The 57,671-nt window shown below is 42.1% G+C and carries 52 protein-coding genes, 1 tRNA gene and 1 other RNA gene (1 of these 54 only partly in view); 12 read left to right on the top strand and 42 right to left on the bottom strand.

The window, feature by feature from the left end; all coding sequences use genetic code 11:
- Nucleotides 1-119: 119 nt before the first annotated feature.
- Nucleotides 120-381, top strand: an RNA gene (ffs, locus tag LJE11_RS04695) — signal recognition particle sRNA large type.
- Between the two features lie 161 nt (nucleotides 382-542).
- On the opposite strand, the gene LJE11_RS04690 is transcribed toward ffs, so the two are convergent.
- The 3 genes from LJE11_RS04690 to LJE11_RS04680 form a co-directional block, all read right to left on the bottom strand.
- A complete protein-coding gene (locus LJE11_RS04690; protein WP_022380097.1) occupies nucleotides 543-1,910 on the bottom strand; it encodes an MATE family efflux transporter in 1,368 nt (455 codons plus the stop codon).
- Nucleotides 1,911-2,018: 108 nt separating this feature from the next.
- Nucleotides 2,019-2,534, bottom strand: coding sequence for a tRNA adenosine(34) deaminase TadA (tadA, locus tag LJE11_RS04685; RefSeq protein WP_173705205.1), 516 nt, complete (start codon nucleotides 2,532-2,534; stop codon nucleotides 2,019-2,021).
- Between the two features lie 89 nt (nucleotides 2,535-2,623).
- Nucleotides 2,624-2,697, bottom strand: a tRNA-Pro gene (locus tag LJE11_RS04680).
- A gap of 132 nt (nucleotides 2,698-2,829) precedes the next feature.
- On the opposite strand from LJE11_RS04680, the gene LJE11_RS04675 reads away from it, so the two are divergent.
- Nucleotides 2,830-3,873, top strand: a complete 1,044-nt coding sequence (locus LJE11_RS04675; protein WP_173681155.1) for a DUF6128 domain-containing protein — start codon at nucleotides 2,830-2,832, stop codon at nucleotides 3,871-3,873.
- Here the strand turns inward: LJE11_RS04675 and LJE11_RS04670 are convergent.
- From LJE11_RS04670 to LJE11_RS04650, 5 genes are all read right to left on the bottom strand, one after another.
- Complete coding sequence (locus tag LJE11_RS04670; RefSeq protein ID WP_022380094.1) at nucleotides 3,844-4,539, bottom strand: anaerobic ribonucleoside-triphosphate reductase activating protein; 696 nt, start codon at nucleotides 4,537-4,539, stop codon at nucleotides 3,844-3,846. The genes LJE11_RS04675 and LJE11_RS04670 overlap by 30 nt on opposite strands.
- 171 nt (nucleotides 4,540-4,710) lie before the next feature.
- A complete protein-coding gene (locus LJE11_RS04665) occupies nucleotides 4,711-6,051 on the bottom strand; it encodes a PcsB-like coiled-coil domain-containing protein (protein WP_173681156.1) in 1,341 nt (446 codons plus the stop codon).
- A 193-nt stretch (nucleotides 6,052-6,244) separates the two neighbouring features.
- The gene (gene spoVG / locus LJE11_RS04660; protein WP_008706939.1) at nucleotides 6,245-6,532 is read right to left on the bottom strand and encodes a septation regulator SpoVG; all 288 of its coding nucleotides are present in this window, start codon (nucleotides 6,530-6,532) and stop codon (nucleotides 6,245-6,247) included.
- A gap of 49 nt (nucleotides 6,533-6,581) precedes the next feature.
- The gene (gene glgD, locus LJE11_RS04655; protein ID WP_008706942.1) at nucleotides 6,582-7,700 is read right to left on the bottom strand and encodes a glucose-1-phosphate adenylyltransferase subunit GlgD; all 1,119 of its coding nucleotides are present in this window, start codon (nucleotides 7,698-7,700) and stop codon (nucleotides 6,582-6,584) included.
- The gene (locus LJE11_RS04650; protein WP_008706943.1) at nucleotides 7,700-8,974 is read right to left on the bottom strand and encodes a glucose-1-phosphate adenylyltransferase; all 1,275 of its coding nucleotides are present in this window, start codon (nucleotides 8,972-8,974) and stop codon (nucleotides 7,700-7,702) included. Before LJE11_RS04650 ends, glgD begins: the two co-directional genes overlap by 1 nt.
- Before the next feature lie 393 nt (nucleotides 8,975-9,367).
- On the opposite strand from LJE11_RS04650, the gene murC reads away from it, so the two are divergent.
- From murC to LJE11_RS04630, 4 genes are all read left to right on the top strand, one after another.
- Nucleotides 9,368-10,747, top strand: coding sequence for a UDP-N-acetylmuramate--L-alanine ligase (gene murC / locus LJE11_RS04645; RefSeq protein ID WP_120062160.1), 1,380 nt, complete (start codon nucleotides 9,368-9,370; stop codon nucleotides 10,745-10,747).
- A gap of 697 nt (nucleotides 10,748-11,444) precedes the next feature.
- Nucleotides 11,445-12,527 (top strand): DnaD domain protein, encoded by a 1,083-nt coding sequence (locus tag LJE11_RS04640; RefSeq protein WP_055053371.1) that lies wholly within the window; start codon nucleotides 11,445-11,447, stop codon nucleotides 12,525-12,527.
- Nucleotides 12,528-12,595: 68 nt separating this feature from the next.
- The gene (locus tag LJE11_RS04635; RefSeq protein WP_008706949.1) at nucleotides 12,596-13,579 is read left to right on the top strand and encodes an ATP-binding protein; all 984 of its coding nucleotides are present in this window, start codon (nucleotides 12,596-12,598) and stop codon (nucleotides 13,577-13,579) included.
- 3 nt (nucleotides 13,580-13,582) lie between these two features.
- Nucleotides 13,583-14,770 carry a ribose-phosphate pyrophosphokinase gene (locus tag LJE11_RS04630; RefSeq protein ID WP_195284677.1) on the top strand — a complete coding sequence of 396 codons (1,188 nt, stop codon included), beginning with the start codon at nucleotides 13,583-13,585 and terminating at the stop codon, nucleotides 14,768-14,770.
- 162 nt (nucleotides 14,771-14,932) lie between these two features.
- On the opposite strand, the gene LJE11_RS04625 is transcribed toward LJE11_RS04630, so the two are convergent.
- From LJE11_RS04625 to LJE11_RS04585, 9 genes are all read right to left on the bottom strand, one after another.
- Nucleotides 14,933-16,303, bottom strand: coding sequence for a hypothetical protein (locus LJE11_RS04625; protein ID WP_020993256.1), 1,371 nt, complete (start codon nucleotides 16,301-16,303; stop codon nucleotides 14,933-14,935).
- Entirely contained in the window at nucleotides 16,269-17,321 is a 1,053-nt protein-coding gene (locus LJE11_RS04620; protein WP_195279960.1) for a metallophosphoesterase family protein, read from the bottom strand. The genes LJE11_RS04625 and LJE11_RS04620 overlap by 35 nt, the downstream gene beginning before the upstream one ends.
- An 84-nt stretch (nucleotides 17,322-17,405) precedes the next feature.
- Nucleotides 17,406-18,797, bottom strand: a complete 1,392-nt coding sequence (gene asnS, locus LJE11_RS04615) for an asparagine--tRNA ligase (protein WP_008706954.1) — start codon at nucleotides 18,795-18,797, stop codon at nucleotides 17,406-17,408.
- Between the two features lie 185 nt (nucleotides 18,798-18,982).
- Nucleotides 18,983-21,388: an InlB B-repeat-containing protein gene (locus LJE11_RS04610; RefSeq protein WP_195279959.1), complete on the bottom strand. Its 2,406-nt coding sequence runs from the start codon at nucleotides 21,386-21,388 to the stop codon at nucleotides 18,983-18,985.
- Between the two features lie 193 nt (nucleotides 21,389-21,581).
- The gene (galT, locus tag LJE11_RS04605) at nucleotides 21,582-23,072 is read right to left on the bottom strand and encodes a UDP-glucose--hexose-1-phosphate uridylyltransferase (protein WP_008706957.1); all 1,491 of its coding nucleotides are present in this window, start codon (nucleotides 23,070-23,072) and stop codon (nucleotides 21,582-21,584) included.
- A gap of 213 nt (nucleotides 23,073-23,285) precedes the next feature.
- Nucleotides 23,286-25,739, bottom strand: a complete 2,454-nt coding sequence (locus LJE11_RS04600; RefSeq protein WP_173701057.1) for a hypothetical protein — start codon at nucleotides 25,737-25,739, stop codon at nucleotides 23,286-23,288.
- Nucleotides 25,736-26,899, bottom strand: coding sequence for a class I SAM-dependent methyltransferase (locus LJE11_RS04595; protein ID WP_008706963.1), 1,164 nt, complete (start codon nucleotides 26,897-26,899; stop codon nucleotides 25,736-25,738). Before LJE11_RS04595 ends, LJE11_RS04600 begins: the two co-directional genes overlap by 4 nt.
- Before the next feature lie 87 nt (nucleotides 26,900-26,986).
- Complete coding sequence (locus LJE11_RS04590) at nucleotides 26,987-27,355, bottom strand: hypothetical protein (RefSeq protein WP_022379846.1); 369 nt, start codon at nucleotides 27,353-27,355, stop codon at nucleotides 26,987-26,989.
- A 109-nt stretch (nucleotides 27,356-27,464) separates the two neighbouring features.
- A complete protein-coding gene (locus LJE11_RS04585; protein WP_008706966.1) occupies nucleotides 27,465-28,163 on the bottom strand; it encodes a 5'-methylthioadenosine/adenosylhomocysteine nucleosidase in 699 nt (232 codons plus the stop codon).
- Between the two features lie 368 nt (nucleotides 28,164-28,531).
- On the opposite strand from LJE11_RS04585, the gene LJE11_RS04580 reads away from it, so the two are divergent.
- Nucleotides 28,532-28,777 (top strand): TIGR03905 family TSCPD domain-containing protein, encoded by a 246-nt coding sequence (locus LJE11_RS04580; RefSeq protein ID WP_008706968.1) that lies wholly within the window; start codon nucleotides 28,532-28,534, stop codon nucleotides 28,775-28,777.
- Nucleotides 28,778-28,926: 149 nt separating this feature from the next.
- On the opposite strand, the gene LJE11_RS04575 is transcribed toward LJE11_RS04580, so the two are convergent.
- Nucleotides 28,927-30,543: an MBL fold metallo-hydrolase RNA specificity domain-containing protein gene (locus LJE11_RS04575; RefSeq protein WP_118338990.1), complete on the bottom strand. Its 1,617-nt coding sequence runs from the start codon at nucleotides 30,541-30,543 to the stop codon at nucleotides 28,927-28,929.
- A 570-nt stretch (nucleotides 30,544-31,113) separates the two neighbouring features.
- Complete coding sequence (locus LJE11_RS04570) at nucleotides 31,114-31,554, bottom strand: hypothetical protein (protein ID WP_055199834.1); 441 nt, start codon at nucleotides 31,552-31,554, stop codon at nucleotides 31,114-31,116.
- Between the two features lie 168 nt (nucleotides 31,555-31,722).
- Here LJE11_RS04570 and LJE11_RS04565 point away from each other — a divergent pair, with 168 nt between their 5' ends.
- Nucleotides 31,723-32,793 (top strand): undecaprenyldiphospho-muramoylpentapeptide beta-N-acetylglucosaminyltransferase, encoded by a 1,071-nt coding sequence (locus tag LJE11_RS04565; RefSeq protein WP_008706972.1) that lies wholly within the window; start codon nucleotides 31,723-31,725, stop codon nucleotides 32,791-32,793.
- On the opposite strand, the gene LJE11_RS04560 is transcribed toward LJE11_RS04565, so the two are convergent.
- Both LJE11_RS04560 and LJE11_RS04555 read right to left on the bottom strand, forming a co-directional pair.
- Nucleotides 32,794-33,327: an RNA polymerase sigma factor gene (locus tag LJE11_RS04560; RefSeq protein WP_008706973.1), complete on the bottom strand. Its 534-nt coding sequence runs from the start codon at nucleotides 33,325-33,327 to the stop codon at nucleotides 32,794-32,796.
- Between the two features lie 26 nt (nucleotides 33,328-33,353).
- Nucleotides 33,354-33,767, bottom strand: a complete 414-nt coding sequence (locus tag LJE11_RS04555) for an HIT family protein (RefSeq protein WP_025578568.1) — start codon at nucleotides 33,765-33,767, stop codon at nucleotides 33,354-33,356.
- Between the two features lie 139 nt (nucleotides 33,768-33,906).
- Between LJE11_RS04555 and LJE11_RS04550 the strand changes: the two genes are divergently transcribed.
- Nucleotides 33,907-34,590, top strand: coding sequence for a sensor histidine kinase (locus LJE11_RS04550; protein ID WP_008706975.1), 684 nt, complete (start codon nucleotides 33,907-33,909; stop codon nucleotides 34,588-34,590).
- Nucleotides 34,591-34,597: 7 nt separating this feature from the next.
- On the opposite strand, the gene LJE11_RS04545 is transcribed toward LJE11_RS04550, so the two are convergent.
- The 13 genes from LJE11_RS04545 to yicI form a co-directional block, all read right to left on the bottom strand.
- Nucleotides 34,598-35,188 carry a rhomboid family intramembrane serine protease gene (locus tag LJE11_RS04545; protein WP_020993258.1) on the bottom strand — a complete coding sequence of 197 codons (591 nt, stop codon included), beginning with the start codon at nucleotides 35,186-35,188 and terminating at the stop codon, nucleotides 34,598-34,600.
- A gap of 84 nt (nucleotides 35,189-35,272) precedes the next feature.
- Nucleotides 35,273-36,742, bottom strand: a complete 1,470-nt coding sequence (locus LJE11_RS04540) for a DUF6382 domain-containing protein (protein WP_165858219.1) — start codon at nucleotides 36,740-36,742, stop codon at nucleotides 35,273-35,275.
- 30 nt (nucleotides 36,743-36,772) lie between these two features.
- Entirely contained in the window at nucleotides 36,773-37,234 is a 462-nt protein-coding gene (locus LJE11_RS04535; RefSeq protein WP_025578565.1) for a TadE family protein, read from the bottom strand.
- A complete protein-coding gene (locus tag LJE11_RS04530) occupies nucleotides 37,231-37,656 on the bottom strand; it encodes a prepilin peptidase (protein WP_227194569.1) in 426 nt (141 codons plus the stop codon). Before LJE11_RS04530 ends, LJE11_RS04535 begins: the two co-directional genes overlap by 4 nt.
- A gap of 20 nt (nucleotides 37,657-37,676) precedes the next feature.
- Nucleotides 37,677-38,516, bottom strand: a complete 840-nt coding sequence (locus LJE11_RS04525) for a TadE family protein (RefSeq protein ID WP_118593404.1) — start codon at nucleotides 38,514-38,516, stop codon at nucleotides 37,677-37,679.
- 24 nt (nucleotides 38,517-38,540) lie between these two features.
- Nucleotides 38,541-40,022, bottom strand: a complete 1,482-nt coding sequence (locus LJE11_RS04520; protein WP_055199837.1) for a DUF5702 domain-containing protein — start codon at nucleotides 40,020-40,022, stop codon at nucleotides 38,541-38,543.
- Nucleotides 40,023-40,052: 30 nt separating this feature from the next.
- Nucleotides 40,053-40,253: a Flp1 family type IVb pilin gene (locus LJE11_RS04515; protein ID WP_020993262.1), complete on the bottom strand. Its 201-nt coding sequence runs from the start codon at nucleotides 40,251-40,253 to the stop codon at nucleotides 40,053-40,055.
- A gap of 60 nt (nucleotides 40,254-40,313) precedes the next feature.
- On the bottom strand, nucleotides 40,314-41,348 hold the full coding sequence (locus tag LJE11_RS04510; RefSeq protein ID WP_020993263.1) for a type II secretion system F family protein: 1,035 nt from the start codon (nucleotides 41,346-41,348) through the stop codon (nucleotides 40,314-40,316).
- A gap of 8 nt (nucleotides 41,349-41,356) precedes the next feature.
- A complete protein-coding gene (locus LJE11_RS04505; protein WP_227295597.1) occupies nucleotides 41,357-42,130 on the bottom strand; it encodes a type II secretion system F family protein in 774 nt (257 codons plus the stop codon).
- A complete protein-coding gene (locus tag LJE11_RS04500; RefSeq protein ID WP_008706987.1) occupies nucleotides 42,127-43,317 on the bottom strand; it encodes a CpaF family protein in 1,191 nt (396 codons plus the stop codon). Before LJE11_RS04500 ends, LJE11_RS04505 begins: the two co-directional genes overlap by 4 nt.
- 35 nt (nucleotides 43,318-43,352) lie before the next feature.
- Entirely contained in the window at nucleotides 43,353-44,378 is a 1,026-nt protein-coding gene (locus LJE11_RS04495) for a hypothetical protein (protein WP_022380463.1), read from the bottom strand.
- Nucleotides 44,375-44,890 (bottom strand): prepilin peptidase, encoded by a 516-nt coding sequence (locus LJE11_RS04490; RefSeq protein WP_118610258.1) that lies wholly within the window; start codon nucleotides 44,888-44,890, stop codon nucleotides 44,375-44,377. Before LJE11_RS04490 ends, LJE11_RS04495 begins: the two co-directional genes overlap by 4 nt.
- A gap of 345 nt (nucleotides 44,891-45,235) precedes the next feature.
- Entirely contained in the window at nucleotides 45,236-47,590 is a 2,355-nt protein-coding gene (gene yicI / locus LJE11_RS04485) for an alpha-xylosidase (RefSeq protein ID WP_195480827.1), read from the bottom strand.
- A gap of 269 nt (nucleotides 47,591-47,859) precedes the next feature.
- On the opposite strand from yicI, the gene bsh reads away from it, so the two are divergent.
- Together bsh and LJE11_RS04475 are read left to right on the top strand one after the other, a co-directional pair.
- On the top strand, nucleotides 47,860-48,837 hold the full coding sequence (gene bsh / locus LJE11_RS04480; protein ID WP_008706993.1) for a choloylglycine hydrolase: 978 nt from the start codon (nucleotides 47,860-47,862) through the stop codon (nucleotides 48,835-48,837).
- A 122-nt stretch (nucleotides 48,838-48,959) separates the two neighbouring features.
- Nucleotides 48,960-50,471 carry an ATP-binding protein gene (locus LJE11_RS04475; protein ID WP_008706995.1) on the top strand — a complete coding sequence of 504 codons (1,512 nt, stop codon included), beginning with the start codon at nucleotides 48,960-48,962 and terminating at the stop codon, nucleotides 50,469-50,471.
- A gap of 111 nt (nucleotides 50,472-50,582) precedes the next feature.
- Here the strand turns inward: LJE11_RS04475 and atpC are convergent, their stop codons facing one another.
- From atpC to LJE11_RS04435, 8 genes are all read right to left on the bottom strand, one after another.
- Nucleotides 50,583-50,996: an ATP synthase F1 subunit epsilon gene (gene atpC, locus LJE11_RS04470; RefSeq protein ID WP_008706997.1), complete on the bottom strand. Its 414-nt coding sequence runs from the start codon at nucleotides 50,994-50,996 to the stop codon at nucleotides 50,583-50,585.
- A 12-nt stretch (nucleotides 50,997-51,008) separates the two neighbouring features.
- Nucleotides 51,009-52,406 (bottom strand): F0F1 ATP synthase subunit beta, encoded by a 1,398-nt coding sequence (gene atpD, locus LJE11_RS04465; RefSeq protein ID WP_008706999.1) that lies wholly within the window; start codon nucleotides 52,404-52,406, stop codon nucleotides 51,009-51,011.
- Nucleotides 52,407-52,411: 5 nt separating this feature from the next.
- A complete protein-coding gene (gene atpG, locus LJE11_RS04460; RefSeq protein WP_008707001.1) occupies nucleotides 52,412-53,302 on the bottom strand; it encodes an ATP synthase F1 subunit gamma in 891 nt (296 codons plus the stop codon).
- A gap of 8 nt (nucleotides 53,303-53,310) precedes the next feature.
- Nucleotides 53,311-54,810, bottom strand: a complete 1,500-nt coding sequence (gene atpA, locus LJE11_RS04455) for a F0F1 ATP synthase subunit alpha (protein WP_055057703.1) — start codon at nucleotides 54,808-54,810, stop codon at nucleotides 53,311-53,313.
- A 16-nt stretch (nucleotides 54,811-54,826) separates the two neighbouring features.
- The gene (gene atpH / locus LJE11_RS04450; RefSeq protein ID WP_008707004.1) at nucleotides 54,827-55,330 is read right to left on the bottom strand and encodes an ATP synthase F1 subunit delta; all 504 of its coding nucleotides are present in this window, start codon (nucleotides 55,328-55,330) and stop codon (nucleotides 54,827-54,829) included.
- A complete protein-coding gene (gene atpF / locus LJE11_RS04445; protein WP_020993266.1) occupies nucleotides 55,311-55,811 on the bottom strand; it encodes a F0F1 ATP synthase subunit B in 501 nt (166 codons plus the stop codon). The genes atpH and atpF overlap by 20 nt, the downstream gene beginning before the upstream one ends.
- 40 nt (nucleotides 55,812-55,851) lie before the next feature.
- Nucleotides 55,852-56,070, bottom strand: a complete 219-nt coding sequence (gene atpE, locus LJE11_RS04440; RefSeq protein ID WP_008707007.1) for an ATP synthase F0 subunit C — start codon at nucleotides 56,068-56,070, stop codon at nucleotides 55,852-55,854.
- A gap of 261 nt (nucleotides 56,071-56,331) precedes the next feature.
- Nucleotides 56,332-56,994: a F0F1 ATP synthase subunit A gene (locus LJE11_RS04435; RefSeq protein WP_055199842.1), complete on the bottom strand. Its 663-nt coding sequence runs from the start codon at nucleotides 56,992-56,994 to the stop codon at nucleotides 56,332-56,334.
- Nucleotides 56,995-57,425: 431 nt separating this feature from the next.
- Here LJE11_RS04435 and LJE11_RS04430 point away from each other — a divergent pair, with 431 nt between their 5' ends.
- Nucleotides 57,426-57,671 carry the start of an SGNH/GDSL hydrolase family protein gene (locus tag LJE11_RS04430; protein ID WP_055199843.1) on the top strand. Its footprint extends 453 nt past the window's final position, so 246 of the gene's 699 nt are visible here — the first part of the coding sequence; its start codon is at nucleotides 57,426-57,428; the stop codon falls past the right edge of the window.

Raw genomic sequence — 57,671 nt, 5'->3', positions numbered from 1 at the left:
TTCATGCCAAAACACCTCGCGGAATAGTGGTGTGTGAACAGTAACCTCCGTTCCCAGTAACAAGTTTTACTATAATGATTCACTATTGACAAAACAGCCTCCTGCCTATATAATCAGAAATGCGCAGCCGGGGAGATAGCGGTGCCCTGTACCTGCAATCCGCTACAGCAGGGGTGATGCCAATCCGAGGCTTGTCTCCTGTGGAGCTGCCCTCTATAAGTGGCGTTGACGTTTGGGTCTTACGCAACAGGAATCTGTGAACCGTGTCAGGACAGGAATGTAGCAGCACTAAGCAGAAGCTCTTGTGTGCCGTAAGGGTGCCTGGGCTGAGTTAACTGTAGAGGTAACGTCTGTGGGACCATTCCGAAGTGCGGCGCGCAAAAAAGAATATTCATGATGCAGCTCATCATATAAAAAAGCATTCAGAATTTTATCTGTTGATAATTTTCTGAATGCTTTTCTTATTTTTGTGGTTTACAAAAGTCGATATATTAACAGAAGCAGGAAAGAGCCTTATACAATTTCCATCAGATAAAGAATAATTAATCCTCTACTGCCTGTACCTGACTTTTGTTCTTATATTTCTTCATTACATGAAAATAATAAGGAATCAGTGGGATCAGTGCGGCGATCCATGCGGTCGGGTCAGCCATACAGACACCGGCAAAAGAAGTATGTCCCGCAATCAATACGACAATTCCGGTTCTCGCCACCAGTTCAAATACCCCGCCAAGCATTGGTACAAGTCCATATCCCATTCCCTGCAGAGTATTTCGATAGAGGAAAATACTTCCGAGAAACGGATATGCCCAGAATACTGTCCGGAAATAAGTAACAGACACATTTACTACGTCCTGTTCCGATGGATCTACGAAAAGATATGTCAGATATTTTCCGAAGAAAAACATCAGGAACATAACAAAAACGCTCCATCCCAGGACCATCATCTGCGTGTAACGGACTCCCTGTTTCACACGATCCATTTTTCCTGCGCCCCTGTTCTGACCTACATAGGTTGCTATAGTTGCACCGAAGGCTGTAAATACTGTGGCAAAAATATTCTGGATCTTACCGGCAGCAGAGAATCCGGCCATATGTACAGGTCCGTAAATATTGACCGCACTCTGTACAATAATGGTTCCGATTGCTGTAATCGAAAACTGCAGTCCCATAGGAATTCCAAGCTTCAGAAGTCTGCCGAAACTGTCCCAGCATATCTCAAAATCCTTCCGTTCCAGATGAAGGATTGGAAATCTTTTTACAATATAAATCAGGCAGCACACTGCCGAAATTCCCTGTGCGATCACTGTGGCATATCCGCATCCTTCTACACCCATTCCAAAGACTACAATAAAAACTACATCCAGAATAACATTGATCACAGCCGAAATGATCAGGAAATACAATGGCGACTTGGAGTCACCCAGCGCACGCAGGAAAGCCGCAAGCGCATTATATGCACCTGTGATAATAAGACCTGCATAAATAATTCCCATATATGCAGTTACATCACCAAATACCTCTTCCGGCGAATTCATCAGATGCAGGATTGGTTTGTTCGCAAGACTGAATCCTATGGTCATGACAATGGAAAATGCAGCCATAAGGTAAATGGACATGGCAACATAATGGCGCATCCTGTCAAACTTTTTCGCTCCGAACATCTGGGCTACGATAATCGCAAATCCACTGCTGAGTCCATTCAGCCAGCCGGTCACAAAAAACATCAGTGAACCGGTGCTTCCGATAGCTGCAAGGGCATTTACTCCGATAAATTTTCCGGCAACAATGGAATCTGCAATATTATAAAACTGCTGAAAAAGATTTCCCAGGCACATTGGGATCATAAATTTTATTATCAGACTCACCGGACTGCCGACGGTCATGTCGTTTGTTGTATCTTTTTTCATTCTTTTTATTCGCCTCTTTTTATTTCTGCCTGTAACATTACTTCTGTTATTTTTATTACTCTTATTGCCTTTAAGATTCTTCCTGTTTTTGTCTGTCTTTTACTTTTATTATTCCGGTTCTCCCTCCGGATTTTCCTGTGCAGCTTTAAGGGCTGCCTTTTCCTGCTTCTTTTTCTCACGAAGCTTTCTGAAAAACTCAGACAACATAGAAGAACATTCCTCTTCCAGAACTCCCTGTATAATCTTTACCTGATGATTAAATCCATCCACCTGCAAAAGATTCATCACAGAACCTGCGCAGCCCGCTTTGGCATTCATACAGCCGATCACTACTTCATCTATTCTGGACTGGACAAGTGCCCCGGAGCACATCTGGCATGGTTCCAGCGTCACATACATAGTGCATCCCTCCAGCCGCCAGTCTCCAAGTTTTTTACTGGCTTTGCGGATTGCATTCAGTTCTGCATGGGAGAGTGTATTTTTATCTGTGTTTCTTCTGTTATATCCACGTGCGATGATCTTACCCTCATGCACGATCACACAGCCGATTGGCACTTCTTCCAGAGCTTCTGCCTTCTTCGCCTGACGGATAGCTTCTTTCATAAAACGTTCCTGATCTGTCAACTTTTCTTTTCCTTTCTGCTGTTGCATCACTACCAGAATAGCAAAAAGAAAGCCTGAAAACCAATTGGTTTCAGACTTCCTATGCGTAGTCGAAGCGACGGGATTCGAACCCACGACCTCTGCGTCCCGAACGCAGCGCTCTACCAAACTGAGCCACGCTTCGTCAATGCAAGTGCTATTATATTAATAAAATCGCAGTTTGTCAATAGATTTTTTCAAATTTTTTTAATTTTTTCGAATATTTTCTTCTGATGGTCATATACATTATTGAATCTGGTTTTACGGAGGAAGGATTTTGGCTGGATATCGGCGTTTTATCGCATATGTATATGACTATGAAAGCGGAAAGAAAGGCAGCAATTGCGGATTTATTAAAGTTGAAGTAAAAGATCAGCAATGTTCTGTTGAGATTCATCTGCATTGTCCGGGGCTGCCTGAAAATGTAAAATGCAATATTTATGGATTTACACGAAAGGATGGCCTGATCAACGGAATTCTTCTGGATACCTGCGAGACAGAAAAAGAAACTGTAGAATGCCTGATCATAACAGATGCAACAGATATGAATGACTCCGGCGTTGCAATGGGTAAGTTGGGCGGAATGATCATTACTTCAGATACTGGCGGATTCTTTGGTACTGAATGGGACGATCAGCCTATACGTCCGGAGAATTTCCATGAAATAAAAGCTATGCCTGCCGCAGATATTCCTGAATCTGTGAAAATCACCTCACAAAAACCCGAAATTCCGGCAGGTATGGTATTACAGGAAATGCCCGAAGAACTTGAAGATATTTCAGAAAAACCCGAAGATACCTCGCTTACAAAAGTTCCTGACGATTCTTTATCAATTGAACCGTCTGCCAACATTCCGGCTCAGGGAACATCTGATAACAAGCCAGGAACAGAGTCATCCTATATCTCAGATAATACTGTTGAAGATTCCAATAGTTCTGAAAATGCCGGCAATCCTGTCCCGGAAAGAAATGCAGAAAACAGAAAAACCTCTGCCGAATTTTCCCCCTTCTCCGATGGCGAACTGATTTCTGCATGGAAGATACACCTTGATGACCTGAAGCATTTTCCGCGGCATTACTGTGCACTGCGCAATAACCGTTTTCTCCAGTATGGGCATTATAATTTCGGATATTTGCTTTTAGGACAAAGAAATAACGGACAGTATATCCTCGGCGTTCCCGGCGTTTATAATCAGCAGGAACGCTTTATGGCAAATATGTTTGGCTTTCCTTACTTCAAAGAAAGTGGCTATATAGAGATTCCAAAAATGCGCGGCGGTTACTGGTATCGTTTAATCGATGCCCCGGATTCCCACAGATAAAATCGTCTTTTGAAGAATCTTCTGAAAATTCTGAAGTTCTTCAAAAGTATAGCTTCCATATCCAGGCCTGAGGACTCCATCTGAGTCCTTATAAGCCTGCAGATAATATTCTTTCGCTCCTGCCAGCCACCCAGCGATTTCTTCAAAATCCTTCTGCGTATGCAGTTCCCGTACTACTGTTGTTCTGAATTCATAGTCCAGATTCCCATGCAGCAGAAAATCTGCTGTCTCAAAAATACTGTCCATATCAGGCTTTTCTATTCCGGTCAGACTTCCATAGTTATCCGGACAGGCTTTGATATCCATAGCTACTTTATCAATCAGTCCGGCTTCTGCCAGATGTTTTACAATCTTCGGACGTGAGCCATTGGTGTCCAGTTTAACAGCATAGCCCAGCTCTTTGATTTTTCCCAGAAATTCCTCCAGACCATCTGACAGTGTAGGTTCCCCTCCTGAAATGCAGACACCGTCCAGAATCCCCTTTCTTTTTTTTAAAAAAGTCAAAAGTTCCTCCTGACTGTAATCCGGCTGTTCTCCGGGAGCCACAACCAATATACCATTCTGACAGAACGGACAGCGGAAATTGCATCCACCCAGAAATATAGTACTGGCTACCTTTCCCGGATAGTCCAGCAATGTCGTTTTATTAAAGCCACAGATTCTCATTGTTTATCTCCATTCTAATTATATTTTACCGTATATAAATCTGATATATCATTTTATCATCAGGCATCTGAATCCTCAAGTTAGACCACCTATGTTATAGCAATCCGGGCAAAAATCCGAAAAAAAGAACCCTGTTTTACCAGAGTTCTTAATCACATTATTGTTTTGTTATCAGTTCAACTGATAAACCTCAGCAGACTGAAGTCCGAAGCTTAATGCTTCTGAATGGCTGTCACAATAAATATCAACATGTCCATAAGGTGTTCCCAGATCCTCTACTGTGTATACATTTCCGTTGATCAGAAGCTGTGTTCCAAAGGGTACTCCCGCCATAGCTACAGTACGTCCTGCTGTCGGAACTGTTCCGCTGGCTGTCAGGTTACCTGCTGTACCGCAGCACTGTGCACAGTTGCAATATGCAGTCAGTGTAAAGTTGCCAAGGTATTTTCCCTGACCGGAAGAACTGTCTGAGGATGCCTGGCTGTCCTCTGATGCAGAACTGTCAGATGTATCTTCTGATCCACTGCTGTCAGAATCTTCTTCATAAGAATCCTCTTCGTTCTCTTCGTATGTATCTTCATCAGTAGAATCCCCTGAATCTTCAGACGTATCCTCAGATTCTTCAGTCTCCGAAGAATCCTGACTGTCCGAAGAGTCTTCCTCATAAGAATCTGTATCTTCTTCATAATCATCAGAACTCTCTTCTGCATCCTGTTCCTGTGCCGCTGCCGCCTCTGCTTCGGCCTGTGCCTGCGCTGCCTCTCTGGCTGCTTTTTCCTCTTCTGCCTGCTGTACAAGCTGAGCAATGCTGTTATCTGCATTGTTGATTTCTGCAGTCAGTGCTGCTGCTTCTTCCTGGCTTGCGCTGATCTGGCTTACATAGGAAGATATGTTATCACTTGTGCTTGCTGCAAGATTCTGAACCTCCTGCTGTTTGGCCGCTCTCTCTTCAAGAAGCTGATCAATAGCAGCCTTCTCTTCCTCAGCAGTTGTTTCCTGATCTTTGATAGTGTTCTGAAGGTTCTCGCATTTCTCCAGCATAGTCCTGTCATACTGGGAAATCTTCGCAACACTCTCTGCATTGTTGAGGAACTCAGAAAGATCCTTAGATGACAGCAAAGTCTCTAATGCAGATGTACCGCCATTCTCATACATATACTGGATGCGGAGCTTCATATCATCATATTGTTTATTTAATGCCTTCTTGGCTTTCTTTAATTCTGTGTGAAGCTGTTTCAGCTCATTCTCTTTCTCTCCGGCCTGTATGCTGAGTTCAGAAATTGCATTAGTCAGGTCTTCATACTGTGTATTCAAATCAGACAGATAGTTCTCCAGCTCCTGCTTCTTGCTCTGAAGGCTGTCAATATTCGCCTGTGTCTGGGCAAGTCCGGCTTCTGCCTGCTGTTTCTGAGCCTGCATATCAGCAATCGCATCTTCTGTTGCATATGCAGTTGTTCCCATGGAAAAAGTAAGCATTCCGGCCAGCAGTAATGAAAAAACTTTTTTCTTCATAAATTAATCACCTTTCTCGTTAATCTGAAACCCAGTATATCATATTTCGTAAAAAAATCAACACTTTTTATTAATTTATGTAATAATTATGTAACATTTTATCTTCACTAATGCTCAGCAAAAAACAGGCACTGCCCCTTTTTCAGAGACAGTGCCTGTGCTTCTTATCTGTTTACAGTTCTTTATTCACCGGTTATTCCGCAGCTGCAGCTTCTTCCGGTTCCGCATCCATAACTTCCTGGAACTTGTCCAGAATGATCGTCTGGATCCTGTCACGTGTTGCAGAATTGATCGGATGTGCAATATCACGATATTCTCCGTCTGTTGCCTTACGGCTTGGCATAGCGATAAATAACCCTTTTTCTCCTTCAATCACCTTGATATCATGTACTACAAATTCATCATCGATCGTTATGGAAACAACCGCTTTCATCTTTCCTTCTTTTGCTACCTTCCTCACACGCACGTCAGTAATATTCATGATACAAATTTACTCCTTTCGATTTACCGAATCTATCCGGCTGTTTTATTTACAGTATATATCTGTCATTTTTCTCCACGACGATCTTCACTTCACCGTCGCCGCAGTAATACGAATTTGCACGAATAGTATCCCGGCTTTCAACAATGCAGTTCTCAATATGAGTATTATCTCCCAGATATACATTGTTTAAAATCACAGAGTTCTTGATCACGCAGTTATTTCCTACAAATACGTCTTTAAAAAGAACGGAATTCTCCACCGTACCATTGATAATACATCCGCTGGCAACCAGGCTGTTCTTCACCTGTGCTCCCGGATTGTATTTTGCAGGAGGCAGATCATCAATCTTTGTCTTAATTGTCGGTTCCTGTTTGAAGAAATAGTTTCTGATCTCCGGTTTCAGGAAATCCATATTTGTCTTATAATATGCTTCTGCTGTGGAGATATTGCTCCAGTATGTGTCAATCTTATATCCATAGATTCTCTTAAGATTCTTGTAGCGGATCAGAATATCCTTTACAAAATCATGTCTGCCTTCCAGCGCAGCTCTCTCGATCAGCTCGATCAGCTGTCTTCTTCGGATAACATAGATACCTGTTGAAATTGTATTATAAGAAGAAACCATTGGCTTCTCTTCAAATTCCTCAATCCTGCAGTCCTCATTCATACGGAGAACACCAAATCTCTCAATCTCACTGGGATTATCGCAGGTAGTGCATACTACCGTAACATCTGCACGTTTCGCAATATGATATTCAAGAACCTTGTTGTAATCCATCTTATAAACGCAGTCGCCGGATGCGATCACTACATATGGTTCATGACTGCTTTTAAGGAATTCCAGATTCTGATAAATAGCATCTGCTGTTCCCTGATACCACAGACTGTTCTCTTTTGTGATCGTAGGTGTAAATACAAAGAGACCACCCTGTTTTCTTCCGAAATCCCACCATTTGGAAGAGCTTAAATGTTCATTCAGAGAACGGGCATTGTACTGTGTCAGAACAGCAACTCTCTGAATATGAGAACTCGCCATGTTGCTCAGTGCGAAGTCGATACTTCTGTAGCTTCCGGCAATCGGCATTGCTGCGATTGCCCTCTTATTTGATAATTCTCTCATGCGGTTATTATTACCGCCAGCCAAAATAATACCTATCGCTCTCATTATTCGTCACCGTCCTTTGCTGTAATTACCTGTCCGCCGGCCAGCTCACCATCAGGATAATCCTCAGGAACAGTTATACCTGAGATTGCTGTATTCTTTCCGATCCTTACATTATCCGGGATCACGCTGCGTTCACCAACCGTAGCAATTCCAAATGCATAAACTGCAGGTTTCAGCACATTCGGTGCTTCCTCACCACATCCCAGTACAACATTGTTTCCAATAGTAACATCCTCGGCAATAATAGCCTTATCCATCTGTACGCCCTCACCAATGGTAGAATTGCGCATGATAATGGAATCACGGATCACGCTGCCTTTTCCGATCACAACATTTGGTCCGATCACAGAATTATGTATTTCCCCGTAAATTTCTGCACCCTCACCGATCAGACATCTGTCTGTAACCGCATCTGCCGAAATATACTGAGGCGGGATAATATCTCCCTTTGTGTAAATCTTCCAGAATTCTTCATAGAGATTAAATTCCGGAATAATATCGATCAGTTCCATATTGGCCTCCCAATAAGAACCCAGTGTTCCTACATCCTTCCAGTATCCATTGTATTCGTAGGCGAAAAGTCTTTCACCTTTCTCCTTGCAGTATGGAAGAACATGTTTGCCAAAATCACAGCTGTTCTGATCCTTCAGAGACATCAGTGCTTCCTTTAAAGCAGGCCAGCTGAAAATATAAATTCCCATGGACGCCAGATTGCTGCTTGGATGCTCCGGTTTCTCCTCAAACTCCGTAATGCGTCCTATGTCATCTGTTACCATGATACCAAAACGGCTTGCTTCCTCAATAGGTACCGGCATACAGGCAATCGTCACATCCGCTTTATTCGCTTTATGGAAATCAAGCATTACTTCATAATCCATCTTATAGATATGGTCACCGGATAAGATCAGGACATAATCCGGATTATACTGTTCCATGTAATCCATATTCTGGAAGATTGCATTGGCTGTTCCTGTGTACCACTCACTGCTGGTACTCTTCTCGTAAGGCGGCAGTACTGTTACACCACCTTCGTTTCTGTCAAGATCCCATGGAATACCAATTCCGATATGTGTATTAAGTCGCAATGGCTGATACTGTGTCAATACACCTACTGTATCGATGCCTGAATTAATACAGTTACTTAAAGGAAAATCTATGATACGATATTTCCCGCCAAAAGCAACTGCAGGTTTCGCTACTTTTTCTGTCAGTACACCCAGTCTGCTGCCCTGACCGCCGGCCAGAAGCATAGCTATCATTTCTTTCTTAATCATGCAATCACCTCTTGTTGTAGTTATGGTAACTATTCGTCAGTCTGCTGTTTCGCGAGGCACTGAACAGTTACAGGTTATGATTATTTAATTATAACACACTTTTATCTGTTAGTGAACATTATTTACAATTTTTGTTTCTCATTTTTTGTTTTTTTATGATTTTTGCACACGTTTTTTATTGAGTCTGTATTTCCACCGATATATTATTAGGCATTTTTCATATATCCAATGTCGTTTTTTGTAATTTTTTATCAACCAAAAGAAGTCCTTTTCATTTTAAGGCACAGGGAGTATAATAAACAGACAGATAAAACAGTTCCAGTAACTATGCGAATATGTTACAGTTACCGGATTTATAAAGATTTGTAAATAATTAATCAAGGAGAACATACTATGTATCAGATAGATTTTCACAAACCACTTCATATACATTTTATCGGTATCGGTGGCATCAGCATGAGCGGACTGGCCGAGATTCTTCTCGGCGAGGATTTTGTCATTTCCGGTTCCGATTCCAAATCCAGTCCTCTTACGCAGGCACTGGAGAAAAAGGGAGCCACCATCTATTACGGACAGCGTGCCACAAACATTACCGATGACGTAGATGTTGTGGTATATACCGCAGCTATCCATCCTGACAACCCGGAATTTGCCTGTGCAAAGGAAAAAGGACTTCCAATGCTCACACGTGCAGAGCTTCTCGGACAGATCATGAGGAATTATGATACTCCTGTTGCCATTTCCGGAACTCATGGAAAAACAACCACGACATCTATGGTATCTCACATTCTTCTTGCAGGAGACTGTGACCCGACCATCAGTGTGGGAGGTATTCTTCCTGCTATCGGCGGAAACATCCGCGTAGGCAATTCTGAGACTTTTGTCACAGAAGCCTGCGAATACACAAACAGCTTTCTGAGCTTTTTCCCGAAGATCAGTATTATCCTGAATATGGATGCAGACCATCTGGATTTCTTTAAGGATATTGACGATATCCGTCATTCCTTCCGCCGCTTTGCAGAGCTTCTTCCTGCTGACGGTACACTGATCATCAATGCAGATACTCCGAAATATGAAGATATCATCCGGGATCTTCCATGTAATGTGATCACTTATGGTCTGGAACATGATGCAGATTATCAGGCAGCAGATATCACTTATGACAAATATGGACATGCTTCCTTCTCCGTTCTGCGCAATGGCGTTAAGGTTGGCAGCTATTATCTGAAAGTGCCGGGCATCCACAATGTTTCCAATGCACTGGCAGCAATTGCCCTCGGTCATCTTCTTGGTCTTTCCGAAGAAGTGATCATCAAGGGACTTGGAAGTTTCACAGGAACAGACCGCCGTTTCCAGTATAAAGGAGAAGTTGCAGGGGTTACGATCGTAGACGATTATGCACATCATCCTACAGAAATTGAAGCAACTCTTCATGCCGCACACAATTATCCCCATAAGAAATTATGGTGTGTATTCCAGCCACATACATATACCCGTACCAAAGCTCTGCTTCCGGAGTTTGCCAAAGCACTCAGCCTGGCAGATCATGTGGTAGTTGCGGATATTTATGCAGCAAGAGAAACCGATACTCTTGGAATTTCTTCAGAGGATCTGCAGAAGCGTATCCAGGAACTTGGAACGCCATGCGAATATTTCCCGACCTTTGATGAGATTGAGAATTATCTTCTCGCAAACTGCCAGGAGGGAGATCTGCTCATCACCATGGGAGCCGGAGATGTTGTAAATATCGGGGAACATCTGCTGGGCAAATAATATTTCTCACGGATAACTTCCTATTATAACAGACAGTTGTCAGACAGTTATTTGCAATCCGCTGCCAGACATAGATATCAGCAATTTACACAGGACAATTCGGAAAATAATTTTTCAGAATTGTCCTGTTTTTTACAACCGCCCAACTTATAGCACTTATAGCAACAGAAGATACTGAACACTTGTGTCTCTGTCGACAATTTCCATTAAAAAGTTATAAACATTTTATCCCCCTCAGTTCTTCCTTTATTTATAACAGTTCAGATCACTTATCCACATTTTCCACATCGTTATACACATTTTCATCTGCCTGCATATGTGGATGTATATGTGCATAAATCACTTAACATAATTCGACATTATTCGTCCCCGTAATACTCCGTTTTTCCCTGAAATTCAACATTTTTCAGGTTTCCAATAATATATACCACATTTCACCTTTCCACATTATCCACATTATCCACATTCAAATGTGGATGAAATCTTCGACAAAAATCCCCTATTCTCTTTTAAAAAATATTGTGCTATAATTCATAGATATCAAGTCAGAGGAAAAATATCTTTTTTTACTCTGACATCTTATTATTATGAGAATTGTGGGAGCTGCTTTGCAGCGGAGCAATTCGTGGATATCAGGTTAGGGGCAAAATACCTTTTGACCCTAACATCTTATTATTATGAAAGAGAGTGGAAATTCATGGCTATGATCACTTTACAGAATTCCCGCAATGCGGAAGTAACTGTATTAACCAACAATTTCATAGACAACTATATGCCTGGGGCCAATGGAGAATTTGTGAAAGTATATATCTATCTTCTGAGGCTTCTTTCTGACACCTCTGTACCCTTCAGTCTGGAGCAGATGGCTGATCATTTCTTCTGTACAGAACGTGACATTATCCGCGCTCTGAAATACTGGGAGAAAGAAAAACTCCTTACTTTAACCTACAGAAATAACGAAGATATAGCAGATATCATATTGAATGTACCACCTGTAAAATCTGCTGCTTCCGACACAACTGTTTCGGCAGCCCCTGTCACAAAAACAGAACCCCAGACTTCTTCTGCGCCGGCACAGCCTGTGAAGCAGACCACCAGATCAGCCACTGCACTGTCTCCTGACCGTGTAAAAGAATTAAAGCAAAATGATGAGATCGTACAGCTCCTCTATATCGCAGAACAGTATCTCGGCAAAACGCTCACTCCTACCGAGATGAAAAAGATCCTGTTTTTCTATGATGAGCTGAAATTCTCGCCTGATCTGATCGAGTACCTGATCGAATACAGTGTCAGCCGCGGGCATAAGAGTATGCGTTACATAGAAACCGTTGCTCTTGCCTGGGCAGATGAGGGAATCACCACTGTCACCATGGCAAAAGAGGCAAATTCCCGTTATGCCAAAGAATACTTTACTATTTTTAAATCAATGGGAATCAGCGGACGAAATCCGGTAGATACAGAGATTTCTCTTATGAACACCTGGCTGAATGATTATGGTTTTACCATGGATATCATCCAGGAAGCCTGCAGCCGTACAGTTCTCTCTACCGGACAGCCAAGTTTCCAGTATGCAGATAAAATCCTTTCCGGATGGAAAGATAAAAATGTCCGTACACTTGCAGATGTCCGGCTCCTCGATGCTCAGCATCAGCGCCAGAAGCTGGAAAAGAATACCCAGCGAAAAGCAGCTTCCAAACCGGCTGCATCAAACCGGTTTAACAATTTCCATCAGCGACAGTACGACTTTAACGAATATGAAAAGAAATTACTGAATCAGTAACGGCAGTGACATAATCGTCTGAAAGTCACTGAACAGCTACAAAAAAACAAACGAAAGGGTGTGAAGTCATGCCTTTACAGAATTATCAGTATGATACGATCATGCGGGAATACAGCAAGACCCAGTCTCAGAACAGACGTATTCTGGAGGAGCGTACTCAGGAGATTTATAAAAAAATCCCGCGCATCCACGAAATAGATGAAGAGGTTGCCACCTTAAGCGCCAAAAAAGCAAGAGCACTCTTAAGCGGAGAATCATCAGGTCTTGAGGACCTTAAAGCTGCAATCTCTCTTCTGTCCCAGGAGCGCAATGCCCTGCTGGTATGTAACTCATATCCGGAGGATTATCTGGAACTTCCATATAAGTGTCCGGTCTGTCAGGATACAGGTTACGTCGGAAGCCAAAAATGTACCTGTTTTAAGAAAGCAGAGATAGAACTGCTCTATACGCAGTCCAATTTAAAAGAAATTCTCAAAAAAGAAAACTTTGACCACTTTTCTTTTGATTATTATTCTGATACAATGAAGAACGAAGCTACCGGACTGACAGAAAGAGAGACGGCCCGGAGAGCTTATGATATTGCCAGAGGTTTTGTGAGAAATTTTGACAGTTCCTTTGAGAATCTGTTTCTTTACGGTGATACCGGTGTGGGTAAGACTTTTCTTTCTCACTGTATTGCTCATGATCTTCTGGAATCAGCACATTGCGTTATGTACTTTTCCGCATTTGATCTGTTTGAACTGCTGGCAGACTCCAAATTCTCCAGAGATAAAACAGAAGGACAGGAATTTGTATTTGACAGCGATCTGCTGATCATCGACGACCTGGGAACTGAACTTACAAACAGCTTTGTCTCTTCCCAGTTGTTTTTGTGCATAAATGAACGCATCATGCGCAGGAAGTCTACGATCATATCAACAAATCTGAAACTGGAAAATTTCTCGGATACTTATTCCGAACGAACCTTTTCGAGAATCGCCAGCAACTACCGTATGGTGAAGCTGGAAGGAAAGGATATCCGTATACAGAAAATTTTTTTAGGAGGAAAATAAAACATGGCACAGGCAACAACTAAAGATTTAACTACACTTCCGGTGGGCAGACTTGGTCTGATCCCTCTGATCAGCTGTAAGGATCTGGGTGAAAAAGTAAATGAATGGCTGATACAGTGGCGTAAAGAGCGCAGCCACGAAGAGCTTGATTCTTTTGCATTTGAGGGTTATCAGAGAGATTCCTATCTGATACCGGTCCAGACAGCACGTTTCGGTTCCGGTGAGGCGAAATGTACGATCATGGAATCTGTACGTGGTGACGATATCTATCTGATGGTTGATGTATGTAACTACAGTCTTACCTACAGCATCGGACCATACGAGAATCTTATGTCTCCTGATGACCATTTTCAGGATCTGAAACGTGTGATCGGTGCAATCGGCGGCAAAGCCCGCAGAGTAAACGTGATCATGCCTTATCTGTACGAAAGCCGCCAGAATATCCGCAGCGGCAGAGAATCCCTGGACTGTGCAACAGCACTTCAGGAGCTTGTAAGTATGGGTGTGGAAAACATCATCACTTTTGACGCACATGACGCGCGCGTGCAGAATGCAACACCTCTGCATGGATTTGAGACTATACAGCCATCCTATCAGTTTATCAAAGCTCTTCTCAATCATGAGAAAGGACTTCACATCGACAACGATCATTTCATGATCATCAGCCCTGATGAGGGAAGCATGAACCGCGCAATCTATCTTGCCAATATCCTTGGTGTTGATATGGGTATGTATTACAAACGTCTGGATTACTCCAAGAGAATCAATGGACGTCACCCAATCGCAGCTTACGAATTCCTCGGTCCAAACCTTAAGGGCAAAGATATGATCCTGATCGATGATATGATTTCTTCCGGTGATACAGTTCTTAAGATTTCTTCTCTCCTCAAGGAAAGAGGAGCAGGCAGAATTTATATCTGCTCTACTTTCGGACTGTTTACAAACGGACTCGAGAAATTTGATGAGGCTCATAAGGCAGGAGTGTTTGACAAACTGCTCACTACAAACCTAATCTATCAGTCTCCTGAGCTTCTTGCAAAAGATTACTACATTTCCTGTGATATGAGTAAATATATCGCCCTGATCATTGATACTCTTAATCATGATCAGTCCGTAAGCTATCTGCTCAACCCGGTTGACAGGATCAACCGCTGCGTAAGCAATTATATGGCTCAGTATGATGAGAAATAAATAACTTCTGTAAAATTTATAAAAAGAGATTTCATGTTCTGTTCCGGCTGTTTCATCCGAAATTCCTGCAGTACATGAAATCTCTCTTTTTGTTATATATAATGCAATCCACTCTTCTATGCGGCCCTACACTGAATAACTGCTTCGCAGTCTGATTAAAATTCAGGAAATAATTTGCTTCCCATAAGGGATTCCCTCTCTGTCCAGAAGTTCCATCTCGCGTTTACTGCAGGTACTGATGATAACCTGCTTTTTCTCCTTATACATCCATTCAAGAACTGCCTCAAGATCTTCTTCCTCATACATCCCAAAGATATCATCCAGTATCACCGGCAGACTTTCTTCCTGACACAGAAGCTCTCCTGCAGCCATGCGCATGGCAAAATAAATCAGCTCCAGAGTGCCGCGGCTGAGACATTCCAGTGCTTCCGCTCCGTTCCCGGTAGTTACTGTCATGTGGGATGCCGCATCCATCTGTACGTCCTGATATTCACCATCTGTAATCTCACTCAAAATCTGAGAAGTACGTATCTGCAGCTTTCGTCCCACCTGAAGATGAATATTTCCTGACATTCTCTCTATGGTTTCCATCGCCATATTCAGAGCCTGTACTTCCCGCTCTTCCGATGTAAGCAGAAAAGAATTTTCTTCGTATTCCCGGTATTCTTCCTTAAGGTTACAAAGTTCTGTTTCTTTCTCATCATAGTCCTGTCTGAGATTTTCTTTACTGCATCTGAGTTTCTCCTGCCTGGATACCCAACGTTTCTTCATCCGTATTCTCTTCTGAAATTCCCTTGCATACTTCAGCTGCTGTTTTCCACAAAATCCTACCAACGCAGCTGCAATAACCGCTACGATCAGACTTACCGAAACACTGTCCGCTATAATCGCAGTCAAAATCAATCCAAAGATGCCGGCAGCGGCCGATATCAGCATTCCCATTGCAAAGCTGTTTCTTTTTGCCTTTGCCTGTGCCATTCTCTCATCCAGAATAACCGCACCATTTTCATCTCCGGGATGCATCCGTAACGACTCCTCTTTCTCATTAATCTGATCCAGCTTTCCATTCAGATCATTCAGATCACTTATGATATCATCCATCCTGGTCAGAAGTTTCTGCCTCTCCTGTTCTGTCTCTTTCTGTTTTCTGTCTGCCTGTACCAGATAACCCTTTCTGGACATCTTGAGCATCTGCATGGCCCGTCCCAAATCCATGGAGCTGTCTGCAGTTCCCTGATAGCCGGTCATAAATTTTTGCAGCTCCCGAGCCAGATCCTGTTCTGTCGGACTCTTTAACTTCGCAGCAAAAACTGCATTATCGTAGATTGCTTCACTGATATCTCCGAGAAACATATTTTTAATATACGTATGTACTATCGCTCTTTCGCTTTCATTCTCTCCATACAGAACGTTAATTCCCGGAGAAAACTCTAAAGTTTTATCATGGATTTCTCCAGAGTTTTTAATATTTAACTGTCTGATAATCATATTCTGTCTGTCACCTGCTTGTTTCCAGTAAAGCCTGAAGACCATAATATAATGCCTTCTCCTCCACTGCATTTCTGTCTTTTTCAAGAAAATAACTGATATAGTCACCGATCAGTGTTCCACTATATTTTTTTTGAAGTGCTTCCAGATCATAGGAAGGCTTTGATTCATTCAGAACCTCTGTTACGTAGCCAAAAGACTTCAGTCTCTCGGGAAGCAGCAGAAGCTCCGGTGCCCTGGTTCCCTGGATCACGATCCTGTAGATATTCATGCGTCCTTTATTCGCCAGATCCGCCTTCAGCATATCTTCCAGAGATGCCTGTGTAGAATCTTCACGCAGCATCAGAAGAATCTGCTCATAGGAACGGCAGGCAAAAGGAACAAAATTTGTCTTAAGCCTTCCGTTTTCCAGATGTCCTTCTATGTATCCATGATCACCCAGATCATTTCTGTCAACAGGCTCCAACGCACCTGCATAAGCTGCATTATCCCGGATCAGAATCTGGGGTTTATGAATATGTCCTAATGCAATATAATCAAATCCTGACGCAGCAATTGATTTGATATTCATGGGGATATGCTTCGCATCTCCACCATGAGCCAGTAAAATGTGAACCCCCTCTCCCTCTGCAGGATGTATAGAATCATACAGAGGATTCTCTATTTCCTGATGTTCATAGCTCAGTCCATATACATAAATATCCAGTTTCTCATCTTTCACACAGGTAAGCTGTTCATTCTTAAAAAATGTCACATTCTTTTCCCACTGAAAATCCCGGTAAAAAGAATCAGCCTTAATATAGTCATGATTTCCTGCCATCAGATAAACCCGGGTATCCGGGATGGTGGAAAACAGGTTATTTACTTCTTTCAGTTCCCGTAGAAGAGGCTGGCGGTGGAACAAATCTCCTGCTATAAATAACAAATCCACCGGATTCTCGCGGATACCCGCAATAACCCGGCGGAAAGTTTCCCAGATTTCTTCCTCCCGCCTGCTGCTCCATGGACAGCCCCTGTCAGGAACTGCACCAAGGTGTACATCTGCAAGATGAATAAATCTCATGCCAATCTCTCTTTCTATAACATTTTTGATATCTGCGGATTGCTCTGCAGCTTCAATGCTCCCACAATACTGATATCAGTCAAATTATAAATCACAGTTTTTAACAGTTCTTGGGAATGGAATTACGTCGCGGATGTTGCCCATGCCGGTAAGGTACATTACGCAACGTTCAAATCCAAGACCAAATCCTGAATGGCGTGTGGAACCATATTTACGAAGATCAAGATAGAAGTCATAATCCTCTTTCTTAAGTCCCAGCTCGTCCATACGTTTCTCAAGTTTCTCAATGTCATCCTCTCTCTGGCTTCCACCGATGATCTCACCGATTCCAGGCACCAGACAGTCCATAGCTGCAACAGTCTTGTTATCCTCATTCATCTTCATGTAGAAAGCTTTGATCTCTTTCGGATAATCTGTTACAAATACAGGTTTCTTAAAGATTTCTTCTGTAAGATAACGTTCATGCTCTGTCTGCAGATCGCATCCCCAGAATACTTTGTAGTCAAATTTATCGTTGTTCTTCTCCAGAAGCTCTACTGCTTCTGTGTAAGTAACATGACCAAACTCAGAATTGATCACATGGTTCAGTCTGTCCAGAAGTCCCTTATCAACAAAAGAATTGAAGAAATTCATCTCTTCCGGTGCATTCTCCAGTACATAACGGATCACATATTTCAGCATTGCCTCTGCAAGATCCATGTTGTCATTTAAATCTGCAAATGCGCATTCCGGCTCGATCATCCAGAACTCTGCCGCATGGCGGGTTGTGTTGGAATTCTCAGCGCGGAAGGTTGGTCCGAAAGTATAAACATTGCGGAATGCCTGTGCAAAAGTCTCGCAGTTTAACTGTCCGCTTACTGTCAGATTAGTTTCTTTTCCGAAGAAATCCTGAGAGTAATCTACAGCACCCTTGTCATCTGTCGGAACGTTGTTCATATCCAGAGTAGTTACCTGGAACATCTCACCTGCACCTTCACAGTCGCTTCCTGTGATCAGCGGAGTATGCACATAAACAAATCCCTGCTCCTGGAAGAAACGGTGAATCGCATAAGCACACAGAGAACGTACACGAAATACTGCCTGGAATGTGTTTGTTCTCGGACGGAGATGTGTGATGGTTCTTAAGTATTCAAGACTGTGGCGTTTCTTCTGAAGCGGATAATCAGGTGCAGAATTACCCTCTACTGTAACTTCTGCTGCCTGGATCTCAAATGGCTGTTTTGCCTGTGGAGTTGCTACCAGTGTACCTTTGACAATGATCGCTGCACCTACGTTTAATTTGCTGATCTCAGCAAAATTCTCCATTGTATCGTGATAAACTACCTGAAGAGTCTCAAAGAAGCTTCCGTCGTGAAGCACGATAAATCCAAATGTCTTGGAGTCACGTACGCTTCGTACCCATCCACCTACTGTAACCTCTTTATCCAGGTATTTTTCTCTCTCTTTGTAAATCTCTTTTACTGTTGTTAACTTCATATCTATGTTTCCTCTTTCTCCTCATCGTTCTGGTCTTACACAAAAAGACGAAACGCTGTTTCAGATAACAGCCGTCTCGCCTTTTAGTATAGACTATTCCCTGTTTTCACGCAAGGAGTAATCTGGTATTTAACTATGTTTTTTCTTTTGTCAGGTGTAGCAAAATCATGCTCTCTGCCATTTGGTCAGGCAGGCACTCTCAATGAATCCATACATTTTGCAAAAATACGCTTATATGTCCTTGTAGTATAGTGAAGCCCGTCATCTACCGTACCGGTTCCGTAATGATCACTGGCAAAGCTGTATCCTGTTGATTTCAGATAAGAATACATATCAATATAAGTATAAGCAGAAGACAGATTTGCTTTCATATACTGATTGAATGATCTGACTGCCGCCTCACTTCTGTCCGCTCTTCCCGCATTGGGAAGCATCAGACGATTCACCGGATTTACAGACATGAAGTACAGTTCACATCCTTTGCTTTTAAGCTGTGGTGCAATCCAGTTATAATACTCCGCATAATCTGCAGATTTTGACAAGTCGTTTACTCCAAAATTAAAGATCACTGCGGTTTTCTTTGAAAGAATACTGTTGGAATCGTGCTGTACTATGGAATAAAGCTGAGCCCATCCTGTAGTGGTAAACCAGTCCAGTCCCTTTCCTGCCGAGCAGACAAACTTCACATTTTTAGTCGCAGATTCTCCCATTCCTGTCAGAACATTTTCCATAAATTCCGTACGGGAATCACCTACAAAAATCACCTGTTTATATTTATAGATATCTACCTGCGGAAGCTGATCCTCTGTAAGGTCTGTTTCCGTTGTTCTGTTAAATACCACTGCATAGAGATCCACATTTCCATTTACCGTGATTTTTTCTTCTGCCTCATACTGCGGAGAAACACTCTGCATCGGTTTTGTGGACCACCCCATAAAAGTATAACCTTCTGCATCCCTTACGCCCGGAAGAGAATAAGAACTTCCTTTTGCCAGAGTCGTTTTCTGCCAGGTGCTGCCGTCACATCTGTGAAAAGTCAGCTGTACTGCCTTCTTCTGTACCGCATAAAGAGTGATATTTTTGTTGACTGTACATTTCGCCTTTGCTGTTGCTTTCTCAGAATTTTTCTTACTTGACCATCCCTGATTAACATAACCGGTTCTTGCCGGTACTTTTGCAAAGATAACAACCGTTCCCTCTTCTACTGTCTGAGTAAGTTTTTGATAAGCCGCATTAGTGCTTCCATTTCCCAGATAGTAGCTGACCGTATAATAATTACTCTTTCTGCGCACTGCATAGAACTGAGTTGCCTTTGTAATCTTTACTGTATCACCGGCTGAATATTCCAGTTCTGTTTCTCCCTTTTCAGTTGTCCAGCCCAGATTTGTATAGCCCTTTACTTTCGGCACATCAGGCAGTGTCACTTTCTGATTTTTTGACGCATACATGGTGAGCGAAGTATAAATTTTGCTGGTACTTGTTCCATTATTGTTATTGAAAGTAACTGTGTAAGGCAATTTCTTATATACAGCATAGAGAGTCAGTGTTTTTGATACAGTCACATTCTGGCCTGCTTTATAGTCAGCTTTGGAGGCTTTTTTATTCTTTGACCATCCCAGAGACTGATATCCTGTCTTGACAGGTACCTGCGGCATTGTAACTGTAAGTCCTTTTCCGACTTTCTGATTCAGTCTGGTAAATTTACTGTTGCTTGCCCCTGTATTGGTCTTAAAATTCACCTGAAGTGCTGTACGGCGCACAATGTAAAAATCTGTGTCACCGGTCACTGTAAATTCTGAATTCAGTTCATATTTTACAGCAGAACTTCCCTTTGTATCTGTCCATCCATAATTAATGTATTTAGATGATGGCATATCCGGAAGTATGACGTTTTTTGTCTCATATGCCTGCAGAATTCCATTGGAAAACACACTGGTTCCTGAATTATTATAAAGGGAAACCGTACATTTCTTTGGCATATAGAAGTTCAGGATGCCTTTTTCGAGAAACAGATTCCAGCTCTCGCCTTTCTTCAGAGTAAGAATATCTCCACCCTTCAGAGTGATCGCATCTCCAAGTTTTTCATTTTTTTCCAGTTTCCACATATCCGGTGCACCTGTATCCGGTACATTGGGAAGGATCAAAGATTCACCCCAGGACATCACTGTTCGCAGCTGTTCACATTCATTTCCTTCTCCGTCTATAAACCGGAGCATTACCTCTTTCTCCGGATTAATCGTCGGCGTGGGAGATGGTGATGGTGTGACTGAAGGAGTCGGTGTTGAAGACGGCATCGGTGTGACCGAAGGAGTCGGTGTTTCTGTCAGTGCAGGTGTACCCTCCGGTGTCGAAGTCACTGTTGGTGTTGGTGACAGTTCCGATGCCATTACTTTCTCCGAATCAGAAGCTGCCGGCAAAGTATTTTCTGTATCAGTTATGCACGAATCTTCTTCCCCTGAACTGAAAATCTCTTCAAAACTGTCCGGAGTGCCGAACTCTGCTGCCTGTACGGGAACTGTTGCAGTGATCAGTGCCACAGTCAGAAACACACTTGCCAGACGCTTTCCTCTTTTGTGTCTTTTTCTGTACATATTTACCTCCATTTTGCAAAAACGTCCCAACATAAAATATGCGGGACGTTCTCTATGCATTCCCAATCATTCAAAAACATCTTCAGACTGCCCGGCTTTTGATCAGAACCGCCACAACCTGCTCATATGTAAATAATACCAGATTTGTCATCCTGCTATGTAAACACTGTTTTCTTATGGTTGAAAATATTCCTTATAATTTATTGATAAACCTCATAAATGCTTCTCTGCCTTCAGCAGTGCATTTATATACGCCGGCATCCTCAAGTACATGAACGAATACATTACCGACTTCTTTTCTGAGAACATCCTGAATGTTGTCTTTATCAAGGTTGTCATATTTCGGAAGGAATTCTGCAACCCACGCTGCATGTTTCTCAATCTTCTCATTGGAAGAAATGTCTTTTCCCTCCAGAATATATTCTGCCAGAAGTTCCAGTTCTTCTTTTAATCTTGCCGGAAGTACGGCAAGTCCCATTACTTCGATCAGACCAATATTCTCTTTCTTGATATGGTGATACTCTGCATGCGGATGGTATACACCAAGAGGATGCTCATCAGTAGTAATGTTATTTCTAAGTGTGAGATCCAGTTCAAACATATCTCCGGATCTGCGGGCGATCGGTGTGATCGTATTGTGCGGTTCTCCATCAGTTTCAGCAAAGATAAACGCACTTTCGTCTGTATAACCTCTCCACGCTTCCAGAACATGTGTAGCAAGCTCTATCAGTCTCTTCTCATCCTTATGACGGATCCTTAAAACTGAAAGAGGCCATTTAACAATGCCTGCTTCTACATCCTCATATCCCGGAATAGTCACATGTTTCTCGATCGGTGCTTTTGCCATTGCGAAAGTATAATGTCCGCCCTGGAAATGATCGTGACTTAAAATAGAACCGCCTACGATAGGCAGGTCTGCATTGGATCCCAGGAAGTAATGCGGGAACAGTTTTACAAAATCAAAAAGTTTGATAAATGTATTCTTCTCAATCTTCATCGGAACATGCTGACTGTTAAAGACGATGCAATGCTCATTGTAATACACATATGGGGAATACTGAAATCCCCAGGGACTGTCATTTACAGTGATAGGAATGATTCTGTGATTCTCTCTGGCAGGATGATTAACTCTTCCTGCATATCCTTCGTTCTCCGGGCAAAGAAGACATTTCGGATAACTGCTGGATTTTACAAGCTTGGCAGCAGCGATTGCCTTCGGATCTTTTTCCGGTTTGGAAAGATTGATGGTGATATCGATTTTACCATATTCACTGTCTACTGTCCATTTCTGATCTTTCTTTACACGATAACGACGAATATAATCGCTGTCCTGACTGAGTTTATAGAAGTAATCGGTTGCTTCCTGTGGATCTTTCTCATATCTGCTCCAGAACTCATTCTGTACCTGCGCCGGACGCGGCATCAGACAGTTCATAAGTCTGGTATCAAAAAGGTCTCTGTACACAACACTGTCTTCTATGAGATTTCTCTTCACAGCCTCATCCAGAAGTGCATTTAATACCTCTTCAAGATCGATATCCCTGTACTCTTCCTCAGGTTCCACATATTCGTCTTCTTTAAAGACATCCAGAAGAAGATTTATTGTATAATTCTTCTCGCAGGCCGGTGTAAGTCCTGTTTCTACTCCGTACTGTACTAATTTTTTAATGTTCTCATATAACATCTGTACGTTCCTCCGTTTCGCTGTTACTGTTTCACTCTTACAGTAACGTGTTTAAACAATAAATTTCTCTGCCACTGTTTGTCCTTTTTAGAATACTCAAATATCAGTGAAATGTAAAGAAGCATTTTTACAATTTTTTGGATGAATAACCGGCAGGTTGCTGTCGCGTTACTGTTCGCTCCGTTCTCAGCTGCCTGCCGGTTATGTTTTTCATCAGTAATTTACTGTTTCTATATAGGTGATAAACACATTTCCGGCTTTCTGGAAAAGATCCGTACTGTCATTCATTCCATACGGATAGATCTCTTTTTTAACCGGATCATACAGCCAGGTATTATATTCATCATATCCTACGATCACCACGCTTGTATCTGCTCCCGTTTTGGCAATTACCGGACGCTGTGCACTTATCTCGTACAGCACACTGTCCAAACTGCAGCCGGAAAGATCGATCACAGTTCCGGTCTTTTTGAGGCTCTTTTTCAGGGTTTTAATATCATAGGTTCCCTGAAGCACACTCTCCGGAATCCCTTCTGTATCTATCTGCATTTTTGTCTTTTTATTTCCACGTTCCCATACATACTGCTGTGTACGGTTCAGCACTACACCTCCCAGCGTATCTGCACGCAATACAGCCTTCGCCGGATCTGTATAGATACCGTCCAGTCCGCCCTGTCCGTAAACATAATATGCTGTTTCCTGAGGAATCTGAGTGTCCAGAACAATGTCTTTCCGATCGGAACTGCTTACCTTTGCATACATAGTCAGCGGAGAATCTGTCTGTTTGGTTGTGTTAAATACCAGTTTCACACGAACACCTGTCCTGGATGCAGAAATAAGTTCGATTTTTACTGTATTTGCCGCTGCCTTTTTATTATTCATGATCGTATCTTTCTTCTGGGCAACATAAGAGGTTTCTCCGGATTTTGCAGAAAGTTCAAACTCGATCAGAGTATTTCCTACTGAAATATCAGTGATATAAAGTCCGTCTTTCCGGTATTCTTTTTTTACATTTCCTTCAAAATCTTCAATACGCAGAATGCGGATCCCAACAGATTTATGTCCCTCCTCATCTGTAAGAACATCTTCTTTATTCAGCATTCCATAAATCAGATCTTCATTCATAAATCCAACTGTACGAAGTCTCTGGCCTTTCTGCGGTGCGATCAGTCGGGTTTTACAGGTATCAAAATCAATTTCCTTAATATTTCCCTTTTCATCCCCCTCTGAAACCAGCCAGGCTGCATGGTCATTATTATCGGAAGATACAAAATTCGCATTTTTTATTCCTTTTTCAAGAATTTCACTGGAGTTCTCTTCGATATTGATCCTGTAAAGATTCTTCGCCAGAATCAGAAACAGCTCATTCTTTTCATTGACATAGGACAGTTTTTCAAGATCTTTTTTCAGAAATTCAAATGATTCCGAAACAGGGATAAAGGCTCTTTCTTCTGCCACGTTTTTATCACGATTGTAATGGTAAACTGCAATTCCTTCATATCCTTCATGGCTTCCTCTGTTCATATATCCATAAAGTACGAAATCAATATCTCCTTCATCAGTTACTCTGACGATCTTGATGTCATGCTGAGTTCTGGAATCGCGGAAATCTCCGTCCTTCGATTTTCTGAAACTGAAAACCTGATTTACCTTTTCATTGCCCGGTGAATAGGACCACAGATCTCCCTCCTGCACAAAAGCTATCACAGTAGCAGCATCATTCATCATATATTCTACATTCTTATCGCGCACTCCAAGGATAATCCCATCATCCTCATAAACAGGCAGTGTACCATCAAAGACCTGATTTGCAGAACGCTGGAAATCCAGCAGATAAATCCTGGTATCCTGATATTTCATTCTGTAAAATTCTTTTACGTCATATAATTCCGTTTCCTCATCCTCATTCTGCGAAGTCAGCTGATATTCCAGCACAACGCTGGCAGTTGTCTCATTGATCTCTTTGATCACAGGAATTCCCTCCTGACACAGCTGCGGAGCAAGATTCCCCCAACTGATCTCACTCAGGGAAGAATTAATATTAATTCCCGAGTAATTCGTTGCTGCTCCTGTTGTCTGTGGTTCCAGATAACTTCCCAGTGCATCTGCTGACTCTTTGTCAAGACACGCTTCATAAAAATATTTTACAAAAGCTGCATAATCTGATGCATGTACCTGTGACCTGGAAACAACTCTCGTATAATAATATGCTGTACCCTCATCCAGTTCCAGGGCAATCTGCATGGAATATTCCTGATTCATACGCAGATCACTGCCAATCTCCACGTCTACGGACAAATACTGATCTTCTTTTACAAGATTCTTAATCTTCTTATTTTCAAGGACTTTACTTCCATCAGATGTACGGATCTCATAAGAAAAACTCTTTACTTCCGAATCATAGGGATTCACTTTAAATGTCAGTTTTTTTGATGTATCCAGAGGAGTCACACTGTCTCTGCTAAAATCCGCCTGCATAGGCTGCGCATATCCATACATCCGGTTTATCAGCGTATCATTCATATCCACCATGACTTCCGGAAACACTGCGTCATTAAAATCAGAACGGTTATCTGTGGATTCACTGTTAAGAAGCAATGCAGTACCTGCTGTACCAAGCAGAAATACCAGAAGAAGAATACCTGCTTTTTTCAGTATCCTTTTCATCGCACACTCCCTTCCTGTTCTTTTTCATTCAGAAGCCTGTCCAGTGTGGGATGGATATTCAGGGCTGCAAGCATTTTCTCCACCTTACCCTGGTCTGATCTTTTCCCTGTTCTGACTGCTCTGATCAGGAGATTCTTAGGTGTATGTTCCATATCAATAAACTCCAGGATCTGGGTATCATAACCTTTGCTCTCCAGAAGATCTGCACGCACAGCATCTGTGATCAACGCAGACATCCTTTCTTTCAGGATTCCATAGCGCAGAACCGGCTCCAGCATTTCATTTTTAATCTGTTTATTAACTTCATGCTGACAGCAGGGTACGGAAAGAATGACTTCAGCTCCCCATTCCACTGCCTTGGCAAGTGCATAATCGGTAGCTGTGTCACAGGCATGAAGCGTTACCACCATATCCACACAGGATACACCTTCATAATCTGCAATATCACCATGATAGAAATGCAGCTTCTCATATCCGTATCTGAGTGCCAGAGAATTACATTTCTCAATTACATCTGTTTTCAGGTCAAGACCTATGATATTTACATCATATCCTTTTAGTTCTCTTAAATAATAATACATGGCAAAGGTAAGATAACTCTTTCCACAGCCAAAATCCAGAATCGTTATTTCTCTGTCTCTGGAAAGTCTGGGAAGTATATCTTCAATAAATTCAAGGAAACGATTGATCTGTCTGAATTTGTCATATCTGGCATGGATAATCTTTCCCTGTTCATTCATAACTCCCAGATCGATCAAAAACGGAACCGGAACACCTTCTTTAAGAATATATTGTTTCACCCGGTTATGTGCCTGGATCTGAACTTTTTCTTTCTGTTCATGGTGTTTCTGTTTAATAGTCATTTTCCCCTTTTTACTGACAAGAACAACCCCGTCTGTTACTGCACCCTGTGCCTGAAACTGTCTGAAATTCTCTGCAAGTTCTTTTTCCACATATTCAATCAGTTCCGTACGCCCGTAGTTTTTATGCAGAACTTTCTGTCCTTCTGTGGCAGATGCCTGATAACAGATCTGTCCTTTCAGCCGGATCGGACGAATCTTTATTTTTGATATGCCATCTTTATTTCTGCCGGCACTCAGAACAGCCTGTATCAGATTTTCATTTATCTGTTCTTCTAAATATTCTCTTAAATTTTTCATTGCTCTTTCTGTCTGTTAATGTTATATAATCTGTTGTAACTGTCCGGTGTACCAGCAAACCGATTTCCCGAGCAATTACAATCTGTTTTAAAAGTATCTCCTGCAGCGATATCTGCGGCATCTTCTTCTGGATATTTCCTGACAAAGCATTACCTGTATCAGTTCATCCAGAAAATCCTCCCTGATAGCCTGAGTGCTTATTTCCGGTTCCATACTCTCCCTGATCTTGCAGCTTAAATGATAAATCATATATTTATCCGGATATTCATCATAAAGGCGGCTTCCCTCATAATCCATGAGATCACATTCCTCTTCTATTTTCTCCTGAATATGCTGTACAGTCCCCGGATAATAGGATTTCATCAGGTTAAATTCTTTATCCTGCATCCGTTCTCCTTCATACAGAAGAGGATTTGCATATGTGGTATAAAACGGAAAATATTCTTTCAGATACATCGTACGATCCTGCATTCTTTTCGATTGTCTATTTCAGTATATGCAAAGTTCTGCAGACTGTGCCGAAATACAGTTCACGTGCCGCTTTATTTCATCTGCTTCTTGCAGATTACAATTCCTGGATCATTCTTACAGTTAATTTGACACTGTGTTCAATTGCTGCCATCTCAAACTCAGCGTAATCCATGTGAGCACTTCCGTCTGCCTTATCAGAGATTGCTCTTACTACAAGGAATGGAATATGGTTCAGATAAGCAGCCTGACCGATAGCAGCACCTTCCATCTCTACTGCAAATCCACCAAATTCTGAAATGATGGCATCTTTAACGCTCTTATCTGAGATAAACTGATCTCCGGAACAGATTCTTCCTTCAAATACACTGATCTCAGGATTTACTTCTTTACATACTTTTGCAGCCAGTTTACGAAGTTTTTCATCAGCAGGGAAGGAAAATTCATCCATCTGCGGAATCTGACCTTTCTTATATCCGAAGCCGATCGCATCCATATCATGATGCAAAACATCTGTGGAAAGAACAATATCCCCAATATTTACATCATTATTCAGACTTCCTGCAATTCCTGTATTGATCACCGCTTCCACACCAAATACATCTGCAAGGATCTGTGTGCACATACCTGCGTTTACTTTTCCGATTCCTGAACGTACAACAACTACTTTCTTTCCTTCCAGAGTTCCCTCATAGAAATCCATACGGGCTCTGGATGTAATTGTGACATCCTGCATTTTTTCCTTGATTTTTGCAACTTCCTGTTCCATTGCTCCGATAATTCCGATACATTTCATTATTAAAACACCTCTTCTTTGTATATTGTAATTTTTCATTTTCATGGTATCAGGTTCAGATGTGTAAACAGTGACAAATGTTCCTGACATTTCTTTATTATAGCAAAACTTTATTTATATGGAAACTTTTTTTATCCTCTGTTATAATACAATTGCTATTTTATGTTACTGTTCACATATCACTATTCCGCGAGGTGTTTTGGCATGAATATGCCAAAATCCCGAGACATACAAGCCGAAATTCCATTGCCGCAGGCAATCTGGAATGAATTTTGGCTACGTTACTATGAACGGAATGAACAGTCACGTAGTGGCATATGAACAGCAGCATTTATATTTACATTTTTTCACACAGGAGGAAACATATCATGACGTATAAAACAAAAGGTGTCTGCGCCAGCCATATTGAATTTGAAGTAGATGACAATAAGAAAGTCCACAATGTCCGTTTCATCGGCGGATGCAGCGGAAATACCCAAGGTGTAGCCAGTCTTGTAGAGGGAATGGATGCAGAGGAAGTGATCAGCAGATTAAAAGGAATCAAATGCGGATTTAAGAATACCTCATGTCCGGATCAGCTTTCCACTGCACTGGAGGAAGTTCTGAACAAATAAATAACTGTGGAAATACTGAACAGTTACGCAGGTGACCGTATAAAATATCCCACGAAAACTATAGCAAGCCTCTTAAATAATGTAAATTGAATCAATATATTATTTACAAAGATTGCTATAGATAAAGTTTCGTGGGATATTTTTTTAATTTACATATCTGTCCTGTCCCATTTATCACACAGGGACTGAACATCTCTTGAAAATCTTTCCAGATCTTTATTCGGCGTTCCTTCATTTTTCCTGATAACCGTAATAAGCCTGTAACCAAGTGCCAGAAGTTTCTCGAAGGCTCTGGCTGCTCTTGTTGCCTTCGGTGATGCAGATGCTTTCTGGATTTTCACACCCTTTGCCTCATACAGACATACATCGTCTGCCAGATCATAAACCGTACCGCTGAACGGAGCCATTGTATCATACCCCAGTTCATCTGTCAGACGTTTTGCAAAAATCTCTGTAACTGTATCATCTCCATGAGTAACAAAGACTTTCTGCGGTTTCTCCTCAAATGCCTTCGCCCAGTCTAAAAGGCCATTCACATCCGCATGACCGCTGATTCCCGGCATCTGGCAGATATGCGCTGCCACATGAACAGGTTCACCAAACAGTTTCACATCTGCAGCCCCCTCGATCAGTGCTCTTCCAAGAGTACCGACCGCCTGATATCCTACAAAAAGAATCGTATTCTTCTCATTCCACAGATTATGTTTCAGATGGTGCTTGATACGGCCTGCATCACACATACCACTGGCTGAAATGATTACCTTGGGCTCCTCATCATAATTGATCGACTTCGAATCATCACTGGTGACGGAAATCTTCAATCCAGGGAAACTAATTGGATTAATTCCCTTTTTGATCAGTTCCATCGCTTCTTCATCAAAACAGTCATACTGATGCTCCGAGAAAATCGTGGTAGCTTCATTTGCAAGAGGACTGTCCACATATACTTTAAATCCGTCATGTCCATACACCAGTCCGTCTGCCTTGATCTGTCTGATAAAGTACAGCATTTCCTGCGTACGTCCCACTGCAAAAGAAGGAATCACAAGATTTCCTCCTCTGTCAAAGGTTTCCTGGATGATTTCTGACAACAGTTTCACATAATCCGGCTTTTCTCCATGACTGCGGTCACCGTAAGTGGATTCCATAACTACATAATCTGCATGGTGCAGATACTCAGGATCCTTGATCAAAGGCTGGCAGGTATTTCCAATATCTCCGGAGAATACAATCTTTTTCTCTGTATCCTCCTCCCTGACCGTCAGTTCAATACTTGCAGAACCCAACAAATGACCCGCATCAATAAACCGGACTGAAATTCCCTCTGCAGGAGTGATCATCTTATTGTACGGGCATCCCACAAAATTTCTGATCACTCCCATGGCATCTTCCATTGTATAAGCCGGAACAAATTCCGGTTTGCCCTGTCGTCTGCCTTTACGGTTTCTCCATTCTGCTTCAAACATCTGAATGTGCGCACTGTCTCTGAGCATAATATCGCATAAATGGCTGGTGGCATCTGTGGCATATACCGGTCCTCTGAACCCCTTTGCATAAATAGCCGGAAGATTACCTGAGTGATCTATATGTGCATGTGTCAGAAGAACAAATTCTATCTCTCCCAAAGCCACTGGTATTTCTGCATTTTCATAATAATCCGGTCCCTGCTCCATTCCGCAGTCTACAAGAAACTTGTGACCTGCTGCCTCCAGATAATAACAGGATCCCGTAACCTCATGAGTTGCCCCGATAAATGTAATCTTCATATAAAAACCTCCCTTCAGATTTTGATGTACTCTCGGAATCTTTTTGTACTTGATTTTATGAGAAGATTTTTTGTCAGATGTGCCCGAATTTTTGAGGCGTACGCGGTGCGTACGTTGATAAAATTCGGGTGAATCTGGCGAAAAATCAGCCATAAAAGCAAGTGCAATAAAGACTCCGAGAGTACATTTTTGATATCCCCAATTGTTTTGCTGCATTTTGCCTGTTTAACCCGGCAGCTTTTTACTGCTTTTATGATCCTTCTATATTGTATTAATTATACACTACAATGAAACAAATTAACAATATCTTTTCTGAAAACAAAAAGCAGAAACAGTTTTTTTCGACTGTTCCTGCCTTTCTTTGCATCTGCCACGTAAGAATTTTAAAAATTTGCCGATATTTTAATGATTCTCTGTCGGTCAGTGCATAAATATATAACGTTTTGTTCCGAGCCTTTGATCCGCACACTTATCCGAAGAATAAAATGCCGGATTTCTGCTTCGCAAACTTTCATTACATATACTATGCGAATCAAATCGGCAAATATCACACAAAAAAATAAAATTTTTTTATTTTTTTTCAAAAACGGATGTCTTCTGATATGTCTGCGTATTTTTATCCGGATATCGATAGTCAGCTATAGCAGTCATTCCCACCAGCGCAGTCAACATAACTACTGCCACTGCGGCAGCTGCAGATTTCAGGATTCTGTGAGTCCTGTTCCCGTCATACTCAAGACTTTCAAGTTTTTCCTTTGCCGCCCCGGTGCTTCCTGTCTTTTCAGCCCTGGCTGCTTCATTGAAATCCCCTGTTTCTCTCAGTCGGGTGATCAGCCGATCATACCCCGCCCGGATCTTCTCCTCGGATTCTTCCGGAAATTCATCCCATGAGGTTTTGCCTGCTACGTTCAGCAATGCGGATTCAAGTATTTTGGTTTCCACATCATACTGCTCTTGAAGTATTTTGTCTATCTGCTGATTTTTTGTCTGTATATCTGTTTTGTTCTTCATAATATTTAACTTTCCTTGACAATTTCTCCCCCTGGGTTCATATTAAATAGTAACGTATAGCAATTCCATAAAATAATGAATCCGGACATTTTCGCAGGATTTCACATATTCCCTGCAGTCTTTTATAGAATTGTTGTAACTATTCAGAATAAAACAGGAGGAATCTCTATGAAACATATTGTGCTCACCGGCGGCGGCACAGCCGGACATGTGACTCCGAATATTGCTCTGATCCCACGCCTTAAGGAGCTTGGATACGAAATTTCCTATATCGGATCCTACGATGGAATCGAAAAAAAGCTTATTGAAGAAATGAATATTCCTTATTACGGAATCTCATCCGGAAAGCTGAGACGTTATTTTGATCTGAAAAACTTCACAGATCCATTTCGTGTACTGAAAGGATTCGGTGAGGCCAAAAAATTATTGAAACAATTAAAACCAGATGTGGTTTTCTCCAAGGGTGGCTTCGTGACTGTCCCGGTTGTAATCGCTGCCGGTCGACGTAAAATTCCTACCATCATTCATGAATCAGATATGACTCCCGGACTTGCAAATAAGATCTGCATTCCATCTGCCACAAAAGTATGCTGTAACTTCCCTGAGACTGTAAAAAGTCTTCCTGCTGACAAAGCAGTACTTACAGGTACTCCTATCCGTCAGGAATTATTAAACGGAAGTAAAGAGGCAGCCCGCGAATTCTGTGGTTTCACAGATGACAAACCGGTTCTTATGGTGATCGGCGGAAGTCTTGGTGCTGCATCTGTCAATGAAAATATCCGCAAAATCCTTCCGGAACTTTTAAAAGAGTTTCAGGTTATCCACCTGTGTGGTAAGGGAAAAATGGATGAAAGTCTCAAAGACACAAAAGGATATGTACAGTATGAATATATTAAACAGGAGCTTGCCGATCTGTTTGCTCTGTCTGATATCGTTATCTCCCGCGCAGGTGCCAATGCAATCTGTGAACTGAATGCTTTAAAAAAACCCAATCTTCTGATCCCGCTTTCTGCAAATGCCAGCCGCGGTGACCAGATTCTCAATGCACGTTCATTTGAACGTCAGGGATTCAGCATGGTACTTGAGGAAGAAGAGATTACAGAAAGCACACTTTTAAACGCAATCCGAGAACTGTACCAGAACAGAGAGTCCTATGTTCATGCCATGTCAGAAAGCAGTCATATGAATTCTATTGAAAAAATCACCGGGCTGATCGAAGACTGCGTAAATAAACAGTAATCACCGGGTTATTTTCTTATATTCCCTGGCAAGCCAGCGTCTCGTCCTCATGACTCTGTTATTCACATTATTTTCTGTGATATGATAATGTCTGGCAACGAGACGCGTTGGTATGTCATATAACGTTACACTGACATAGATTTCATAATTTGTCCTGTTCTTTTCTCTCAGTTTTTCAAATATCGACTGCAGGTATCCTGCTGCCTCCAGATTCAGAACAATCTCATCTACACGATTACCTTTTCTTACCCGCATATCTGTCATTTCCAGAATCGCATCTGAGTTCGCATATTCATATTTCCTGAAGGCCTTTTTGCGATGATCGGATGCCTTATGGTAGCTGATTCTGACAATCAGATTCTCCAGTTTCTTTTCATCTGAAAAATCCACACTCCGGCCCATATGAAACAAAGTCTCAAATACATCCTGACAGACATCTTCTGCTTCGTCTTCATCGCCAAGGATAAATTTTCCAATATTGAACGCCCGAGAGCGGTATTTCCTGTAGATACTTACAAAATCTATATTCTCCATCTTTTGCAATGTGCTGTATCAGAATATCAGGACAGCTGCTCCTTTACTTTTAACAGGATTTCTTCTTTATCTGCATCACTGAGTTCACCCGGGTGCCATGTGATTCCCACCTGATCTCCTTTATATCTCGGAATCAGATGCATATGAAAATGAAATACTGTCTGCCCTGCACACTCGCCATTATTCTGTACAATATTAAATCCGTCACATTTCAGTGCTGCTGTCATTGCTGTCGCCATTTTCTTTGCAAGAATCATTGCCTTTGCAGCCATTTCATCCGATAATTCATAAATATTGGCAGCATGCGATTTCGGAAGGATCAGCGCATGTCCCTTACTCGCCGGGCCCAGGTCAAGAATTACCCTGAAATTCTCATCCTCATAAAGTGTTGCAGCAGGAATCTCTCCATTAGCGATTTTACAAAAAATACAATTTTCCATCTTTAAATCCTTCTTTCTTAAAATTCAAGATTTTGATTTGCAATAATCAGTAATACTTGTCGTTTTATTGCGAATTTTTCAGGACGAAATCAGTTGCGGCTGAAAGTTCACAATGATACACTTTTCCTGAGGTGATAATATGCAGATTGAAATAACAAAACAATCAGAAAAAGATTTTCGTTTTCTTTTATCCAGACTTTCACATGAAATCCGTAATCCGGTCACGCTGATCAACAGTGAACTTCAGTTGATGGCTTCCTCTCACCCGGAACTGTGCAGTTACAGACAATGGGACAGTCTTATGGATAACCTTGAATATGTAAAAGAACTGCTGAAAGAACTCTCTGACTTCAGCCATGCGCAGACAGTTACTCTTGTTCCCGTAAATCCCGCGGAATTTCTGACCACTGTTTTATCCTGTCAGAAAAACACTCTGGACTATCTGGGAATCCGGCTGGAAATACATGTGGAACATACTTCTTCACCTGTTTTTCTTGACCGGATAAAAATGCGTCAGGTCATATTTAACCTGATCAAAAATTCCTGTGAAGCCATCGATCAGCCAGGCGGAAAGATTATTGTAAATCTCACCCCTGCAGATTCCGGCATCTGCATCTGTATTAAAGATAACGGATGTGGTATGACGCATAAGCAGACTGAGAATATCTTTCATCCCTTCATTACATATAAACCGGAAGGAACCGGTCTCGGGCTTGCAGTAACAGCAGAAATCATCTCTGCACACCATGGTCAGATCAGGGTTTCCAGCACTCCCGGTCAGGGTTCTGCCTTTTATATTTATCTGCCGGCATCCCCTGAATAAAGGTCGGTTATCCTGCACGCTGCGAAGGATGATAAAGCAGAACTGCAAGCAGGAATCCACAGATAAGACCGCCTACATGTGCCGCATTGTCCACCCCTTCGCTTGTAAAACCAAAATAAAGCGAAAAAGCAGCCATGATCACTACCTGTCTGGCAGAAAGATCTTCAATATGACCTCTGCCCCTGATCACAGCATAGATCATTGCACCCATCACAGCAAACACTGCACCGGATGCACCTGCTGAAACTGCAAAATCCGCACTGTCCAGTTCCAGGAACAGACACAGCAGATTTCCACCCATTCCTCCCAGAAGATAGATCAGCAGATATTTCAGTTTTCCAACTGTACGCTCCAGTCTGCCTCCAAGCACAAACAGTACCAGCATGTTATTTCCAAGATGCTGCGGTCCAAAATGAAGGAACATACTTGTAAAGATCCTATAGTATTCTCCCTGCATAATGGCGGGAGTATATGCCGCTCCGCACTGAAGCATATGCATGGTATCCTCTGATCCTCCGGTAAATTCCACTGCAGTAAAAACAAGAATATTCGCCAGAATGAGAAGCACTGTAACCGGTGCCTTTTTCAGTTCTTCCAAGTTTTACCTCTTTTCTGTTTCTTTATCTCAAAAACAATGTACCATTACTAATTGTAGCAGACCTCCTGTATTTTGTAAAAACATTTATTCCAGAAATATATATCTTGCCTGTGCAAAATCCACTTCATCTTCCGGTTCAAGCTGATATTCCTCATCCGGACGAAGTAATCTTCCATTTACAGACGTTCCGTTTCTGGAATTCATATCACTAAGGAAATAGTTTTCTTCTTTTTTTCGTATTTTTGCATGGATACGGCTTACGGTAGGCAGGCTGACCACCGCATCACAGGCAGTTTCCAGCTTTCCGATCACAGTCAGATCTTCATTGAGATAAATGGTCGCCAGTTCTCCCGGTTCTTTGCTCACCAGACTTGCAGGTCCGCTTACTGTTCCGGCAGATAGTACTACTGTTTCACCATAGTCCATATGTATCCGGGATGATTTGGAAGTTTTTTGTCCACAGTCTGACATTTTCTGCCCATTCACCGGCTGACTCTGATTTGTTTGCTGATTTCTCTCCACTGTCTGGGACAGGTTTTCATATAATCTGTCCTCCCATTTCTGCCCTGACACTTTTCCTTCTGCTTCTTTCCATCCTGATCTTTTCCCTGATGTTTTCTTTTCTGTTTTATTCCATGATGGCATATTTCTTATTTTTTCTATGTGTCTCACTGTTTCTCCTGATGCATACGCCTGTTCCGGGAGATGCAAAACTTTTTTTGTCTTTATAATACGCAGGCCCAGCATGATACCCGCTATAGCTATAACAATTACACCAAGTATGGTTTCCATTTCCACATGTGGCAGATATCCCTTCAGGATAGCAGCTGCCAGTCCACAGATCAGAACAGCAGCCGGCACAATAACACCGACCGGGTTCAGTCGGCCGGGTTCTTTTGAATCTTCTCCTTCTCTTACAAATTCATTCCGGTTTTCATTATCTTCCGGGAAAGTCTCTTCTTCTGCAAACTCCATCTCCTGCTCTGTCTTTTTTGCATTTATTTTTTCTTTCTTCTCCCCATTTACATCTGAACTCTGAGTTTTATATAATTCTTCTTTAATATGCTCCAGATGAAAACTGTCTTCCATTGCTCTTTTATATACTCCATATCCAAGGATTACCGCATCCTGATCCTGATGGTCTATTTTCGGCAGAATATATTCTGTCAGAAGTTGAAACTGTTCTTTAATATCCTTCTCATATCCGGGCATCATACAGAAATAAATCTGTCTTTTTTCAATATCTGTATAAATATATTCCGGCAACATTATAAACTGTCCGGGATTGATCAGATATTCCGCCGCATCTTCCATAGCCTTTACAAAACCACCGAAAATAAGCCTGAGATCTTCAACTCCCATCTTCTTTTCTTCATACAGCACATTCACCGCCTGTTTCGAAGTAATATCAAAATAGATAAGAAATCTGCCATCCATCCCCTGTATCCTGCACTTCAGAAGAGAGGGAATCACATTTCCCGCAAGCATCCTTACCTGATAGGAATCTGTATTGATCTCATTCTCACCATAGACAATGAGATAATTATGATTCATATCCCTCTTATATTCTGTCCGCATACTATTCTATTCCCCCATTTCTCTCAGTACCGCCTGCGCCGCCCGCAGTCTGCGGATATGTTTCACCGGATTTATCACTGCGGATTTCCCTTCTGTCCTCAAATGCCAGCTCAGATTGCCATACGACGAGATCGTGTCCAGGTCATAGGTTACCTGCACTTCTTTTCCCACATTTGTCTGGGTACCTAAATTCTCCGCCCCGAAAAAGCCAATACTCCCCAGCTCCTCACTGCGCATCCTTGCAGTATCATATATTTCTCCGTTTTTCTTAATCCCTTCCATGCTCCCGCTTACTGCCGATTCATAAGCTGCCGCTGTCAGCCATGCCCTGTTATGTACAAAAAAGCTCAGATAGATAAGTCCCATCAACACCAGCAGGATCAACGGCATGACACAGGCAGTCTCGATTGTAAAACTTCCCTTACGAATTATACTGTATTCATTTGTTATACAAAAATTATCTTTCATATCAAAAATCCTCCCAGATATCCTGCCAGCAGAAATGGCACAAACGGTATTTCCGTACTTCCCTTTCTGCAAAATCCCATCATCATGATGCCGGACCATACTGCACTGCAGATCATTCCCATAAAAAGTGTTGAAAAAAATTCTTCCGGGTACAGCACTGTCCCCAGTGCCATAAGCAGCCAGCCATCGCCCATTCCCACAGCACCTTCTGTAAGGATGCTGATCAGCACAAAGAGAAAACCTGTCCCCACGCACATAAGAACCTCCGGAACATTTCTTCTGCTATATATTGTCCACACAGTTCCGCAGACTGCAAATATTATGATCAGCAGAAGAGCAACCTGCTTTTTTCTGATATCTATCCATGAATTTATTCCCAGAAATCCAAGTACACATATTTCTTTTACACCATTCATCTCCATATACATCTCTCCGGAAAAATTCAGCCACACCTGCTACATGCTCCCATTTCCGAAACAGAGGAAGCTTTTACCAGTCTTACCGAACGTTTCAGCCCACTGCAGGACTCCAGATTATGGTATCTGTTTCCCTGTTCCGTAACATATACCACTCCTGCCGGATTCTGATTCCTGCTGCAGATTTCACAGGCTGAATAATGCTCCCCGTACTTATTGGATGCAGATTTTGCGGAACTTCCGGGAATTTGTTTTAATGAAACATTCAGATAGCTGCAGCCCGGATTTTTATGGTACACACTGCCCGAGGCAGTTACATAAACCATCGGTTCTGTTTCTCCCTGCTCTCCTTCATTGTCAGGAAATTCGGTTCCTGTCCATGCATGGACTTTTACATGGTTATAAACTCCAACATCCGGAAGAGGTATCAGTCCACCAAAGGGTTTATACGTGTAGATATCCGGCAGCGTAATATCATCAACACTGTCCCCACCCGGAAGATACGCATACATTCCCGCCTGTTTTGCCTTCGTACACAATGCAGTCAGATGTTCCGTCTGCAATTTATATATATCCATAAACGAAATCAGCGTAACCATTCCCAGGAAGAACAGCGGCAGTACAAGTGCTGTTTCTACTGCCAGACTTCCCTTCTTAATCTTTCCCCGAAAAGAGGTGCAGAAAGATACTTTTACAGAAGAAACTTCTCCAATATGTTCTTTTGCATTTGTCCGAAAATATTTCCGACTCTTTTGGGGGAATAAAAGATCGTAAATATTGCTTAGAGAGACTTTTCTCCTTTCATAAATTTTTTTATCTTTTTTTCCGATTTCTTCAATGCTTTGTTTTTCTTTCTGTAAAAGCATCTTTTCACACCTCTTTTCAGCAATTCATTCATAACAATACTGACGTATCACCTGAAATTCCTTTTTCCTGTTTGCTTTTACCTCCGCAAATGCCTCCAGAGCTACAACACAGGAATCCATATAAAAATTTGCCCTGCCTTTCTTTCTTATCGCATCTTCGATCATATCCATAGCTCTCATCACTTTCTTTTCCTTTGAAACAGGCAATATCAGAACCTGAAGGTAATCCTCATAGGACAATCCATGTTCATTGTTTTTCCGCATGGAATCCAGTCCTTCCATCAGACTTGAAAGATTAGACAGCGAAATCTGCCAGTCTGCGGAAGTTTTTACAAGGGGAATCTTCCCTCCTGCAAAAAGTTCTCTCACATCCAGTACGCTCTCCGCAAATGCCCAGCATAAAAGCAATGCAGACTCTATCACTACCGCTGCCGGAGGAACCAGAAATCCCGACGCAATGGCTGCAGCGAGTGCCTGTGCCTCTGTTCTTTTTACATTATCTGCCATCAAACATGCAAAGTTTACGCCTTCTCTGATGAACAAGAGCTTTGATGCCACAGATTTAAGGTTATCTATATCATTGTCTCTTCCTCCAAAAACATATTCCATCTGATATGCAAGACTTTCTTTTGACGGATCTGTGTAATTTCCCAGATGATTCATCAGATACTGCTGAAACAAAACCCCGGAAGTATAACTGCTATCTGCTGTCACTCCGTCCGGCATCTCCATTCCCTGTTGCAGCTGTCTTCCCGAAACCATTGTGTCTTTGCTGACTGTCCGGGTGGAAATTTCCCGTCCGGGTGGCAAAACCAGCTCCAGTATTCCCATTTTCATAATTCTTTTTATAATACTGATGGGATTGTCAGCCTGTGGCTGCGTCGGTGCTGGCTGGGTTGATATTTGTCCTTCCTGTTGCTGCCTGTTTTCAGCTTCCTGTGCTGCCTGCCGGCTTTTCTGAGAAGCCTGATTCATTTCTGAATCATATCTGTCGATGGAGCCTCCTGTCTCCGCCTGTTTCGCTTTCAGATCCGCCTCTTCTGTTTTTCTCTCTCGATCAGACATTTTGTTGAGAAGGAGCTGTACCCCCTGACTTCCAAGAGTTTCCTGCATATACTGCACAATCTGCTGATAAAAAACCTCTCCGCACTCATCTGTCAGAAGCCGGTAACCGGTAAGTCCGCTCTGATGCAGTTCAAGTTTCTGACTGTTCTGCTTTAACACCGGTTTCATATAGGATTCCAGATTATCGCAGATCTTTGCGAGATTAAGCTGCCCGCCTCCCATGGAACCATCCAGCGCAAACAGATCATATTCCTCAAGAAGTTTCCTGTCATACTGTCCAAATACAGAATAAAGTCCGATATCCATACTGTTGAGTATTTGGGTTCTGGCCGATGCCATACATACAGATTCTATACTTGTACATACAAGAGACAAAAGCAGACTGAGTATTAATGCAAGAAATAATGTAATGCTTCCTCTTTCCTTTCCGCAATATTTCATACAGGAAGTACACCTCCTTCTCTTTTCATCTTAAATAGAATTACTCTGTTTGGCGATCTTTGAAAGAATGCTCTGCACCAGTTCGGTCAGCTGCTCTTTGAAAATAATGACAAGCCCGATCAGGACTACAAGAATCAGAATGATCTCCACAACACCTACAGCGTCTTCTTCCTCTGCGAATCTTCGTATCAGTCCGTTTTTCTTTTTTATCTGTCTTATCAATTGTCCCATTTTTTCCCTCCATATCCAAAAGCACCCTTTACGCTGCACAGAATTTACTGCAGCACCTTATCATGTTTCTCCGTAGAAAGACATAAAAGCAGGAATCATGACAATTGCCATAACGACAATAAGCATCATGATCATCGGCACCAAAAGTTTTGTGGCTGCAGCCTCTCCAAGAACACGTGCTTTTCTCTTTCGTTCTTCCCATGCTTCGGTTGATTCTCTTTCAAGCATATCAGCCATCTGTCTGCTGCCCTTCTGGAGATTCTGGATAAGAAGCGTGGCAAATGTTTTATACTTTGCCTGACCACATCTTTCTCCAAATCTTCTGTATGCTTCACTTTCAGAAACTCCGCTTTCCATCTCATAGCAGACAATCCGTATCTCTTCATACGCAGGTCTTGGATTCCGCTTTCTCTTTCTTCCATAATCCAGAGAAATTTTCTGGAATGCCTTTCTTACAGTCATCCCGGCCTGAACCAGAAGTGTAAATTTCATGATCAGTCCCGGATAATCCATAAGAAGTTCTTCATACCGTTTCTGAAGCTGAACCTGTTCTTCTCTCCCTTTCATCACAAGAATTGCCATTGCCGCAATAAGAAACAGTCCTGTCAGAAGCATTCCGGAAGTGTCTGCCGGACTTTCCCATTTTACCTTTTTTCCATTCAGCTTATCCGGAAGATAATAATAATCCGGATCACTGCGCTGCTCGTTATACCGGGATACTGCCTCTGCAATACTTTTTTGTGCCTGTTCTTTTCTGGTCAGCTTCTTATTCTGTTTCGGTTCTTCCTCCTGCTCTTCCAGTTCCTTCTCCGGTACCTGAATGTACATGGAGACCGGTTCTTCTCCGTCAACGGATACCATAAATTCCTTCTCATATGATCCTGTATCCTCCTTTTCCAGACGGTATCCCTGAGGATACACCTGTCCACCGTTTTGCAAAGTAAGGATCATGCCCAGCAGATTTCCGGCTATCGCTACTACCGCAAAAAGTCTGATACCATCCTTCCCTCCGATTCCGGAAGATGGAATCCATCCTTTTTTCCAGCCGGTCAGTGCACACAGGATCATAACAAAAATGACAACATGTACCCACATTTGTACTGTCACACCTCAATATCTACAATCCTTCTGCCAAGCCAGTATGCCGTAGCATAAATGACAAGACAGATACTCATTGCTGCAATTCCAAAGGGATTTCCATAAAGAACACTTAAGAAGCCCGGTGAAGTCATCTGCAAGTACAGGATAATTCCCACAGGCATAAGACTCATGATCATCTGTTCTGACTTCTTTGCTGCCAGTGTAGCCTCTATCTCTTTTTTAACGTCAATCTTATCTCCAAGCATACGAGACACCTTCTGAATTACCCGGTTCATATCACCACCTGTACGCTTGGCTGTATAAAATACAGAGGCAAAATTTTCGATATCTTCTATCTGACTTCTTTCTCCAAGATCCAGAAACAGCTCTTCCAGCGGAACACTGATATGCTGCTGGCTTTCAATATAGCGAAATTCCTCCACAATATCCGTTCCCTTTCCGTAGAGTCTCTCCAAATCTCTGACACAGGTTTTTACCGCGCTTTCCACCGAATATCCGGCCTGAACCGCAACACTCAGCGAAGTAAGTGCATCCTTAAACTGATAATTCAGATTCTTCCGTCTTTCCCTGATCATACGATTTTTCTGCCATTTCAGATAAAACACAGGAACAGGAAGCATAAGAAGCAACACCCATTTACTTTTGTAAAAAAGATAATCTGCCATTATGCACAACGCCAGTGCCTGTCCCATATATTTCAGAAGTTCTTTCATAGAAAAACGATAATGATCATAATTACGTTTCTGATAAAGCTGTTCTTTTTCTTTCCCTTTCATAGTTCAATCCCCGCTCTTTCCAGTTTTTCCACATGAAGGAGGGATGCTGTCTTTACAAGACCTTTCCCTTCCTGCCATTGATACAGCGGCCGGATACGGATTTCTCCATTTTCAAAGCCGCACACCTCAGTTACTTCCAGCAATTTCCTTGATTTATCCCTCATTCTTCCCAGATGTACCAGAATATCCACTCCGGAAGCAATCTGTCTTCTGATTGCTTCCAATGGAAGATCAACGCCCATCAGAACCATTGTTTCCAGTCTGGATAACATATCCCTGGCAGAATTGGCATGGGCAGTAGACAGCGACCCTTCATGCCCTGTATTCAATGCCTGAAGCATATCCATTGCCTCTCCGCCGCGGACTTCTCCCACTATGATTCTGTCCGGACGCATTCGTAATGCAGATTTGATCAGATCTCTGATCGTAACGGAAACTGCTCCTTCCATGTTTGCCATCTTTGCTTCCAGCCGGACCAGATTGTCAATTCCCCTGATGCGAAGTTCTGCATTATCTTCTATTGTGATCAGTCTTTCGTCCCTGGGGATATATTCCGACATTGCTGCAAGAAATGTAGTCTTTCCGCTTCCGGTTCCGCCTCCTATGACCATGGAATATCTGGCCTTCACAAGCTTCTCCAGAAATTCTGCACATTCCTGTGTGATACTTCCCAGTGCGATCAGCTTTTCCATTGTAATGGGGTGTTCAGGAAAACGCCTTATAGTGAGAATCGGACCATTTAATGCAACCGGATAAATTACAGCATTTACCCTGGAACCATTTTCCAGTCTTGCATCCACGATCGGCATGGATTCATTGATCACACGATTACATTTTCCAACAATCTGCTGGATCACATCCTCCAGTTTCTCAGCAGAAGTAAAACTTTTATGCCATTTCATAAGCTTGCCAGCCCGTTCTACAAAAATGGTATCCGGCCCGTTTACCATGATCTCAGTCACTGTCTCATCATCCACCAGTTCCTGAAGCACATCCAGTTTGCGGACAGAATAAAACAGTTCCTGACGAAGCTGTACCTTTTCTTTCAGCGCAAGACGGACATCTTTTATCTGGTTCAGAATCAGCTCATCAATTACATCAAGGATTTCTTTATCCGATAATTCTCTGGACAGATCCAGTTCTTCCATCAGCATCTGCCGCAGCTTTCTAAATACATCTTTGTTCATCCTTTTTCCCTTTACAGCATCTTTCCGGAACTTTTTTAATTTTCTTTTTTCTGGCTTTCTTTCCTCAGAAGGTTCCGCACATAATCTCCCAGTTCACTCCACATCAGCTGTTCAACATACGCAGGTGATAGACAGGTTGCCATATGAAACGGTGGATTTATCTTTTCCGTCTTTTCCAGAATCTGAGGATAATCCCAGATTCGGACCAGATTCTCAAACTGCGCAATCTTACACTGTGAAACAGCATCAGACAATACAGGCATATAAATCTTCTTACACATATCCAGCAGCTGGAAATTTTCATCAATCCCACATCCAATATCCAGCACAATCACTTCATAAGAACTGTCAAGTATAAGCATCTGAAAAAGCCGTTCCCAGTCCTGCCAGGCTGTTGTACGGATATCTGCCGGCATCTGCACAGGTGGAACATAATCCAGATTATTGATCGTCTGTATCATACTGTTCATCTTATAGAGAAGATTCTGGTTATCCTGTCTCACATAATAAAGAAGATCACTCAGATTGTGGGCAAAACCTTTTCCCATCAATTCTTCAAATCCGGAATATTCTTCCATATTCAGATAAAGAACGGCTCGTTCTTTGGCAAGTATCTGTCCAAGTGTCAATGCAAAAGAGGTTTTCAGACAACGTCCCAGAGGTGAAAATATTCCAATAATTTCTGTTGTCTTTTTTAATACAGCAATCTGATCTGCCACTGTCTTTTTTTCGGCGCCATAACATGCCATCACTTCCCGGAGAACATCAGAAGAAGACTGATATTTATACACACTTGGATACTGGTCAAGTTCCGGAGGGTGTACCCCTTCCGACAAAATGATGATCTTCCCGATATCCAGATCCCGGACTTCCCGGCACATAGCCCGCCCGGAGATCAACAGCAACTCTATATGTGTTTGTTTCCCATAGGCGATCAGGTTCTCTACAGATGTAAATGCCTGTATCTCAAAGGGAATATTCTTCTTCCGATTCATATAGTCCATAAAGTTCAACGCATAATCCACTTCCAGATCGCATACTGCAAAAATATTTCTTTTCAATAGATACCTCCTGCATATAACAACACACTTATAAAAACAGGAATCGTAAAATGGAAATTTTCAGGAGCAGCAATACTTTTTCTCCGATAGGAACTAATCTTTCCCGTACTGACTGTACATTTCACATATTCAATAAAATAAAGGATACGTTCACAGAAATTGTGGTTAAAGATCAGAAGTGCGGCCGAAATGCCTGCACCTGTCAGAAAAGAAATAAAGATGCATTTTATGATAGATTCACAGCCCATTATCCCTCCCAGTGCGCAGAATAGTTTAATATCTCCGGCACCTATCATCCCAAAAGCAAAGAGGATCATAAGAAATAACGGAATTACGCTTCCCATTATAAAAAATCCAATTCCCGTAATATTCTTTTGCCATATACAGACAAACAGTCCCACAGACATGGAAAAAATAATCCATCCGTTATCAACTTTTGCTGTACGGATATCCATGATCATGGCAGTCCCGGCAACCGCTACAGGAAAAAGGTGAAAAAATGCATATTGCATCACCTCCAGTCTTATATTTTTCGCAACTGTTTCGATACTGTTCATACAATAGGAAACAGTCAGTCTCTTCTTTGGTATTTTAAAAAAATAAAAGTGGAATTAACCGCCGAACTGACGGGATTGAATCACCAGAAGAACTCTGGTGAGTATTATTATAGGACCGGACAATTGATTTGTCCAGTCCTATTTTTTGTCGAATTTCTAAAATATTTATAAACTTGTTACCTGTCCACACGCTGCTATCCCGAAATATACTATGCGAAGTGTATTACTGAGAACAAATTGAACAGTAACATAAACCCGGCTATAATGCACTTCACAGAAAGAATATCATGCACCTGTCAATTAGAGTTCGATTTCCTGTCTGCATCCTTCCGGTACAATGATAATACCATTTTCTGTATCTTTCACTATGCTTCCACCAGTAACATCGGCTATTTCATGAATATTTCTCAGCAGATAGGTCATACCTCCATTTTCTGCTGAAGCTTCCAGAGTGAGTTTATTTCCCTCTCTTACAGCTTTTACTGTAAAAGCTGTCTCTCCTTTACGCGTCACTACCTCACAGGATGCAGTTTCATTTACTTCATAAACCTGAATCTGTACATCTTTCTCCAGTTCATAATCAACGGTAGTATCTACAGCACCAATCGGAAGCAGAGTATTCTCTCTTACAAATACAGGCAGTGAAGAAAAATCATAATCTTCCTCATACCATCTTCCGCCTTCTTTGACTTCTCCGCTTAAAAGATGAGTCCATTTTCCTGCCGGCAGATAATATTCTGCATGACCTTCTTTGTTGAAGATTGGTGCAACCAGAATACTGTCACCTAACATATACTGCATATCCAGATATTTGGTTGCAGGATCATCGTTAAATTCCATGATCATTGCACGCATGGACGGAATACCTGTCTTGTGTGATTTTACGGCCATAGAATACAGATATGGGAGTAATCTTAATTTCAGCTTTGTAAACTTACGGCATACATCTACAGCTTCTTCATCAAACAACCACGGTACACGATAACTCTTGGAACCATGGAGACGGCTGTGTGTGGAAAGAAGACCAAACTGCAGCCAGCGTTTGTATACATCCGGTGCTGCTGTCATTTCAAATCCGCCCATATCATGACTCCAGAAAGAGAATCCTGATAAAGCAAAGGACAGACCACCTCTTAAGCTCTCAGCCATGGAAGCATAGGTTGCAGAACAGTCACCGCCCCAGTGAACCGGGAACTGCTGTCCGCCTGCTGTAGCACTTCTCGCAAAAAGGATTGCTTCACCTTCACCCTTTACTTCCTTCAGCAGATCAAATACTGCCTTGTTGTAAAGGTATGTATAATAATTATGCATAGAAACCGGATCTGAGCCGTCATAATATTTCACATCGACCGGAATTCTCTCGCCAAAGTCTGTCTTGAAACAGTCAACACCCATATCAAGCAAAGTTTTCAGCTTATTCTGATACCACTTCACTGCATCCGGATTTGTAAAGTCAACCAGACCCATGCCAGGCTGCCAGTTGTCGATTTGCTTGATTCCTCTTCCGTCTGCACGCTGTACCAGGTATCCGTTCTTCAGACCCTCTTTAAAGAAGTTAGTTCCCTGTGCAATATATGGATTGATCCATACACAGATCTTAAGTCCTTTATCCTTATAACGTTTCAGCATTCCCGGTACATCCGGGAAGATTCTGGAATCCCATTCAAAATCACACCAGTGGAACTCTTTCATCCAGAAGCAGTCAAAATGGAATACACTCAATGGAATATCTCTGTCTGCCATTCCCTGGATAAAGGAATTGGTCGTCTCTTCATCATAGTTTGTTGTAAAGGATGTGGAAAGCCATAATCCAAAGGACCATGCAGGCGGCAATGCCGGTTTTCCTGTAAGATCTGTGTAGTTCTCAATTACACCCTTAATGTCATCTCCGTAAATAATATGATATCTGATCTCTTCACCTTTCACAGAGAATCCCACATTCTCAACCTTTTCACTTGCAACTTCGAAGGAAACATGATCACTGTGGTCTACGAATACGCCATAATGTTTGCTTGTTACATAGAATGGAATATTTTTATAAGAAATCTGAGAAGCTGTACCGCCATCTTCATTCCAGATATCAACAACCTGACCGTTCTTTACAAACGCTGTAAATCTCTCACCCAGACCATATACACATTCTCCAGGTGCAAGAGAAAGCTCTGTCACCATATATGGCTGATACTGTGCTGCCATATAGTTCGGTTCCGGGAATTTTGTCAGCGTAGCTCTGTCATATTGCATATAGCCAAGATTGCGGAATCCGATGTTTGTGAGAACTTTTCCGTCTGCTTCATATGTAATCTTAAAGTCTTTCAAGTCCACTCTTACTGTCATTCTTCCGGCTTTCATCACAGCTTCATCTTCTGTAATCTCAACCTCTGTTTCCTGTGGATCCTCATTCAGCTCATACCTTGGCTCACCTTTTACATAACCTTCATAATGATAACTTCTTACACTTATGATATCTTTACGTACAGAAATAAATTCTGTAGTGATAGTTCCAACATCCAGAGCACCGCCTCTGTCTGTGATCTGGCGGAATGGAGAAACAATTCTCATTCCTCCCGGAATTGCTTCCGCAGTAAAAGCCTGCATCGCATAGGATGCGTTTGCGCGTTCATTTTTCTCCCAGTAACCTTCTGTGAACTTCATTCCTGATCCTCCTTGCTTTTAATCTTATGATTTGCTTATTTTCCGAAATTGAAACTCTTTCAGTACCTTGCGGGATAACGGACTGCTGAATAGTTATCTGATACCAGTATACATCATGATTTTTTTTCTTACCAGCAATATAACCCAAATTTTATCTGTGCAAAAAACAAAATCTGTATATTGCATAAAAACAAAAGATTGTGGTAATATTCTTCAAAATATACACGTTCTACAAGTATATCTATTTTGGCACCAGGAGGTAAGAAAATATGTGCACAGCAGCAACTTATAAAACAAAAGATTTCTATTTCGGCAGAACCCTTGATTATGAATTTTCCTACGGTGATGAAATCACCATCACACCACGAAACTACCCATTCCATTTCCGTCATTCTGATAAAGCCCCTGACTCTCACTATGCCATCATCGGAATGGCTCATGTGGCCGGAGACTATCCACTCTACTATGATGCCATTAATGAAAAAGGTCTCGGCATGGCAGGTCTGAATTTCGTAGGAAATGCAGTCTATGCAGAACCAGTATCGGACAAAGAAAACGTAGCCCAGTTCGAATTCATCCCATGGATTCTCAGCCAGTGTGCCACCTTAAAAGAAGCCCGCCAGAGACTCTCAACTATGAATCTCACCAACACACAGTTCAGTGAGAACTTCCCATGTGCTCAGCTCCACTGGATCCTCGCAGATGCTTCCGGCTGCCTCGTTATCGAATCCATGCAGGACGGCCTCCATATCTACGAAAATCCTGTAGGGGTACTAACCAATAACCCACCCTTCCCACAGCAGATGTTCCAGCTTAACAACTACCAGTCTCTCTCCCCTCGCCAACCAGAAAACACCTTCGCTCCAGGATTAGAACTCCAATCCTACAGCCGCGGTATGGGCGCCCTCGGCCTCCCGGGAGACCTTTCCTCCGCCTCCCGCTTTGCCAAAGTTGCCTTCACAAAAATGAACTCCAGATCCGGCGACTCCGAACTCGAAAGCGTCAGCCAGTTCTTCCACATCCTCGGCTCCGTAGATCAACAGCGTGGCTGCTGCGAAGTAGCAAAAGGCAAATATGAGATCACTCTCTACACTTCCTGCTGCAACACAACAAAGGGAATTTATTATTATACCACCTATGAAAATCATCAGATCAATGCTGTCGATATGCATCGTGAAAATCTGGATACAACAGTCCTAATCCGATATCCTGTACTCGCAAAACAGAATATCTGTTTCCAGAATTAATGTGAAGCACTCTATACCTGTGGCAATTTCGACAAATATTCTTTAATTATAGCCATTGCCATTTTTCAGTTCTGTACGGTATAATAAAGACAAATTATTGGTTTCAAAAAGAGGTAATAACAATGGTACATTTTTTTGATATTACAAAGTTCAACTTATATAAAGAAGATAACCGGCGCGAAGTAAAAAAAGCAAATGGCGGCCTTCCTTCTTCTTTATGGGAGACTTACTCTGCTTTTGCAAATTGTTATGGCGGCGTAATTATTCTGGGAGTTGCCGAAAACAAAGATGGAACCTGGAGAACTACAGGTTTAAAAAGTACAGACAGGGACAAGCTGTTAAAACATTTCTGGGATACAATCAATAATCGAAAAAAGGTCAACGTAAATCTTCTATCTGATCAGGATGTAGAGATATATGAGAAGGATGAAGATACTATCATCGTGATTTATGTTCCTATGGCAAACAGAGAACAAAAACCTGTGTATATTAATGATGATATATTTGGCGGAACATTTCGAAGAAATCACGAAGGAGACTATCATTGTACCAAACTTCAGGTGAAAGCCATGCTCCGCGACCAGACAGACAACACTATGGATATGGATGTACTGGATGATGTTCCAATAAGCGACCTAAATTATGAAACCATTCAGGGATATCGCAACAGACATCGAGCCCTTAAACCTGCACATCCATTTGGCCGTTTAAATGATTCTGAATATTTACGCAGCATAGGAGCTGCTGCCATTTCCAATATTGATAAATGCCTTCATCCAACAGCTGCAGGAATGCTAATGTTTGGAGATGAATATAACATTGTACGACATTTCCCTGAATATTTTTTAGATTATCGTGAAATTCTGGATCCAACTATACGCTGGACCGATCGCTTACAGTCAAGTTCCGGTGAATGGTCCGGTAATATATGTGATTTTTACTTCCGAGTATATAATAAACTTGTTAAAGATATCAAGGTACCTTTTAAAACAATCGATGGAAACCGTATTGATGATACTCCCGTACATGAAGCATTGAGGGAAGCCCTCGCAAACTGTTTGATAAATGCAGACTTTTATGGTGTTCGAGGCATTGTAGTCCGAAAAGAAGCTGACAGAATAGTATTTGAAAATCCAGGATATTCCAGAACAGGAAAACAACAAATGAAAAAAGGGGGAATTTCTGATCCTCGCAACAAAGTACTCATGAAAATGTTTAATCTGATCAATATCGGCGAGCGTGCCGGCAGCGGAGTACCCAACATTTTTAACACATGGGAGGATCAAGGCTGGGTTGAACCAGTTATAGAAGAACAATTTGATCCAGATAGAACTCTTCTGATTCTTAGCTTCGATAAAAAACAAGCGATAAAAACAAGCGATAAAAAACAAGCGATAAAAACAAGCGATAAAAAACAAGCGAATAAATCCTGTCATAAAAAACAAAACCAAAAAACTTTGGAAAATATAGAAAAAATCAGAGAGTATTTATCTAAAAACAATATCTCAAAAACCAGTGATATTGCTGAATATATTGGATTAAGTCTTCCGCGAACCCGGGCTATTTTAAAAGAAATACCTGATGTATCTCCAATTGGAAATAATTCAAACAGAAAATGGACTCTGCAAAAATAATTTTCACCAGCCAAGAAATAAGTCAGAACATGGTACAAAGCAATAAAAGCATCTACGGAAAGCCTTCATCAGACCATCCAAAGATGCTTTTTATTGATATATTTTGTTTCTTTAAATTTCTTTATGACTCGTAACCCTAAGTCGTGCCATAGCTCTGGACAGAGCCAACTGATTCATATGATACTCCTGAATACTCTGCTTCTGTCTCATCTGCTCTTCTGCTCTCTCCTTCGCTTCCTGTGCCCTGCGGATATCAATCTCCTCAGGACTCTCTGCCGTCAGACAGAACAGCTTCACACGGTTATTGATCATCTCCACAAACCCACTGCTCACAGCCAGAACATGCTTTGTGCCATCAGCTTCCTCGAAACGCATTTCTCCCGGAATGATAGCAGCAACAATATTCTCATGCTGTGCCAGAAAGGCCTGCTCACCGTCAACAGCCGGGATTGTCAGGGTTTTGGCACGTCCTGCAAACGCCAGCTTATTACTGGCATAAATCTCAAGACCAAATGTATCTGCCATAAAATCCGCTCCTTATTCCTGACCCATCTCAGTCTTTGCTTTCTCGATGACATCCTCAATTGTACCAACATTGAAGAAAGCATTTTCCGGATACTGATCCATCTCACCATCAACGATTGCCTTGAATCCACGGATGGTTTCTTTCAGAGGAACATATTTACCCTTGATACCTGTGAAGTTCTCAGCTACATGGAACGGCTGAGAAAGGAACTTCTGGATCTTTCTTGCACGGAATACAGTGCTCTTATCCTCTTCAGAAAGCTCTTCCATACCAAGAATAGCAATGATGTCCTGAAGTTCTTTATATTTCTGAAGGATTTCCTGTACTTTACGTGCTACTTCATAATGTTCTTCACCTACAACATCCGGCTCCAGGATACGGGAAGTAGATTCCAACGGGTCAACGGCCGGATAAATACCCTGCTCTACGATCTTTCTGGAAAGAACGGTTGTTGCATCCAGATGAGCAAATGTAGTTGCAGGAGCCGGGTCAGTCAGGTCATCGGCAGGTACATAGACAGCCTGTACAGATGTTACAGAACCATCCTTAGTAGAAGCGATACGTTCCTGAAGTTCACCCATCTCAGTAGCCAGTGTTGGCTGATAACCTACGGCTGAAGGCATACGTCCAAGAAGGGCGGAAACCTCGGAACCAGCCTGTACAAAACGGAAAATATTATCAATGAAAAGAAGCACATCTCTGTGTTCCTCATCTCTGAAGTACTCAGCCATTGTCAGTCCGGTTTCAGCAACACGCATACGGGATCCCGGTGGCTCGTTCATCTGTCCGAACACTAAGGCTGTTTTTTCAAGAACACCGGACTCTTTCATTTCTGACCATAAGTCGTTACCTTCACGGGAACGCTCTCCAACACCTGTGAAAATGGAATATCCGCCATGCTCTGTGGCAATGTTCTGGATCAGCTCCTGAATCAGGACTGTCTTACCAACACCGGCACCACCGAACAGACCGATCTTACCACCTTTTGCATATGGTGCAAGAAGGTCGATAACCTTAATACCTGTTTCCAGGATTTCTACAGCCGGTTTCTGATGTTCGAAATCCGGCGGATCTCTGTGGATGACCCATTTCTGTTCTCCCTCAAGGGAAGGACCGTCATCTACTGTATCACCAAGTACGTTAAATAAACGTCCCAGTGTCTTATCACCTACAGGAACCTTAATGCCGCTTCCTGTGGCGATGACTTCTCTGTCACGCTGTAAGCCTTCGCTTGCGCTCAGCATAATGCAGCGTACCATATTGTTTCCCAGATGATGGGAAACTTCCATTACACATCTTTTACCGTTGTTCTCTACCTCAAGGGCATCCTTGATCTCAGGAAGATTTCCATCTTCAAAAACAACGTCTACAACAGGTCCCATAACCTGTACAATTTTACCTTTGTTCATCGTCGTCACTTCCTTTTTTGTGCTTTTGCACCGCTGACAATCTCAGTGATTTCCTGTGTGATGGCAGCCTGACGCGCACGGTTATACTCAATGGATAACTCCCTGAGCATCTTCTTTGCACTGTCCGTAGAGGACTGCATTGCCATCATTCTGGCATTATTTTCACTGGCATAGGCTTCTACAAGACATCCATAGATCAGACCAGTCAGGTAATTTGGGATCATGGTATTCAGAAGTACATCGGCTGATGGTGACAGCACGATTTCCTCCTGTGGCATGTCCGCAAGCATTGCCTGATTTGGCAGGAACTCTGCTTTCTTCAATGGAAGAAGCTGCATATTCACCGGCTCCATGGCAACTGCACTCTGCATCTCCGTATAGAAAATACGGACTTCGTCCAGTTCTCTGTCCAAGAACGCTCTGACAATCTCCTCTGAGATCAGACGCGCTCTGTGCATGGTCGGTTTCTGTACTGTATATGGAAAGTTCTCTGCGATATCCATATGTTTCTTCGTGAAATACTGACGGCCTACCATACCCAGCACATAAAGCTTGCAGTGCTCATGCTCTGCCATAAACTGTTCTGTCATTTTCTGGATATTATGGTTATAGGCACCTGCCATACCCTTATCACCGGTAACTACGATACAGCCGATCTTACGGTCTTCCTCCGCAATCTTATGACGGATACTGAAAAAAGGATGCTCTGTATCCGGCATATGACGCAGGATTCGGGAAATTGCTGCCTGCATATTATAGTAATACGGCTCTGTATCGGACAGGATTCTTTTGGCCTTCTGCATCTTGGATGAAGAGATCATATACATGGCATTGGTGATCTTCATGGTGTCCTGAATGCTTTTCATTCGAGTCTGAATCTCTTTCGTACTGCCCATATCAACACCTACCTGCTCTTATCTGCAAATTCTTCTGCCACTTTCACGATCTTTTCTGCCAGTTCATCCGGAAGCTGTCTCTTCTCCTCGATCTCTCTTCCGATTTCCGGATAAGCACTGTCAAAGTAGTCCAGCATATCTCTCTGATACTTCTTCATCTTCTTGGTTTCCACGTGCATCATTGCCTTGTGTGTTGCCGCACAAAGAGTGATGACCTGCTCATGAAGACTTAACGGGCTTGAAAGCGGCTGTTTCAGAAGTTCCATAAGTCCACTTCCGTATTTCAACTGCTGAGTTGTAGCCTCGTCCAGATCAGAACTGAACTGTGTAAAGATTTCCATCTCACGATACTGAGCCAGATCGATACGGACACTTCCTGCTGCTTTCTTCATGGCTTTTGCCTGTGCAGCACCACCAACTCGGGATACGGAAAGACCTACGTTAACCGCCGGACGCATACCGGAGTTAAACAGGTCACTCTCCAGGAAAATCTGACCATCTGTGATGGAAATAACGTTTGTAGGAATATATGCGGAAAGGTCACCTGCCTGTGTCTCAATGATAGGAAGTGCAGTGATAGAACCACCGCCGGCCTTTTCATTCAGACGGCTGGAACGCTCCAGTAATCTGGAATGGAGATAGAATACATCTCCAGGATAAGCCTCACGTCCCGGTGAACGTTCCAGAAGCAATGACAGTGCACGATATGCAACTGCATGCTTGGATAAATCATCATAAACCATTAATACATCTTTTCCCTTATACATGAAGTACTCAGCAAGTGCAGTACCTGCATAAGGAACAATATACTGAAGCGGTGCACAGTCACTGGCTGTAGAGGAGAATACTGTTGTATAGTCCATAGCACCGTGTTTCTCCAGAGTAGATACAATCTTAGCTACTGTAGAAGCTTTCTGTCCGATTGCAACATAGATACAGATTACATCTTTGCCTTTCTGGTTCAGAATGGTATCCAGTGCAACAGAAGTCTTACCTGTCTGTCTGTCACCGATGATCAGCTCACGCTGGCCACGGCCGATCGGGAACATGGAGTCAATGGAAAGAATACCTGTTTCCAGAGGAACTGTTACAGATTTTCTGTCAATAATTCCAGGTGCCGGATTCTCCACCGGACGATACCCGTCTGCCTTGATCTCACCTTTACCATCGATCGGCGCTCCCAGAGCGTTTACGATCCTTCCGATAAAAGCGTCACCTACAGGCACACCTGCCTGCTTCTGGGTTCTTGCTACCTTTGTTCCTTCTTTGATTCCTGTATCTTTACCGAACAGGATACATCCGATGCTGTTTGCACGGATATCCTGAACCATACCTTTCAGACCATTCTCAAAGGTTACAACCTCGCCATACATAGCATGATCAATACCATGTACCGTGGCGATACCATCTCCGACGGAGATGACTGTTCCTACTTCCTGGTCCTTGCTGATTTCGTCATAATTCTTAATTTCTTCTTTCAGAATCGAAATGATTTCATCTGGATTCATTGCAGCCAACTTTTATTCACCTCCGTGTCAATTTCTGTCTTAAATTGTTATAACGTCCGCGGAGACTCCAGTCGAACTCTTTGTCTCCGGCAGAAAGAATGAAGCCTCCGATCAAAGATTTGTCTTCTCTGAGAGTAAGGATTACTTCCTTTGCTCCAAATTCCCTGCGAAGGAAATCTTCCATCTTCTCTTTCTGGGCTTCTTCCGGTTTTGTTACATATGTGAGAACAGCTTTCAGAATTCCTTTCTGCTTGCGGCTGTAATTGCCATATGCTTCCAGGATATCATAAATGCTGCTGATTTTCTGATATTTACAGGTCACCTTCAGGAAATTTTTCATCTCCTGTGGGAAGACTCTGTCAATTACATGTTCTTTTTCTTTTAAAGAAACCAGTGGATTCTCAAGGGCACCTTTTAACTGCGGGGTACCCCTGAAAATCTTTTCTGTCTCCAAAACAGCTTCTTCCGGGACAGAAAGCTCATATAATGCTTTTGCATAATTAATGCTTGTTTCCGTCATTGGAATCACCTGCCTCTTTTATAAACTGGTCATAAAGGGACAAATCCTGCTGACTGCTGTTTTTCTCTCCCATGATCTTTGAGGCTGCATCCAGCGCGATCTCTGCCACTCTGCTTTCCATAGCCTTCATAGCATTTTCCTGCTCTGTCCTGATATCTGCCTTTGCTTTGTCAAGCATTGCACCAGCCTGTGTGTTTGCATCTTTTACAATACGCTCAGCCTGTACTTTTGCCTCATCCTTTGCCTGGTTTACAATACGCATGGATTCGTCTTTCGCAGATTTCAGTGCATCTTCATATTTGCCTTTCAGTTCATATGCCTGTTCTTCTGTATCTTTGGCACTTGCGAACTGCTGGTCGATCATGTTTTTTCTCTGCTCCATCACATTGAGGATCGGACCAAATAAGAACTTTTTCATTAAAAGATAAAGAACAATCAGGTTAATAATTGTAAAGACCAGGTTGATGTTAATCTCGATCACCTGTCCCACCTGCCTTTCTTAGTTATTCTTTATCCATCAATTAGCCAAGCATGATAACGATCAGAAGACCGATAACGAAACCGTAAATAGCTGTTGCCTCGGCAAGGGCACATCCTAAAAGAAGGGATTTGCTGATCTTGCTTTCTGCTTCCGGCTGTCTTGCGATTGCTTCTACTGCTTTGGATGTTGCCATACCAATACCGATACCAGCGCCAATACCTGTTAAAACTGCGATTCCTGCTCCAATAGCTACTAACATAACTTTTTCCTCCTGTTGTTTAACTGAAATAAACTAAATATTACAAATCTTTCTTCACAATATGCTATCCTGTCGATATTCCGATGAGATCATTGATGCCTGTGCAACAGATGTCTGTACCAACGGTTGTTTATGACCGTTATGACCCACCGGATATCCGGACAGCATTTAAGTGCTGTTCATAACTGCTGTCTTATCCATTATGTCCCGCGTCTCAGGTCTTATATAGGTGTCATATTCCTGTATGAACAGTAGTCTTTTTTATTCAATAGCTTCTTTGATAAATAAAGAAGTTAAGAATACAAATACATAAGCCTGAATGAATCCGTCAAAGAAATCAAAATACAGGCTGAATGGGATAGGAATAATTGCCGGGCATATAAACTCAAGAAGTTTCATAACCACATAGCTTCCTAACACATTACCAAAAAGTCGCATACAAAGTGATGTGGGTCGAATGGCGACCTCCAGAATATTGATTGGCAGCATAATCGGTGCCGGCTCTGCGAAGCTTTTAAGAAAGCCTTTCAGACCTTTCTTATGGAATCCTGCATACTCGATCAGAAAAATACTTGTGAGTGCAAGACCGATCGTACAGTTCAAATCCTTTGTAGGCGGTACAAATCCAAACACACCGAAAATGTTTGCAATTCCAATGTAAATGACAACTGTCATCAGATAGGGAATATACATTTTTCCCTCTTCTCCAAGGATATCCTTAAAGAAATCATGAAGAAAACTGACACCGGTTTCCAACAAAATCTGTTTCTTACCGGGGTTTTCCACACTCAGGTTTCTTACGAGCACCAATGACAAAATTAAAAGCACTGCCATGATCACCCATGTCACTGCTACTGACTCTGCAACTGGTATTCCTCCAAACACCGGTATGGTAAAAACTGTCTTACATTGAAGTTCTTCCATTAACGTGTCTGCTAAATTACCCGTTTCTTTTCCCTCCTTTTTCTATTTAAATCTCCGGAAGATATTCTGGCTTTTTATGCTGTCTGCCTCAGATGCCTCAGCCAGGATTCCTAAACTTATGTCTGTAAAATATTTCATAAGCTTTCCATCGATTCAAGATTTTGAGATTATTATATTAAAATCCGTTAAAAAGTCAACAATTATTTTGACTATTTCTGGCAAAAATAGATTTTCTTTTTGTGCATTTCATCCAGATATTTTGATTGAAAAATAGATTTTCATAATTTTTTTAATGCATTTTCACGAAAAAAAGGCAATTTTCATTGACCGAACTGTAAGCAGATGATATTATTTTATATGGTTTTTATATAAATTTTATATCTCTGCACTTACCAATCCTTATATTGGTAATACCAAACAGGAGGTTTTTTATGCAAATCATTTGTCTGGGAGACAGTATTACGGACTGTAATCATTTATTTGAAGATTTTCCTCTGGGAAATGGGTATGTACAGATACTCTCAGAAATGTTCCGTAATCAGCCTCCTTCTTTCTCCATATCCGCAGATACCGTCAGACGCTCATCAAGCGCTGTACAGTTAACAGATAGATCAACAGGTGCCATACATTTCAGGAACTGTGGCATAGATGGCTTCACTGTGGCAAGAGTCCTTGAA

Source organism: Blautia sp. DFI.1.216 (assembly GCF_020594215.1).
GTDB lineage: Bacteria > Bacillota > Clostridia > Lachnospirales > Lachnospiraceae > Blautia_A > Blautia_A wexlerae.
Note: the sequence above shows the minus strand (reverse complement) of the source record. Positions and strands in the feature narration are given on the sequence as shown.

Coding starts and splice junctions, on each gene's coding strand:
- LJE11_RS04515 (WP_020993262.1), bottom strand. CDS start 40,253: ATGGGACAATTGATAAGACAGATAAAAAAGAAAAACGGACTGATACGA.
- LJE11_RS04670 (WP_022380094.1), bottom strand. CDS start 4,539: ATGAGAATCTGTGGCTTTAATAAAACGACATTGCTGGACTATCCGGGA.
- LJE11_RS04640 (WP_055053371.1), top strand. CDS start 11,445: ATGGCTATGATCACTTTACAGAATTCCCGCAATGCGGAAGTAACTGTA.
- LJE11_RS04510 (WP_020993263.1), bottom strand. CDS start 41,348: ATGTGGGTACATGTTGTCATTTTTGTTATGATCCTGTGTGCACTGACC.
- LJE11_RS04580 (WP_008706968.1), top strand. CDS start 28,532: ATGACGTATAAAACAAAAGGTGTCTGCGCCAGCCATATTGAATTTGAA.
- LJE11_RS04560 (WP_008706973.1), bottom strand. CDS start 33,327: ATGGAGAATATAGATTTTGTAAGTATCTACAGGAAATACCGCTCTCGG.
- LJE11_RS04665 (WP_173681156.1), bottom strand. CDS start 6,051: ATGAAGAAAAAAGTTTTTTCATTACTGCTGGCCGGAATGCTTACTTTT.
- LJE11_RS04505 (WP_227295597.1), bottom strand. CDS start 42,130: ATGAAAGGGAAAGAAAAAGAACAGCTTTATCAGAAACGTAATTATGAT.
- LJE11_RS04520 (WP_055199837.1), bottom strand. CDS start 40,022: ATGAAATATTGCGGAAAGGAAAGAGGAAGCATTACATTATTTCTTGCA.
- LJE11_RS04570 (WP_055199834.1), bottom strand. CDS start 31,554: ATGAAGAACAAAACAGATATACAGACAAAAAATCAGCAGATAGACAAA.
- LJE11_RS04620 (WP_195279960.1), bottom strand. CDS start 17,321: ATGAGATTTATTCATCTTGCAGATGTACACCTTGGTGCAGTTCCTGAC.
- yicI (WP_195480827.1), bottom strand. CDS start 47,590: ATGAAGTTCACAGAAGGTTACTGGGAGAAAAATGAACGCGCAAACGCA.
- LJE11_RS04565 (WP_008706972.1), top strand. CDS start 31,723: ATGAAACATATTGTGCTCACCGGCGGCGGCACAGCCGGACATGTGACT.
- LJE11_RS04490 (WP_118610258.1), bottom strand. CDS start 44,890: ATGCAATATGCATTTTTTCACCTTTTTCCTGTAGCGGTTGCCGGGACT.
- galT (WP_008706957.1), bottom strand. CDS start 23,072: ATGTTATATGAGAACATTAAAAAATTAGTACAGTACGGAGTAGAAACA.
- LJE11_RS04650 (WP_008706943.1), bottom strand. CDS start 8,974: ATGATTAAGAAAGAAATGATAGCTATGCTTCTGGCCGGCGGTCAGGGC.
- LJE11_RS04630 (WP_195284677.1), top strand. CDS start 13,583: ATGGCACAGGCAACAACTAAAGATTTAACTACACTTCCGGTGGGCAGA.
- LJE11_RS04585 (WP_008706966.1), bottom strand. CDS start 28,163: ATGAAATGTATCGGAATTATCGGAGCAATGGAACAGGAAGTTGCAAAA.
- LJE11_RS04600 (WP_173701057.1), bottom strand. CDS start 25,739: ATGAAAAGGATACTGAAAAAAGCAGGTATTCTTCTTCTGGTATTTCTG.
- spoVG (WP_008706939.1), bottom strand. CDS start 6,532: ATGAATATTACTGACGTGCGTGTGAGGAAGGTAGCAAAAGAAGGAAAG.
- LJE11_RS04595 (WP_008706963.1), bottom strand. CDS start 26,899: ATGAAAAATTTAAGAGAATATTTAGAAGAACAGATAAATGAAAATCTG.
- LJE11_RS04610 (WP_195279959.1), bottom strand. CDS start 21,388: ATGTACAGAAAAAGACACAAAAGAGGAAAGCGTCTGGCAAGTGTGTTT.
- atpC (WP_008706997.1), bottom strand. CDS start 50,996: ATGGCAGATACATTTGGTCTTGAGATTTATGCCAGTAATAAGCTGGCG.
- asnS (WP_008706954.1), bottom strand. CDS start 18,797: ATGAAGTTAACAACAGTAAAAGAGATTTACAAAGAGAGAGAAAAATAC.
- atpH (WP_008707004.1), bottom strand. CDS start 55,330: ATGACGGAAACAAGCATTAATTATGCAAAAGCATTATATGAGCTTTCT.
- LJE11_RS04530 (WP_227194569.1), bottom strand. CDS start 37,656: ATGGAGATGAATGGTGTAAAAGAAATATGTGTACTTGGATTTCTGGGA.
- atpA (WP_055057703.1), bottom strand. CDS start 54,810: ATGAATCCAGATGAAATCATTTCGATTCTGAAAGAAGAAATTAAGAAT.
- LJE11_RS04555 (WP_025578568.1), bottom strand. CDS start 33,767: ATGGAAAATTGTATTTTTTGTAAAATCGCTAATGGAGAGATTCCTGCT.
- LJE11_RS04540 (WP_165858219.1), bottom strand. CDS start 36,742: ATGAATCATAATTATCTCATTGTCTATGGTGAGAATGAGATCAATACA.
- LJE11_RS04625 (WP_020993256.1), bottom strand. CDS start 16,303: ATGGTCTTCAGGCTTTACTGGAAACAAGCAGGTGACAGACAGAATATG.
- LJE11_RS04500 (WP_008706987.1), bottom strand. CDS start 43,317: ATGAACAAAGATGTATTTAGAAAGCTGCGGCAGATGCTGATGGAAGAA.
- LJE11_RS04535 (WP_025578565.1), bottom strand. CDS start 37,234: ATGAAAGATAATTTTTGTATAACAAATGAATACAGTATAATTCGTAAG.
- LJE11_RS04550 (WP_008706975.1), top strand. CDS start 33,907: ATGCAGATTGAAATAACAAAACAATCAGAAAAAGATTTTCGTTTTCTT.
- LJE11_RS04575 (WP_118338990.1), bottom strand. CDS start 30,543: ATGAAGATTACATTTATCGGGGCAACTCATGAGGTTACGGGATCCTGT.
- LJE11_RS04690 (WP_022380097.1), bottom strand. CDS start 1,910: ATGAAAAAAGATACAACAAACGACATGACCGTCGGCAGTCCGGTGAGT.
- LJE11_RS04590 (WP_022379846.1), bottom strand. CDS start 27,355: ATGTATCTGAAAGAATATTTTCCGTTTTATACCACATATGCAAATCCT.
- atpE (WP_008707007.1), bottom strand. CDS start 56,070: ATGTTAGTAGCTATTGGAGCAGGAATCGCAGTTTTAACAGGTATTGGC.
- glgD (WP_008706942.1), bottom strand. CDS start 7,700: ATGAGAGCGATAGGTATTATTTTGGCTGGCGGTAATAATAACCGCATG.
- LJE11_RS04635 (WP_008706949.1), top strand. CDS start 12,596: ATGCCTTTACAGAATTATCAGTATGATACGATCATGCGGGAATACAGC.
- murC (WP_120062160.1), top strand. CDS start 9,368: ATGTATCAGATAGATTTTCACAAACCACTTCATATACATTTTATCGGT.
- atpG (WP_008707001.1), bottom strand. CDS start 53,302: ATGGGCAGTACGAAAGAGATTCAGACTCGAATGAAAAGCATTCAGGAC.
- LJE11_RS04525 (WP_118593404.1), bottom strand. CDS start 38,516: ATGCTTTTACAGAAAGAAAAACAAAGCATTGAAGAAATCGGAAAAAAA.
- LJE11_RS04475 (WP_008706995.1), top strand. CDS start 48,960: ATGGTACATTTTTTTGATATTACAAAGTTCAACTTATATAAAGAAGAT.
- atpD (WP_008706999.1), bottom strand. CDS start 52,406: ATGAACAAAGGTAAAATTGTACAGGTTATGGGACCTGTTGTAGACGTT.
- bsh (WP_008706993.1), top strand. CDS start 47,860: ATGTGCACAGCAGCAACTTATAAAACAAAAGATTTCTATTTCGGCAGA.
- LJE11_RS04435 (WP_055199842.1), bottom strand. CDS start 56,994: ATGGAAGAACTTCAATGTAAGACAGTTTTTACCATACCGGTGTTTGGA.